The sequence below is a fragment of the Asaia krungthepensis NRIC 0535 genome (genome assembly GCF_025995175.1).
Lineage (GTDB): Bacteria > Pseudomonadota > Alphaproteobacteria > Acetobacterales > Acetobacteraceae > Asaia > Asaia krungthepensis.
Window position 1 is genome coordinate 1 of record NZ_BAPV01000014.1, and the last position, 56,945, is coordinate 56,945.

At 61.9% G+C, this 56,945-nt stretch carries 52 protein-coding genes and 1 riboswitch; of the genes, 26 read left to right on the forward strand and 26 right to left on the reverse strand.

Annotated features, from left to right (window positions below; translation table 11 throughout):
- Positions 1-232: 232 nt before the first annotated feature.
- From AA0535_RS09155 to mtnA, 4 genes are all read right to left on the reverse strand, one after another.
- Positions 233-697, reverse strand: a complete 465-nt coding sequence (locus AA0535_RS09155; protein ID WP_264815689.1) for a nuclear transport factor 2 family protein — start codon at positions 695-697, stop codon at positions 233-235.
- Between the two features lie 11 nt (positions 698-708).
- A complete protein-coding gene (locus AA0535_RS09160) occupies positions 709-1,983 on the reverse strand; it encodes an adenosylmethionine--8-amino-7-oxononanoate transaminase (RefSeq protein WP_264815691.1) in 1,275 nt (424 codons plus the stop codon).
- A gap of 29 nt (positions 1,984-2,012) precedes the next feature.
- Positions 2,013-2,972, reverse strand: a complete 960-nt coding sequence (locus AA0535_RS09165) for a DUF2272 domain-containing protein (RefSeq protein WP_264815692.1) — start codon at positions 2,970-2,972, stop codon at positions 2,013-2,015.
- Between the two features lie 175 nt (positions 2,973-3,147).
- Entirely contained in the window at positions 3,148-4,251 is a 1,104-nt protein-coding gene (mtnA, locus tag AA0535_RS09170) for an S-methyl-5-thioribose-1-phosphate isomerase (protein WP_264815693.1), read from the reverse strand.
- A 231-nt stretch (positions 4,252-4,482) separates the two neighbouring features.
- Here mtnA and AA0535_RS09175 point away from each other — a divergent pair, with 231 nt between their 5' ends.
- From AA0535_RS09175 to bioD, 7 genes are all read left to right on the forward strand, one after another.
- Positions 4,483-5,115 carry an NUDIX hydrolase gene (locus AA0535_RS09175; RefSeq protein WP_264815694.1) on the forward strand — a complete coding sequence of 211 codons (633 nt, stop codon included), beginning with the start codon at positions 4,483-4,485 and terminating at the stop codon, positions 5,113-5,115.
- A gap of 4 nt (positions 5,116-5,119) precedes the next feature.
- Complete coding sequence (locus AA0535_RS09180) at positions 5,120-6,202, forward strand: glycosyltransferase family 4 protein (protein WP_264815695.1); 1,083 nt, start codon at positions 5,120-5,122, stop codon at positions 6,200-6,202.
- Positions 6,203-6,280: 78 nt separating this feature from the next.
- Entirely contained in the window at positions 6,281-6,709 is a 429-nt protein-coding gene (locus AA0535_RS09185) for a hypothetical protein (RefSeq protein WP_264815696.1), read from the forward strand.
- 223 nt (positions 6,710-6,932) lie between these two features.
- Entirely contained in the window at positions 6,933-7,838 is a 906-nt protein-coding gene (locus AA0535_RS09190; RefSeq protein ID WP_264815697.1) for an SDR family NAD(P)-dependent oxidoreductase, read from the forward strand.
- A gap of 36 nt (positions 7,839-7,874) precedes the next feature.
- Positions 7,875-9,059 carry an aminotransferase class I/II-fold pyridoxal phosphate-dependent enzyme gene (locus tag AA0535_RS09195; RefSeq protein WP_264815698.1) on the forward strand — a complete coding sequence of 395 codons (1,185 nt, stop codon included), beginning with the start codon at positions 7,875-7,877 and terminating at the stop codon, positions 9,057-9,059.
- Positions 9,056-9,688: an alpha/beta fold hydrolase gene (locus AA0535_RS09200; RefSeq protein WP_264815699.1), complete on the forward strand. Its 633-nt coding sequence runs from the start codon at positions 9,056-9,058 to the stop codon at positions 9,686-9,688. The genes AA0535_RS09195 and AA0535_RS09200 overlap by 4 nt, the downstream gene beginning before the upstream one ends.
- Positions 9,685-11,079 carry a dethiobiotin synthase gene (gene bioD / locus AA0535_RS09205; protein ID WP_264815700.1) on the forward strand — a complete coding sequence of 465 codons (1,395 nt, stop codon included), beginning with the start codon at positions 9,685-9,687 and terminating at the stop codon, positions 11,077-11,079. The genes AA0535_RS09200 and bioD overlap by 4 nt, the downstream gene beginning before the upstream one ends.
- Before the next feature lie 6 nt (positions 11,080-11,085).
- Here bioD and AA0535_RS09210 read toward each other — a convergent pair whose 3' ends face one another.
- On the reverse strand, positions 11,086-11,487 hold the full coding sequence (locus AA0535_RS09210; protein ID WP_127102653.1) for a rhodanese-like domain-containing protein: 402 nt from the start codon (positions 11,485-11,487) through the stop codon (positions 11,086-11,088).
- A 72-nt stretch (positions 11,488-11,559) separates the two neighbouring features.
- Here AA0535_RS09210 and AA0535_RS09215 point away from each other — a divergent pair, with 72 nt between their 5' ends.
- The 3 genes from AA0535_RS09215 to AA0535_RS09225 all read left to right on the forward strand — a co-directional run bounded on the left by AA0535_RS09215 (position 11,560) and on the right by AA0535_RS09225 (position 14,942).
- Positions 11,560-12,615, forward strand: a complete 1,056-nt coding sequence (locus AA0535_RS09215; RefSeq protein WP_264815701.1) for a cysteine synthase A — start codon at positions 11,560-11,562, stop codon at positions 12,613-12,615.
- A 76-nt stretch (positions 12,616-12,691) separates the two neighbouring features.
- A complete protein-coding gene (locus AA0535_RS09220) occupies positions 12,692-13,411 on the forward strand; it encodes a response regulator (protein WP_127102655.1) in 720 nt (239 codons plus the stop codon).
- Positions 13,395-14,942, forward strand: coding sequence for an ATP-binding protein (locus AA0535_RS09225; RefSeq protein ID WP_264815702.1), 1,548 nt, complete (start codon positions 13,395-13,397; stop codon positions 14,940-14,942). The genes AA0535_RS09220 and AA0535_RS09225 overlap by 17 nt, the downstream gene beginning before the upstream one ends.
- A 229-nt stretch (positions 14,943-15,171) precedes the next feature.
- Here AA0535_RS09225 and AA0535_RS09230 read toward each other — a convergent pair whose 3' ends face one another.
- The 3 genes from AA0535_RS09230 to AA0535_RS09240 are packed head-to-tail and all read right to left on the reverse strand — an operon-like array spanning position 15,172 to position 17,646.
- The gene (locus AA0535_RS09230) at positions 15,172-15,822 is read right to left on the reverse strand and encodes a methionine ABC transporter permease (protein WP_264815703.1); all 651 of its coding nucleotides are present in this window, start codon (positions 15,820-15,822) and stop codon (positions 15,172-15,174) included.
- On the reverse strand, positions 15,803-16,834 hold the full coding sequence (locus tag AA0535_RS09235) for a methionine ABC transporter ATP-binding protein (RefSeq protein WP_304500909.1): 1,032 nt from the start codon (positions 16,832-16,834) through the stop codon (positions 15,803-15,805). Before AA0535_RS09235 ends, AA0535_RS09230 begins: the two co-directional genes overlap by 20 nt.
- Positions 16,831-17,646, reverse strand: coding sequence for a MetQ/NlpA family ABC transporter substrate-binding protein (locus tag AA0535_RS09240; RefSeq protein ID WP_264815704.1), 816 nt, complete (start codon positions 17,644-17,646; stop codon positions 16,831-16,833). Before AA0535_RS09240 ends, AA0535_RS09235 begins: the two co-directional genes overlap by 4 nt.
- Positions 17,647-18,066: 420 nt before the next feature.
- Here AA0535_RS09240 and AA0535_RS09245 point away from each other — a divergent pair, with 420 nt between their 5' ends.
- The 3 genes from AA0535_RS09245 to AA0535_RS09255 are packed head-to-tail and all read left to right on the forward strand — an operon-like array spanning position 18,067 to position 20,043.
- The gene (locus tag AA0535_RS09245; RefSeq protein WP_264815705.1) at positions 18,067-18,393 is read left to right on the forward strand and encodes a YnfA family protein; all 327 of its coding nucleotides are present in this window, start codon (positions 18,067-18,069) and stop codon (positions 18,391-18,393) included.
- A gap of 49 nt (positions 18,394-18,442) precedes the next feature.
- Positions 18,443-19,021, forward strand: coding sequence for a YqaA family protein (locus tag AA0535_RS09250; RefSeq protein ID WP_264815707.1), 579 nt, complete (start codon positions 18,443-18,445; stop codon positions 19,019-19,021).
- Between the two features lie 20 nt (positions 19,022-19,041).
- Positions 19,042-20,043 carry an SDR family oxidoreductase gene (locus AA0535_RS09255; protein ID WP_264815708.1) on the forward strand — a complete coding sequence of 334 codons (1,002 nt, stop codon included), beginning with the start codon at positions 19,042-19,044 and terminating at the stop codon, positions 20,041-20,043.
- Between the two features lie 67 nt (positions 20,044-20,110).
- Here AA0535_RS09255 and AA0535_RS09260 read toward each other — a convergent pair whose 3' ends face one another.
- The 3 genes from AA0535_RS09260 to AA0535_RS09270 are packed head-to-tail and all read right to left on the reverse strand — an operon-like array spanning position 20,111 to position 23,314.
- On the reverse strand, positions 20,111-20,497 hold the full coding sequence (locus AA0535_RS09260) for a hypothetical protein (RefSeq protein ID WP_264815709.1): 387 nt from the start codon (positions 20,495-20,497) through the stop codon (positions 20,111-20,113).
- A 40-nt stretch (positions 20,498-20,537) separates the two neighbouring features.
- Entirely contained in the window at positions 20,538-21,434 is an 897-nt protein-coding gene (locus tag AA0535_RS09265; protein ID WP_373319308.1) for a 4-(cytidine 5'-diphospho)-2-C-methyl-D-erythritol kinase, read from the reverse strand.
- 5 nt (positions 21,435-21,439) lie between these two features.
- The gene (locus tag AA0535_RS09270; RefSeq protein ID WP_264815711.1) at positions 21,440-23,314 is read right to left on the reverse strand and encodes a tetratricopeptide repeat protein; all 1,875 of its coding nucleotides are present in this window, start codon (positions 23,312-23,314) and stop codon (positions 21,440-21,442) included.
- 51 nt (positions 23,315-23,365) lie between these two features.
- Here AA0535_RS09270 and AA0535_RS09275 point away from each other — a divergent pair, with 51 nt between their 5' ends.
- The gene (locus AA0535_RS09275; protein WP_264815712.1) at positions 23,366-24,157 is read left to right on the forward strand and encodes a uracil-DNA glycosylase; all 792 of its coding nucleotides are present in this window, start codon (positions 23,366-23,368) and stop codon (positions 24,155-24,157) included.
- Positions 24,158-24,335: 178 nt separating this feature from the next.
- A complete protein-coding gene (locus tag AA0535_RS09280; RefSeq protein ID WP_264815714.1) occupies positions 24,336-26,330 on the forward strand; it encodes a transglycosylase SLT domain-containing protein in 1,995 nt (664 codons plus the stop codon).
- A gap of 69 nt (positions 26,331-26,399) precedes the next feature.
- Here AA0535_RS09280 and AA0535_RS09285 read toward each other — a convergent pair whose 3' ends face one another.
- From AA0535_RS09285 to hpnH, 4 genes are all read right to left on the reverse strand, one after another.
- Positions 26,400-27,023 carry an ATP-binding cassette domain-containing protein gene (locus AA0535_RS09285; protein ID WP_264815716.1) on the reverse strand — a complete coding sequence of 208 codons (624 nt, stop codon included), beginning with the start codon at positions 27,021-27,023 and terminating at the stop codon, positions 26,400-26,402.
- Positions 27,020-28,336, reverse strand: coding sequence for a hypothetical protein (locus tag AA0535_RS09290; protein ID WP_264815717.1), 1,317 nt, complete (start codon positions 28,334-28,336; stop codon positions 27,020-27,022). Before AA0535_RS09290 ends, AA0535_RS09285 begins: the two co-directional genes overlap by 4 nt.
- A gap of 44 nt (positions 28,337-28,380) precedes the next feature.
- On the reverse strand, positions 28,381-29,673 hold the full coding sequence (locus AA0535_RS09295; protein WP_127102671.1) for a hemolysin family protein: 1,293 nt from the start codon (positions 29,671-29,673) through the stop codon (positions 28,381-28,383).
- Between the two features lie 144 nt (positions 29,674-29,817).
- Positions 29,818-31,005, reverse strand: a complete 1,188-nt coding sequence (hpnH, locus tag AA0535_RS09300) for an adenosyl-hopene transferase HpnH (protein ID WP_264815718.1) — start codon at positions 31,003-31,005, stop codon at positions 29,818-29,820.
- 569 nt (positions 31,006-31,574) lie between these two features.
- On the opposite strand from hpnH, the gene AA0535_RS09305 reads away from it, so the two are divergent.
- The 4 genes from AA0535_RS09305 to hpnK all read left to right on the forward strand — a co-directional run bounded on the left by AA0535_RS09305 (position 31,575) and on the right by hpnK (position 35,865).
- Positions 31,575-32,189 (forward strand): ABC transporter substrate-binding protein, encoded by a 615-nt coding sequence (locus AA0535_RS09305; protein ID WP_373319309.1) that lies wholly within the window; start codon positions 31,575-31,577, stop codon positions 32,187-32,189.
- Positions 32,190-32,243: 54 nt separating this feature from the next.
- Positions 32,244-33,449 (forward strand): bacteriohopanetetrol glucosamine biosynthesis glycosyltransferase HpnI, encoded by a 1,206-nt coding sequence (gene hpnI, locus AA0535_RS09310; protein WP_264815720.1) that lies wholly within the window; start codon positions 32,244-32,246, stop codon positions 33,447-33,449.
- A 109-nt stretch (positions 33,450-33,558) separates the two neighbouring features.
- Positions 33,559-34,983, forward strand: coding sequence for a hopanoid biosynthesis associated radical SAM protein HpnJ (hpnJ, locus tag AA0535_RS09315; protein WP_264815721.1), 1,425 nt, complete (start codon positions 33,559-33,561; stop codon positions 34,981-34,983).
- 24 nt (positions 34,984-35,007) lie between these two features.
- A complete protein-coding gene (hpnK, locus tag AA0535_RS09320) occupies positions 35,008-35,865 on the forward strand; it encodes a hopanoid biosynthesis-associated protein HpnK (RefSeq protein WP_264815722.1) in 858 nt (285 codons plus the stop codon).
- Positions 35,866-35,968: 103 nt separating this feature from the next.
- On the opposite strand, the gene trxA is transcribed toward hpnK, so the two are convergent.
- On the reverse strand, positions 35,969-36,295 hold the full coding sequence (trxA, locus tag AA0535_RS09325) for a thioredoxin TrxA (protein ID WP_264815723.1): 327 nt from the start codon (positions 36,293-36,295) through the stop codon (positions 35,969-35,971).
- A gap of 472 nt (positions 36,296-36,767) precedes the next feature.
- Between trxA and AA0535_RS09330 the strand changes: the two genes are divergently transcribed.
- Entirely contained in the window at positions 36,768-37,748 is a 981-nt protein-coding gene (locus AA0535_RS09330) for a VOC family protein (protein WP_264815724.1), read from the forward strand.
- A gap of 8 nt (positions 37,749-37,756) precedes the next feature.
- Complete coding sequence (locus tag AA0535_RS09335) at positions 37,757-38,038, forward strand: hypothetical protein (protein ID WP_264815725.1); 282 nt, start codon at positions 37,757-37,759, stop codon at positions 38,036-38,038.
- A gap of 283 nt (positions 38,039-38,321) precedes the next feature.
- On the opposite strand, the gene addA is transcribed toward AA0535_RS09335, so the two are convergent.
- Genes addA through tsaE form a run of 3 tightly spaced genes read right to left on the reverse strand, consistent with a single transcriptional unit; the run spans position 38,322 to position 45,246 of the window.
- A complete protein-coding gene (gene addA / locus AA0535_RS09340) occupies positions 38,322-41,837 on the reverse strand; it encodes a double-strand break repair helicase AddA (RefSeq protein WP_264815726.1) in 3,516 nt (1,171 codons plus the stop codon).
- Positions 41,834-44,815, reverse strand: coding sequence for a double-strand break repair protein AddB (addB, locus tag AA0535_RS09345; RefSeq protein WP_264815727.1), 2,982 nt, complete (start codon positions 44,813-44,815; stop codon positions 41,834-41,836). The genes addA and addB overlap by 4 nt, the downstream gene beginning before the upstream one ends.
- A complete protein-coding gene (gene tsaE, locus AA0535_RS09350) occupies positions 44,812-45,246 on the reverse strand; it encodes a tRNA (adenosine(37)-N6)-threonylcarbamoyltransferase complex ATPase subunit type 1 TsaE (protein ID WP_264815728.1) in 435 nt (144 codons plus the stop codon). The genes addB and tsaE overlap by 4 nt, the downstream gene beginning before the upstream one ends.
- 131 nt (positions 45,247-45,377) lie before the next feature.
- Here tsaE and AA0535_RS09355 point away from each other — a divergent pair, with 131 nt between their 5' ends.
- Positions 45,378-45,593 carry a hypothetical protein gene (locus AA0535_RS09355; protein ID WP_264815729.1) on the forward strand — a complete coding sequence of 72 codons (216 nt, stop codon included), beginning with the start codon at positions 45,378-45,380 and terminating at the stop codon, positions 45,591-45,593.
- An 86-nt stretch (positions 45,594-45,679) separates the two neighbouring features.
- Here the strand turns inward: AA0535_RS09355 and AA0535_RS09360 are convergent, their stop codons facing one another.
- Entirely contained in the window at positions 45,680-46,333 is a 654-nt protein-coding gene (locus AA0535_RS09360; RefSeq protein WP_264815730.1) for a trimeric intracellular cation channel family protein, read from the reverse strand.
- Positions 46,330-47,355 carry a threonine aldolase family protein gene (locus AA0535_RS09365; RefSeq protein ID WP_264815731.1) on the reverse strand — a complete coding sequence of 342 codons (1,026 nt, stop codon included), beginning with the start codon at positions 47,353-47,355 and terminating at the stop codon, positions 46,330-46,332. Before AA0535_RS09365 ends, AA0535_RS09360 begins: the two co-directional genes overlap by 4 nt.
- Positions 47,356-47,414: 59 nt before the next feature.
- Positions 47,415-47,526, reverse strand: a riboswitch (SAM-I-IV-variant riboswitch).
- Between the two features lie 141 nt (positions 47,527-47,667).
- Here AA0535_RS09365 and AA0535_RS09370 point away from each other — a divergent pair.
- Genes AA0535_RS09370 through AA0535_RS09380 form a run of 3 tightly spaced genes read left to right on the forward strand, consistent with a single transcriptional unit; the run spans position 47,668 to position 51,153 of the window.
- On the forward strand, positions 47,668-48,690 hold the full coding sequence (locus AA0535_RS09370; RefSeq protein WP_264815732.1) for an NAD(P)/FAD-dependent oxidoreductase: 1,023 nt from the start codon (positions 47,668-47,670) through the stop codon (positions 48,688-48,690).
- Between the two features lie 34 nt (positions 48,691-48,724).
- Positions 48,725-49,897 carry an alanine racemase gene (gene alr / locus AA0535_RS09375; protein WP_306310233.1) on the forward strand — a complete coding sequence of 391 codons (1,173 nt, stop codon included), beginning with the start codon at positions 48,725-48,727 and terminating at the stop codon, positions 49,895-49,897.
- Positions 49,894-51,153 carry a D-amino acid dehydrogenase gene (locus AA0535_RS09380; protein WP_264815733.1) on the forward strand — a complete coding sequence of 420 codons (1,260 nt, stop codon included), beginning with the start codon at positions 49,894-49,896 and terminating at the stop codon, positions 51,151-51,153. The genes alr and AA0535_RS09380 overlap by 4 nt, the downstream gene beginning before the upstream one ends.
- Before the next feature lie 78 nt (positions 51,154-51,231).
- Here AA0535_RS09380 and AA0535_RS09385 read toward each other — a convergent pair whose 3' ends face one another.
- From AA0535_RS09385 to AA0535_RS09405, 5 genes are all read right to left on the reverse strand, one after another.
- Positions 51,232-51,987: a DUF2971 domain-containing protein gene (locus tag AA0535_RS09385; protein ID WP_264815734.1), complete on the reverse strand. Its 756-nt coding sequence runs from the start codon at positions 51,985-51,987 to the stop codon at positions 51,232-51,234.
- Entirely contained in the window at positions 51,957-52,190 is a 234-nt protein-coding gene (locus tag AA0535_RS09390; protein WP_264815735.1) for a hypothetical protein, read from the reverse strand. The genes AA0535_RS09385 and AA0535_RS09390 overlap by 31 nt, the downstream gene beginning before the upstream one ends.
- Before the next feature lie 102 nt (positions 52,191-52,292).
- Positions 52,293-52,586: a hypothetical protein gene (locus AA0535_RS09395; protein ID WP_264815736.1), complete on the reverse strand. Its 294-nt coding sequence runs from the start codon at positions 52,584-52,586 to the stop codon at positions 52,293-52,295.
- A 222-nt stretch (positions 52,587-52,808) separates the two neighbouring features.
- Positions 52,809-54,632 carry a translational GTPase TypA gene (gene typA / locus AA0535_RS09400; RefSeq protein ID WP_023979248.1) on the reverse strand — a complete coding sequence of 608 codons (1,824 nt, stop codon included), beginning with the start codon at positions 54,630-54,632 and terminating at the stop codon, positions 52,809-52,811.
- 295 nt (positions 54,633-54,927) lie between these two features.
- Positions 54,928-55,905: an adenosine kinase gene (locus AA0535_RS09405; RefSeq protein WP_264815737.1), complete on the reverse strand. Its 978-nt coding sequence runs from the start codon at positions 55,903-55,905 to the stop codon at positions 54,928-54,930.
- A gap of 480 nt (positions 55,906-56,385) precedes the next feature.
- Here AA0535_RS09405 and AA0535_RS09410 point away from each other — a divergent pair, with 480 nt between their 5' ends.
- Positions 56,386-56,901 carry a bactofilin family protein gene (locus tag AA0535_RS09410; RefSeq protein ID WP_306310234.1) on the forward strand — a complete coding sequence of 172 codons (516 nt, stop codon included), beginning with the start codon at positions 56,386-56,388 and terminating at the stop codon, positions 56,899-56,901.
- Positions 56,902-56,945 lie beyond the last annotated feature (44 nt).

A 56,945-nucleotide genomic window follows, 5' to 3' on the forward strand; every position in this document is an offset into this window, starting at 1 on the left:
AGAGACGGTCGTCCTTTGGGAACCTGCTCAACTAAGCCGGGATGAAAGGGGCGTGCCCCTTTCCAGGGGGCGGGGCAGCGCCCCGCAGAGGCCTCCCGGTGCAAGAGCCTCTTTCATGGGGCTCCGCCCCATACCCCGCCAAAGGACGGTCGTCCTTTGAAAACCTGCTCGGCTAAGCCGGGATGAAAGGGGCGTGCCCCTTTCCAGCGAGCGGGGCAGCGCCCCGCACGCCCTAGAGACCCAGATCGCTCAGAGTCGGATGATCATCAGGACGGCGGCCCTGAGGCCAGTGAAACAGGCGATCCGACGCGGATATGGCATAATCGTTGATCGATGCCATGCGTCGCGCCATCAGCCCGGCCTCATCGAATACCCAGTTTTCATTGCCGTAGGAACGGAACCACTGGCCCGAGGCATCGTGCCACTCATAAGCAAAGCGTACGGCGATACGGTCGCCGTCATGGGCGAAGAGCTCCTTGATCAGGCGGTATTCGCGCTCCTTTGCCCATTTCTCTCTCAGAAAGGCGACAATTGCTGGACGCCCCTGCAGGAAGATATCGCGGTTACGCCAGAGACTGTCGGGGCTGTAAGCCTCCGAGACCTGTTCCGGATTACGGCTGTTCCAGCCATCTTCGGCTCGGCGCACCTTGAGGCGTGCGGTTTCGGCGGTGAAGGGCGGGGTCAGGGGCAGGGTCATCGCATGTCCTCTCAGACGGGTTTCCTGAACGCCCCATCCCGAAGCACTTCATAAATCGCGTGCATGAGGCGAACGAGAGCTCCGGGCGTGATGGTGAAGGCAGGCGTCAGATAGACGATATTGCGATAGGGACGGATCCAGACGCCCTGATCGACAAGCGCGGCCTTGAGGCGGGAGAGATCCTCAATGGCCTCAAGTTCAACCACGCCAATCGCGCCGAGCACGCGGACATCCCGCACACCGGGCAAGGCGCGGCAGGGTTCGAGCCCGGTTTCGAGCATGGCGGAAAGCGCAGCGATCTGGTCCAGCCTCGGTTCGCGCTCGAACAGCTCAAGAGAGGCGCAAGCCGCGGTGCAGGCAAGCGCATTGGCCATGAAGGTAGGACCGTGCATGAGGGCAGCACCGGGCGAATCCGATAGAAAGGCCTCAAACACATGACGCCGCGCCACGGTAGCGGCAAGGGCAATAGTGCCGCCGGTCAGGGCTTTGGACAGCGTGATGATGTCGGGGACAATACTGGCCTGCTCGCAGGCAAACATCGTGCCGGTGCGACCGAACCCGGTGAAGATCTCGTCAAGGATCAGCAGCACATTGTGCTTGTCGGCAAGAGCCCGCAGCCGGGAAAGCACTTCCGGGGGGTGGAAGATCATGCCACCCGCCCCCTGAACAAGAGGCTCGACGATGATGGCAGCGATCTGGTCGCGTTTCCCGCTCAACAGGGTGTCCAGAGATGCCAGGCTGGCTTCATCGCGTGGCAGATCGGCGATGACCTGTTCGGGAAAAACGCCGGCAAACAGGCTGTGCATGCCCTCTTCTGGATCGCAGACCGACATCGTAGCCAAGGTATCGCCATGATAGCCGTCGCGAAAGGAGAGCAGTTTCGTGCGCCCTGTCACCCCGCGGTTGATCCAGTACTGGATGGCCATTTTCATGGCCACTTCGACGGCGACGGAGCCGCTATCGGTATAGAAGCAATGATCAAGATCGCCGGGTAGCAGCGCCACGAGACGATCGGAAAGTGCCTGCACGGGCTCGTGTACGAGACCGCCCAGCATCACATGAGGCATGACGCCAAGCTGGTCCGTCATGCGCGCGCGGATATGCGGGTGATTATAGCCATGGCAGGCCGTCCACCAGGATGCGATACCATCGACCAGCGCACGGCCGTCCTCCAGGAAGATTGTGGTTCCCTCGGTGCGCTGCGCGACCAGCGGGGGCGCTGCGTTCTTCATCTGGGTGTAAGGAAGCCAGATCCGGGGCAGATCCGGCAGCGTCTTATCGGTCATAAAGTCTCGATCAAGGCTGGGAAACGCAATTACTGCCCGCTATCGGGCTCGCGATCCGCATCATAGAGCACCTGAAGCACGGCGCACCACGGATAGCGCGTGTCATAGAACTGGCCTTCAGGCGTAGCGAGAGCGCCATTCGCATCGGTGGGTACATGGGTGAGCGATACCGTGTCGTCCACATTGCCGCCGATGATGCTCAGTTCGTTACCGAATGGCGGGGCATTCTGATGCGTGGCCACCACGATGCCGCAATGGGACGGAAATCCATAAGAGGTGGGCAGCATCGAGAAGGTGACACTGCGGCTCTTGCCGCGTCCGACACAAAGCAGGTCGCCCAGTTGCGGCACATAGGTCCTGGGGTCCTGCGCACGGAGCCCGGTCGACTGGCCTGAAGCAGCGGCATTGATATAGGTCGAATGATTGGGCGAGTAGGGGAAGCGATCATTGGCACCCGCCACGCGCATTACATAGGAAATGAAGGCGGCTGACCACGCGTAATGCCCGTCATTCTCGGGTCGGAAAAGCTGGCCATCGGCATTGTATTTTCCGCTCCATGACACTTCCGTTTCATACGGGTCCTGACCGATCCACCAGTATTCGCCCACGCGCTGCCACAGCCCCGGAATGCGCTCGGGCTTGAGCGATGGTGCGCTCGGTTCCGGACGGTCCTCGGGATCATCGTCGCTCACAGGGGTGCCGAACATGCGCCATTCGCGCATGGCAATGGCCACGACATCCTGACGGTTGAAGGGCACGAAATTGCGCGAGGCGAAATCGGGTACATGCCCGTCATACCCATAGGCACCCACGCGGCCATTGGCGTATTGAGCCATGGGCGTCTGAACCGGATTCTGGGCTGCGGGTTGAACCGTATTGGCAGCACAGCCCGAAAGCAGAACAGCGACACCGAACACGAGAACTGTTCGCGCCGGTGTTGCTGCGTGACTTTGTACATTCGACAAGAAAGAAGACAGTCCGGCGCTCATGATGATTTTCTACTCCCTGTATGCGCAACGAGCGCCGAACAGCGCCGGTTCATTACAGGGAGATAGGAACGAGTGCGGCGCTTCGGTCAAGTGCCGCCTCCGGAAGGTCTGTCATCGGGTTACACATGCCCCTTGGGCGCGCAACGGATATCAGCCCCCGGAATAAGAGGCCCGATCAGCCTGCCTGATCGGGAAACAGAGCAGCAAGGGCCGAGGCGCTGGCATCGCAGCGTCCACGTTCGGTTATCAGCCCCGAGACCAGACGCGCCGGCGTAACGTCAAAGGCCGGATTGGCAGCGCTCGTGCTCAGCGGCGTGACGCGAATGCGGGCAGCCTGACCCTGCTCGTCCAGACCATGCACATAGGTCACTTCCTCGCCCGAGCGTTCCTCGATGGGGATTTCCTTCACGCCATCGGTCACGCGCCAGTCGAGGGTGGAGGAAGGCAGCGCCACCCAGAAAGGCACGTTATTGTCATGAGCGGCCAGCGCCTTGAGATAGGTGCCGATCTTGTTGGCCACGTCGCCCTGCCGGGTCACGCGATCCGTGCCGACAATCACCAGATCCACCTCACCATGCTGCATGAGATGGCCGCCAGCATTATCGGCAATGAGGGTATGCGGTACGCCATGCGCGCCCAGTTCCCATGCGGTGAGCAAGGCACCCTGGTTGCGCGGGCGGGTTTCATCCACCCAGACATGCACGGGCAGACCGGCATCATGCGCCATATAGATCGGCGCAAGGGCCGTTCCCCAATCGACGGTCGCAATCCATCCCGCATTGCAGTGGGTCAGGATGTTCAGGCGTTCCTGCCCCGGGCGACGCTTTTCCCAGAGGGTGCGGAACAGCTCCAGACCGTGGCGGCCGATGGATTCATTGACTTGCACATCCTCGTCGCAAATCGCATCGGCTTCGACATAGGCCGCCGCCACACGCGCTTCCGGCGCGACCGGCTTCAGATGGGCCACCATACGCTCGATGGCCCAGCGCAGATTGATGGCGGTCGGACGCGTCTCGACCAGACGCGCTGCAGCGTCCTCCAGTCCCTCGTCCGTCGCATCCTTCTGAAGCGCGAAGGCCAGTCCATAGGCAGCAACAGCCCCGATCAGCGGCGCGCCACGGACCTGCATGGTGCGGATGGCGTGCGCCACCTGCTCTTCCTCACGCAACGCCAGAATATCCAGCGTCCAGGGGAGCCTGGTCTGATCGAAGATATGGACCAGCTGCGGGTCCTGTGCGTCGCGCCAGACGCTGCGATAGGGCGTGCCGTTGATTTTCACGTGGAGTTCCGTCTTTCGGGCGTCATGAAGAGTGGCCCTTCATGTGGCAAATAAGGGCATCGGACTCAAGTTCCGGCCCTGCCCTTTCCCCCACGAGGCTGTGAGTCTTCATGCAATTGCCACAGGAACACCTCTCGGAGGCCGACGATAACCACCAAGATCACAAGGGGATGTGGTTTTACGCACGCGCCGTTACACGCTAAGCTGTCCCATGAGCAGAAGGACCCCATCATGAGCGAACCGCAATGGCTGACCTGGGCACGCGATGTTCAGGCGATCGCCCAGAACGGGCTCACCTTTTGCCAGAACCCCTATGATCGAGAGCGTTACGAACAGCTCAGAAAGCTTGCCGCCCGGATGATCGGCGCACTGGGGCAGGGCGATCCGGATTCCGTGCTGGGGCTTCTGGAAAACGAGAAGGGCTACGCCACCCCCAAACTCGATGTGCGCGGTGCGGTGTTCAATGAACGGGGGCAGATCCTGATGGTGCGCGAAGCCATCGATCAGGATCGCTGGACCCTCCCCGGTGGCTGGGCCGATGTGAATTACACCACAGCGGAGAACACGCTCAAGGAAGTGCTTGAAGAGAGCGGCTACACGGCTGAGATCGTACGTCTCGCCGCGCTATGGGATCGCAACAGGCAGGGTCATCCGCCCGATATCTACAGCTGTGCGAAAGTATTCTATCTCTGTCGCCTCACCGGCGGGAGCCCGAGCGTCGATAATCTGGAAACCTCGGGGATCGGCTGGTTCAGCCGTGATGAACTACCCGACGATCTCTCCCTGACCCGCCTCCTGCCGCATCAATTGCAGCGCATGTTCGACCATCACGCCCAGCCGGATCTGGCAACGGATTACGACTGAAACCATGAAGGTTCTGACCGTACTCCCCCGTCGGGAAGGCTATGCGCCCGACCGGGCAGGCGCCATTGCCCTGCTCGTGTCGCGGCTTGCCTCTCCCGAGGATATCGTGATCGGCACCGAGATCACCGGCACGCCCCTGCCCGGTGGGCAATTCGTGGCCGTGAGCGAACCGGGCGGGCTGCATCGCTGGCGGCGTGACGGTACGCGCTATCGCATCGCCTGCCAGCGTGAGATCAAGCGACACAAGCCCGATCTGATCGAGGTGCATAACCGCCCTGCTCTCGCGCGTGCGCTGAGCCGATGCGGTATTCCCGTGCATCTGATCCTGCATAACGACCCGCAGGACATGCATGGTGCACGCCGTCCCCGCCAGCGACAGGAACTCATGCAGCATGTGCGTGTGTTCGTGGTGTCGCTCTGGCTGCGCCGCCGCTTTCTGGAAGATCTGGATGACGGACCGGTCACGGTCATGCCCAATTGCCTGGATCTGGCCACGCTGCCCACGCCACCCGCCGAACGGTCCAAACTAGTCCTCTTTGCCGGACGCATGGTATCAGACAAGGGAGCCGATGCGTTCGTGCGGGCCTGGGGGGCCGTCAGCAAACAGGCCCCGGGCTGGCGCGCCATCATGATCGGTGCCGATCGATTTCGCTTCAATTCGCCCCGTACAACCTTTGTCGACCGGGTTGAAGCAAGCGCCAATGCGGCAGGGATCACGTTGTGCGGGTACCAGATGCATCATCAGGTGCTTGAAGCCATGGCAGCCGCGTCGATTGTCGTAGTGCCCAGCCGCTGGCCCGAGCCCTTCGGCCTGACGGCGCTCGAAGCCATGGCCAGCGGTGCCGCCGTCATCGCTTCGCCGCGCGGCGGTCTGCCTGAAGTGGTCGGCAATGCCGCCCTTCTGGCCCTGCCCGATGAGACCGGCGCTCTGGAACAGGCGCTGCTGCGCCTGATCGAGGATCCGGCACTGCGCACTGCATGCGTCGAGCGCGGCCATGAGCAGGCGCGGAAATTTGATCTCGGCCCGGCCCGGGAAGTGCTGAAGAAAATGCGGGAACGCTCGGTCAAGAACCGATCACGTCGCTAGAACGCTCTCCTTCACGCCGCATATTCGACACATTGAGATCATTGATTGATTTCGAACAGTATTAGACTGCGAGGAACCATGTTCAAGACACGCCTTATTCCCGTCCTTGCCCTGACAGCTCTTGTTTCGGCACCCTTGGCCCATGCACAGACTTCCGGATGCAACAACAATACTTCCGGGAACGATATGATCGGCCGACTGGCCAATAAGGAAAACTGCCTGAATGACCGCGTGCAGAACTGGCAGAACAAGAATCACGAAGCTGCCGAAGCCCGTGAAAAGAAGCTGACCGACCTGCGCGACAAATACACCAACGCCCCCGAGCGCGAGCGTCAGAAGATCCAGAACAGGATTGACGACCAGAAGAACAAGCTGAACGAGATCAAGCAGGAACGCACCCAGCGTATCGACCAGTTCCGCGCCGATCAGAAAGAGCAGCATCAGCGCGTGAAGGCATTGTCGGACAAGACAAAGCAGGATTTCCGCAATCTCGGCCGCCTGAACTGAGGTTTCCTCCCTTTCGGCGCCAGAACACCCGTGTGGGCATGATTCGCCCTGCACGGGCGCCATGGACATATTGCCCAAGCGCGACTGCCCCCCGGATGGCAGGAAACGGTATGAACTCCTGACGTCATATACCGTCGGGGCCTGACGGTGCCGCAGATTAAAAACGCCCCACTTCGCCGAATCCGCATGTCGTGCTCAGGCATTCGAGGTTAAGACGAAGCGCATGACGGTTTCCTCTCCCTCTCAGGCCTCCAACATGACACCGGAAAGCCCTGAATTGCAGAAACGCGATCCTGCCAGCGCGCAACGCGCTGGCAAGCTGGTGGTGCTGACAGGGGCCTCTGGTGGTATCGGCCTTCTGGTGGCACGGCGTCTTCTGGCCGATGGGTATCGCGTGATTGCCCTGTGCCGGTCGAAGCCTGCACTTGAATCGCCCGATCTTGTGCACGTTGCCTGCGATCTGGGGAATGAGGGATCGCTGGCAGAGGCTGCCCACCACCTGAGACGCGAGGAAACAGTGCTTCATGCGCTGATCCACTGTGCAGGAACGATCACCCCCTCCCCCGTGGCAGAAGCGCAGGATGATGATCTGACGGCGCAGATTGCGCTCAATCTCACCGCCCCGATCCTGCTGACGCGCCACCTTTTGCCGCTCCTGACGTCGCGTGGCGATGGAGCACGAGGACATATCGTTTTCGTCAACTCAATGGCGGCAGTCATGCCGCTGGCAGGCAGTGCGGTCTATGCCGCATCGAAGGCAGGACTACGCAGTTTCGCCCTGTCTCTGGCGCAGGAACTCAGGCGCAGCTGCATCACCGTCAGCACGGTTTTTCCGGGAGCGGTCCAGACCGATATGCTGATACGCGAAATGCAGCAGGGTGGGTCCATGCTCAATTATGTCAGCACGCCCCTCGACCCCGATCGGGTGGCGCGATCGGTGGCGGCGCAACTCAGGCGCCCCCATGCAGAAATCTACCTGCCCGCAATGGACGGGATTTTCGGACGGCTTTGCATGCTGGCTCCCTGCCTGCTTCGTCTGACCCTGCCTGTGCTCGGGGCGGCGGGAAGACGGGGCTATCGCAAGGCCATGGCAAAAATCTCCCGCACGGGTGATGACAGGGCTGTCTGATTGACAAGCCCCCGGTCCTGACGGCAGGGACAAATCATGACGCGCTTTGACACGCTTTTCAGCCAGGCTCTGGACTCGCTCGAATCACGGAAACTGCGCCGTCGCCTGCGCCCACTGCACCGCACACCGGATCAGGTGATGCGTCAGGGACAGGCCATCCTCGATTTCTCATCGAATGACTATCTCGGCCTGTCCGGTCATCCGCTCCTGCGCGAGCGCACGGCAGACTGGGCCATGCAGCACGGCACGGGCGCGCGTGCCTCGCGCCTTGTATCGGGCACGCTGGACCTGCACGAGCAGATTGAGGGACGGCTTGCCAGCTTCAAGGGCACCGAGGCCGCTCTGATTTTCGCCTCAGGCTGGCAGGCCAATGCAGCCGTTCTGCCTGCCCTGTTCCGGATGGCGAAGGAACAGACGGGGGAGGCACCGATTGTCTTCGCGGACCGGCTGAACCATGCCAGCATGCATCATGGCTGTGCGGCGGCGGGCGTCCGTCAGATACGCTTTCGGCATAATGATCTGGATCATCTCGACGCCCTGCTCAAGCGTCATGCCGATCTGCCGGGCCTGCGCTTCATTCTGACCGAGAGCGTTTTCTCGATGGATGGCGATACAGCCGATATCGCCGCCCTTTCGGCATTGGCCCGACGGCACGACGCCTTTCTCTATCTGGACGAGGCGCATGCGACGGGGGTGTTGGGTCCGCAGGGCCGCGGCCTGTCGCATGGTCATCCGGTCGATCTGGTCATGGGCACGTTCAGCAAGGCGCTGGGGGGCATGGGCGCCTATATCGCGGGGTCGCGCGCGCTCTGCGACTGGATCATCACCAGCAGTTCGGGCTTCATCTACAGCACCGCCCCTTCTCCGCCGATGCTGGGCGCCATGGATGCCGCGCTCGATCTGGTGCCCGGCATGGAAGCCGAACGTCTGGGTTTACGTCAGAAGGCACGAAGCTTTCGCGACAGATTGACCGCGGCCGGTATCGATACCGGGGCCTCCAGCACCCAGATCGTCCCCGTCATGATCGGCGATGAGACAGAGACACTGGCGCTGGCCCTGTCGCTCGAGAAGGCAGGGCTGCTGACCATCGCCATTCGCCCACCCACCGTGCCTGCCGGTTCTGCCAGACTGCGCATTGCGCTCAGCACCCAGCATGACACGGCAGCGCTCGATCATCTGGCGGAGGCGGTGATCGGAGCTCTGGGGCAACACACGACATGAAGCTTGTTTTCATGCATGGCTGGAGCTTCGATCGCCGCTTCTGGGATCCTTTGCTGGCCGTTTTGGGCCCTTGCGATGCGCTTTGCCTTGATCGTGGTTACACGGGTGCGGCACGGCTCGAGGCTTTGCCTGATGAGGATTTCATTGCCATCGGGCACTCGGCGGGGGTGCTCTGGTTCCTGAACCGGGACCTGCCGCATTGTCGGGTCATGGTCGCGTTCAACGGGTTTGCCCGTTTCAGCGAGGGCGAGGATTTTGCACCCGGTATCCCCCGACGCGTGCTGACGCGTATGCAGACAAGGCTGCACGAGGCGCCCGCTTCGGTCGTCACGCCGTTCCGCCAGCAATTCACGCCGTTTCTGCCCTGTCCTGCCACGCTCGACAGCGAAGCGCTCGATCAGGGACTGGCCGAACTGATCGATGCGGATGGCCGTCAGAATGCCCGAAACCGGGGTGAGACACTTCTCGCCGTGCAGGGAAGTCATGATTCACTCGTGTCCAACGCGCTTCATGAAGCCAGCTTCGCCACGAACAGACGCCTGACACTGGAAGGGGGGCATCTGCTTCCACAGACCGCACCCCAGGCCTGCGCTGACCTCATCCATGATGCGCTACGGGGCTGGGCATGAGCGTCGATCCTGCCGGACGAGCGCGTGTCGCAGCGCGGTTCGACGCTGCCCGGCATTACGAGGGCGCGGCACGGGTCCAGGCGCTCGCGGCCAGGCAATTAGCGCAGAGGCTCGAAACACTCTACGCGCGCAATCCTGCCCCGCGCCGTATTCTCGAACTGGGATGCGGCACCGGTCTTCTGACCCGCGCCCTGCGCGCTCTTTTCCCCGAAGCGGCGCTGACCGCGATCGATCTGTCTCCGCAGATGGTTGCCCGCGCCCGTGAAGCCGTCCCCGAAGCGACCTATCATGTGATGGACGCCGAATATCCGACACTGGAAGGGTCATTCGACCTGATCTGTTCGAACTTCTGCATCCAGTGGTTCACCGATCGCGCGGCCGCCTTCACCCGTCTCTCCGGCATTCTCACCCCCGGGGGGCGGATCGAGGTGACGACTCTGGCTCAGGGCAGCTTTACCCAGTGGCATGCGGCCTGTTCCGCCTGTGCCCTGCCGAGCGGTTTTCCCGATTATCCCGATGCCATTGCATTAGAGCATGAATGGCCTGTCTCGATGCATGGAACGTGGCAGATCGACACCCTGCAGGACCGGGTCGGGTCGGCGCGCGCGTTCCTGCGCGACCTCAAGGCCATCGGGGCCACAACGCCCCGACCGGGAGCGAAACCGCTCTCCATCCGCGCACTCAGGGACGTGATGACGCAATTCGACAGGACAGGCGACGTGATGGATTATCAGGTAGGTTTCGGATCGGCCCAGAAACACCGGGGTTTCTTCGTGACCGGTACCGATACCGGCATTGGCAAGACGCTCGTCTCCGCCATTCTCACGAAAGCCCTGAATGCCACATACTGGAAACCCTTCCAGACCGGCCTGGCTGAGGAAGCAGGCGATACGGCCAGCGTGACCCATCTGGCCGCGCTCCCTCCCGAGCGCCTGATCCCGCCCGCCTATGGATTTCAGGCTCCTCTCTCACCGCAAGATGCGGCAGCTCTCGAACAGGTATCGGTCAGACCTGAGACCCTGACCCTGCCCGAAACCGACCGTCCCCTTGTTGTCGAGGGCGCAGGCGGCCTCATGGTGCCGCTCAATGACACGACCCTGCTGATCGACTGGGCGGCCACACTCGATCTGCCCGTCATCCTCGTCTGCCGCAGCGGGCTGGGCACGATCAATCACACCCTGCTCAGCCTGGAGGCCCTCAGACAGCGCGGGATGCGCGTGGCCGGAGTAATCATGAGTGGTGCACCCAACGCGGCCAATCGGGAGGCGATCGCCCGCTTCGGCCAAGTCGAGATTCTGGCCGAGATTCCAGTGCTTGATGAAATCACCCCTGAAAGCGTAGCGCACGAGGCAGCCACTCTGGCGATTTCCCTGCGCCAGCGCGGCTGGTGAAGCCCCTCAGCCGGGGAAGTAGCGCGGCAGATCCTGAAACTGCCAGCCGCAAACGCGCCCGCGCTGCCCGGTAGCATCGGGCGGCCCCTCATAGCCCTCCACGATATTGACGCTCGTTTCGTACCCCAGATGAGCAGCAAGTTCGGCCGTCTGCTGCGAACGCACGCCCGAACGACACAGGAACAGGATCGGCGTGGCCAGATCGGGCACGGCGTCCCGCAGTGCCTGAGCAAAACCGGCAGCATCGTACGGGTCCCAGCTCAGGGCCACGACATTCTTGTCCAATGTGGTCAGGTCCGGCAGACCGACGCTCTGCCACTCGGCTGGCATGCGCACATCCACCAGAACCGCATCCTTGTCAGCCGCGAGGCGTTCCCATCCTTCGCGCGCTGAAATACAGTCGACCATCGTTTTTCCTCATTTATAGTACATGCCACAACGTTAAACTGTGAAACCGCAGACGTATAGGATGGAATGCAGATGACCTCGCAGGACCAGACCCCCCTTTCCGCCCCACATGCCATCCCCGGCTGGCAGAATGTGTCGGAGGGCATGATCGGCGCCATTGGCGGTACCCCGCTCATCCGCCTCAAACTGGCGTCCGAGGCGACGGGCTGCGAGATCTACGGCAAGGCCGAGTTCATGAATCCCGGCGGGTCGGTCAAGGATCGCGCGGCGCTCGCCATCATTCTCGATGCGGAGGCACGTGGTCAGCTCAAGCCGGGCGGGATCATTGTCGAGGGCACGGCGGGAAATACCGGCATCGGTCTGACGCTGGTGGCCAAGGCGCGCGGCTATCGCACCATCATCGTCATGCCCGAGACCCAGAGCCGCGAGAAGATCGACTTCCTGCGCATGATCGGCGCTGATCTGCGTCTGGTTCCGGCCAAGCCTTTCCGCGATCCGGGCAATTACGTGCATGTCTCACGGCGCATCGCCGAGGAAACCGAGAATGCCGTCTGGGCCAACCAGTTCGACAATACGGCCAATCGCAAGGGTCATCGCACCACCACGGCCGTCGAGATCTGGCACCAGCTCGCTGGAAAAGTCGATGCCTTTACCTGCGCCTGCGGCACCGGCGGTACCCTTGCCGGCGTCGCACTTGGTCTTGGAGATCTGGCCGACAAGGCGGGTCGTAAACGCCCGGAAATTGTGCTCGCCGATCCGGAAGGATCAGGCCTGTATGGGTGGGTCAAATCGAACGATCTCAGCGTTTCCGGCGGATCGATCACCGAAGGGATCGGTCAATCGCGCGTGACGGGAAATCTTGAAGGCGTGACGATCGACGATGCAGAGCGCATTCCCGACGCCGAGGCACTCGAGCAGATCTTCTCGCTTCAGGATCGCGAGGGGATATCCCTTGGCGGGTCTGCGGGAATCAATGTGGCTGCAGCGATTCGCGTGGCCCGACGGCTCGGTCCGGGGCATCGCATTGTAACAATCCTCTGCGATGGCGGGGCGCGCTACCAGTCCAAGATCTTCAATCCTGAATTCCTGCGGGCCAAAAACCTGCCTACCCCTCCCTGGCTCGATTGAGACGGGTTTTCGCAAGTTGTGACGGAATGAAACACCCTCTTGTGGGGCAGCTTCGATTCGGACCAATGTTACATTCATGGATACGACCCCGCACCTTCTCATCGTTGATGATGACCGCGAGATACGCGAGCTGCTCTGCCGCTTTCTCGAGCGCAATCACTTCCGGGTAACAGCTGCCCGTGACGGGCGTGAAGCCCGTCGCGCCTGGGCCGCCGGTCATTACCAGCTTGTGGTGCTGGATCTGATGCTTCCTGGCGAAAGCGGGCTCGACATCGCCCGCTGGCTGCGCAGCCAGGACAATATCCCCATCATCATGCTCACTGCCATGAGTGACGAAACCGACCGCATCATCGGTCTGGAATTCGGCGCGGATGATTACGTGGCCAAACCCTTCAACCCACGCGAATTGCTGGCCCGCATCCGGGCGGTATTGCGTCGCACGGCGGACAGCTCGGACAAGAAACTCTCGGCTGATTCCCGGATGATCCGGTTCTCGGGCTGGACCCTCGAGCCTGCTCGTCGGCGTCTGCTGAACCCCGATGGCGCGGAAGTGCCACTGACGGGTGGCGAATATGACATGCTGCTCGCGTTTCTGGAGCGCGCCAACCGCGTTCTGACACGCGATATGCTGCTTGAATTGTTGCGCGGACGTCAGGCGGGGCCATTCGACCGTGCCATCGACGTGGCGGTCAGCCGTCTTCGTCGCAAGCTCGAAGATGACGGGCGCAATGCCCAGATGATCAAGACCGTGCGCGGTGGCGGCTATGTCCTTGCCGCCGATGTCGAACGCCTCTGATAACGTGATCCGTCTTCTGCCGCGCTCGCTTCGGGCGCGCACCAATCTGCTGCTCATTGCGGGACTCTGCGTGGTTCAGGCCGCGGGCCTGACCATCCATGCCCTCGATCATCTGAACATCGCCGACCGGGCCGAGATGCATGAGAACGAGCATCATGCCTTCTCGATCTATCATACCCTGGTCGAATTGCCGCCAGCAGATCGCGAGGCGGGTCTGGCGGCGATAGAGACACCGTCGAATTTCAAGATCGTTCTGGACAACAAGCCAGACACCCATTTTCCAAGCGCCCTCATCCCCATCTTCTCAGGCATGCCGCCCATGGGCCGTGCCATGCCCCAGCCCGGTGGACAGGAAGAAGGCGGTTTCCCCCTCCCCGGTGAGATGGGCGGAGGGGAGGGCCGCCCCCCCTTCCCCTTCGAGGGCGGCCCGCCGCCGGGAAATATGGAAGGCGTACCGGGAGAGGAGAGGCGGCCGCCTCCCTTCATTCCCCCTTCGCTCTCCGGCATGGGAATGCTGCCTGCCCGCCTGCGCCCACAGCGCATTGTCATGGGCCACAAACCCGGCACGCGCCATTATGCGATGTCGTTCCAGATGCCCGACGATCATCGCTGGCTGGATATGAGCTATACGGTGCGCCCGCCAAACCCGTTCGGCTCGCCCACTTTCATGATCTCGTTCGCGCTCATGACCATCTGCGGGGGCGGGCTGATTCTCTGGGGATCGCACAGGCTCATCGCCCCTGTGGCCACACTGGCCAATGCCGCGACCGCGCTTGGCCGTGACGTGCATGCTCAGCCTCTGCCCGAATCGGGAACGACCGAGATCCGTCAGGCGGCCCTTGCCTTCAACACCATGGCCGCGCGGATCAGGCGTTTTGTGACTGATCGCACCCTGATGCTGACGGCGATCGGGCATGATCTGCGCACGCCCATCACGCGCCTGAAGCTGCGGGCGGAATTCATCGACGACGATGAACTCCGCGACAAGTTTCTGGCCGATCTGGATGAGATGGAGAGCATGGTGGCCGCCACCCTGGCCTTCGGTCGCGACAGTTCCACCCAGGAACCCATGACCGCTCTGGATCTGGGCGCGCTTTTGCAGACCATCGCTGACGAGGCTGCCGAGGCACGACCCGATCTGGCCGATCAGGTCAGCTATCATGAGCCGGATACGGCTATTCGAATCAAGGCGCGCTCTCTTGCCCTCAAACGTGCCCTGACCAATCTGGTCATGAACGCGCTCAAATATGGTGGGTCCGCCACCATCAGTGTGACCTGCGCCCGCGGGCCGGGTCAGGAAAAGAACGTCTGTATACGCATCGACGATAATGGCCCCGGTCTGCCCCAGGAAGATCTGGAGCGCATGTTCGAGCCCTTCGTTCGAGCAGAAACCAGTCGGAACCGCGAAACGGGCGGCACGGGACTCGGTCTTGCCATTGCCCGATCGACCGTGCGCGGCCAGGGCGGTGACGTCACCCTCGCGAACCGCCCGGAAGGGGGATTACGGGCGAGTGTCATACTGCCGTTGTGAAGAGGCCGGGCTCTGCCCGGACCCGGCAGGGACCAAGGCCACTGCACCCCTATCTGTCGATCTCAGAATCGAGTCCAGAAGCACGGGGGGAGCTCCGCTTTCATTAAACCGGGTGCCCGGAACAGGCATGGGCAAAGCCCACTGCATCCCTATCCGTTGATCCTCAGAATCGAGTCCAGAGGCGCGCCTCTGGCGGGGCGCGGGGCAGAGCCCCGCAATCTCCCTCAACTCAGCGACGGATAGCGCGTACCGCCAGTGCACCGGCACCCTGGATCAGCCCTACAAGAAGGATCAACACTGCCACGACGGCGAACATGATGGCGGTGTTGAAGCGCTGATAGCCATAGCGAATGGCCAGATCGCCCAATCCGCCTGCGCCGATCGCGCCCGCCATGGCGGAGGCACCGACGAGGGTAATGGCGGTGACAGTCAGACCGGAAAGCAGCCCGGGGAGTGCTTCAGGGATGAGAACGTAGCGGATGACCATCCAGCGTGTTCCCCCCATGACGCGTACAGCCTCGATCAGACCTGGCTCGATTTCCTGAAGCGAAATTTCGGCGATGCGCGCGTAATAAGGAATAGCCGCTATGGAGAGTGGCACGATTGCCGCCAGAGTCCCGAGCGAGGTCCCTGCGATGAACCGGGTGACCGGGATCAGCAGGACCAGCAGGATAATGAACGGAATGGCACGGATGGCATCGATCAGCCAGCCGACCGGACGGCCCAGCCAGGGCAGATCGTAAAGATCGGTGCGGCGGGTCGCGATCATCAATACGGCCAGAGGCAGACCGAAGATCAGGGCGATGAGACTGGAAGCCGCCACCATCTCCACTGTCTGGAACGTGGCGTCGGCGATGAGCCTAGCGATCAGCCGGTACATAGCCGAGCACCTCCGTCACATGGGCCCGCTGATCCAGAAAGATGGAGAGCGGGGCGGAAAGGGGTGCTGAGAAAGAGAGGATCATGTCGGAAAGCAGCTCGTCCCCGCAGGCCAGAGTACCGCCCTGGATCAAGGTAACCTCTTGCTGGAAACGGGTCGTGAGATGGGAGAGGAAGGGCGTTCCTGCCGTTTCCGGGCCGAGCACCACGCGGAGCAGCGGACGCGTATCGGGACCGGGATCGGGGAGAAGCCGGCGTTTGAGAGCCTCGGGGAGCGTCGGGCGTATATCGGCCAGCAGGTTCTCAAGCCGGGGGTCCCCACGGCTGTCACGCATCAGCGTGGCCATGCTGCCATTCTCGATCAGCGCGCCATGATCGAGAACGAGCACACGGTGCGCAAAACGCCGAACAACCTCCATTTCATGAGTGATCAGGATAATGGTCAGGCCAAGCGTACGATTGATATCGGCCAGAAGCTCGAGAATGGAGGCGGTTGTGTGCGGGTCGAGCGCCGATGTCGCCTCATCGCACAGCAGCAAAGAGGGTGAGTTGGCAATAGCGCGCGCGATACCGACACGCTGCTTTTGTCCGCCGGAAAGCTGCGACGGGCGCTTGTGCCCGTGGCCTTCGAGCCCGACCAGAGCCAGTAATTCGTCGACGCGCGCCGTAATGCGCGCTTTCGGCCAGCCGGCAATTTCAAGCGGCAAGGCAATATTCCCTGCGGCGCTGCGGGCATTCAGAAGATTGAAATGTTGAAAGACAAGTCCAACCTTGCGACGTGCAGCCACCAGCTCACGCTCGGACAAAAGCGTGAGATCAGCGCCATCGAGCAGGATTTTCCCTTCGGTGGGGCGCTCAAGCGCGCAGAGGCAGCGCAGGAGTGTGGATTTCCCCGCACCCGAACTGCCGATCACGCCGATGATCTCCCCCTTCTCGACCTGAAAGCTAATATCGGACAGCGCATTCTGTGCGCCGAAGCGGCATGACAGGCCCGAGACGTCGAGAAGACTCATGAAAAGGCGGGGATGACGGTATTGGCGTACACGTCGATCAACGCCTGACGAATATTGGGCTGCTGGTAGGCACTGACCAGAGGCTTGACCCATGGAGCCTGGGCATCGTCAGTGTTGACGGCAATCACGCAGATATAGGGATTGTCTTTCACCCCTTCACGCGCAAGGCGCTCATGCACCACGTCTACTCCCGCCTTGTGCGCCCAGTCGGTATTGATCACCGCTGCATCGAGATCGGGAAGGGCACGTCCGACCACACCGGCATCGAGTTCACGGATCGTGAAGTCATGGGGATTCTCGGTGATATCGAGCGGGGTCGGCAGCAATCCGGCCGAGGGTGAGAGCTTGATGAAGCCCAGGGTCTGGAGAAGAAGCAGCGCGCGCCCTTCATTGCTCGGATCATTGGGCACGCCGATCACGGCCCCTTTGGGCAGGGTCGCGAGCGTCTTCCACTTGCGGGAATACAGGCCGATTGGCGCCACATAGGTATTGCCCACCGGCGAAATCCTGAAGCCATGTGCGTCGCATTGCGCCTTGAGGAAGGGCATGTGCTGGAAAGAATTGGCGTCCAGATCATGCGAGGCCAGGGCCTCGTCGGGGGTGGAGTAATCGGAGAAGGTGACGATCTTGAGCGTCAGACCGGATTTCTGGGCATTCTGGCTGACGAGACGCCAGATATCCTCATCCTCACCCGCCATGATGCCCACACGGATCACCTTGTCGGCAGCAGCGGCCTTGCGCAGTTTCAGGGCCAACGGCGTGGCGATGAGCGAAGACAGGACCGAACGGCGCGGCAGCGAAGGGAAAGACATCAGGCGAGGATCCGGGTTCTGGTGAGCAAAGTCTATTAAACGATTATATATCGTTGTTAAATCAGTGCTCGTCGCATTAAACGATTTTTCTGTGTTTTATACAGAATCCTCTGGAAATCAATTCCCCTGGAGCGCTCGGCCCTCACCGCGTCGAGCCATACATTGGCTCCTGACAGGCATTGGGTGCCCGGGGCTGCGCGCTGGCCCGTTCGAGGGCAGGCTCGTCTTGTCGAGGATCGCGTCCTCCTCGTTCAGGTGACTGACCGAAGCGCTGCCCCTGCGGAAAGATGCGCCTGTTCGCCGGGATACGACCCGCCTTGCATGGGTATCTACCCGCGCGGAACGGCGCCCTGACGGCCTTCTCTTTTCCGGCGCTTCAGGCTGTGGTCTCCTTGCATTCTCTCTCGCTATGGAATGTCGATGCTCACTCTCGCGCTCTATCTTCTTGCAGGATTTGCCGAAATCGCGGGGTGCTTCGCGTTCTGGTCATGGCTGCGCCTCGGGCGGTCCGTCTTCTGGGCCCTTCCCGGTGCGATCAGCCTGATCGTCTTCGCGCTGATCCTGACACGTATCGAGAGCGACAGCGCGGGGCGCGCCTTCGCAGCCTATGGAGGCGTTTATATCACCGCGTCGCTGGTCTGGATGCGTCTGATCGAGGGGCGAAGCCCGGATCGTTGGGACCTGATCGGTGCCGTCATCTGCCTGTGCGGCGCGGCGGTCATTCTCTGGGCGCCCCGCTCGACATAGGGGCGCGCTTGCGCCATTCACTCCGGGCAGATCAAACCGGAGTTCCGACGTGTTCCAGCCGCTCTATCGACGCACGCTCGCCCTGGCAGCCTCTCCCCATGCCGGATGGTGGCTGTTTGCCGTCGCTTTCGCCGAAGCGTCTTTCTTCCCGATTCCGGTGGATCTGATGCTCATCCCCATGGTTCTGGCCGCACGGGAGCGGGCTTTCGTACTGGCCGCGATCTGCACGATCGGATCCGTCTGCGGCGCGATGCTCGGTTGGGTGATCGGCGCTGTTCTGCTCCAGCATGTTGCCTTGCCGATCGTGCATTTCTATCACGCCGAGCACACCTTGTTTGCGATGCAGGAGAAGTTTCGCCAGTACGGCGTGGCGATCATCCTGCTCAAGGGGCTGACGCCCATCCCGTTCAAGATCGTCACCATCGCTGCCGGAGCGGCGCATTTTGCGATCCTGCCTTTCCTTGCGGCCAGTCTGGTCACACGCGGCGCGCGGTTCTTTCTGGTTGCGACACTGCTGTGGTTCTACGGCGCGCCGATCCGGGACTTCATCGAACGCCGCCTGACCCTGGTCATGGCAGGCTTTCTCTTTCTGATCATCGCTGGCATTCTGGCGGTAACCCTTTTGTAGACCGTGTGAGGATCGCTGCCATGCCCAACCAGATTGCCGTCGTCACGGGCGCCGGAGCCGGTATAGGGCGCGCCACGATCCGTATGCTGGCTTCCTATGGCTTCGATATCGCGCTGATCGGTCGCAACGAACAGCGTCTTTCAGATGCTGCCCTCGAACTCGAGGACAAGGGAATACGGACGCTCACCCTCTCGGTGGATGTCTCGGATGCTCAGGCCGTCGCGCAAGCAGCCGAGAGGATCGAGCGTGAACTGGGCCCGATCACGGTATGGATCAACGCAGCAGGCGTGACGGCCATAGGCCCGGTCCTCTCCCTGGATGCGCAGACCCTCAAACGCGTGACCGATGTGACCTATCTGGGTTCCGTCTTCGGTACGCAGGCCGCTCTCGCCTGCATGCGCAGACGTGGGACCGGAACCATCGTCAATCTCGGCCTTGCTCACCCCCTGCGCGGCCTGCCGCTTCAGGCAGCGGTCAACGGAGCCCATGCCGCGATCAGCGCCTTCTGTGACAGCGTGCGTCCCGAGATCCATGCCCTTTCCGACCGGATCGATCTGACGGTGGTGCATCTGCCCTCCATCAACACACCGCGTCTGGGCTGGAGCCGCAATCTGTCAGGTCATGCTCTCAGGCCTGCCGGGCGCGTCTATGAACCTGAAGTGGCTGCCCATGCCATCTGTCAGGCCGTGCTGGGGCATCATCGCGATATATGGGTCGGTGCGTCGTCCATCCTGCCGAGCCTGATCAACGGTCTGGCCCCCTCCCTCCGCGACCGCTTCCTGGCGCGCAAGGGCATCAAGAGCCAGTTTGCCAGTGGCATGGCAGAAGACGAGCCGGATATTCTGGATGAGAGCCTGGGCGGGGCCTATGCCGCTCATGGACCGTATGAGGGGATCCCCCTGCGTGAACAGGGGCGCAAGCCCCTGCTGCTGACCATCCCGCGTCGCTTCGGTCTCGGGGCCGCGGTTTTTGGCATCGCGGTCTTCACGGCTCTCTGGCGCAGCCTGAAAACCAGAGACTGAACCGGGTTCGGCGTTCTGGACCCCGAAGGCCGCAGCAATACCCCGACGCGGTGCCTGCCTCGTTCTTTCAGCTGGGGCGTCTGCTGGTATTGGCGGCCATCAGGGCGCGATGCTGTTTGAGCCCCTTGACGAGTTTCTCTGCATCTTCCGGACCGAAAACGAGACCCACAGGCCCGAAAGCCGGATGCTGGAACGCGAGGGTCGAACCTTCGGTCAGGGCATCGATCTGCAACGCCCAGTTCGTGCTGTATACAGGGAGGAACGGCGCGTTACCGATACCAGGTTGGGGCTGCCCTGCGGTCATGGCATAACGGACGCGGCCGAGGCTGGCGATAAGCTGGGTCAACTGATCGAGACTCATGTCGATCTCGCCCTCGAGCCCGCTTCCTTCAAGGAAGCGCAGCGTCGCTCCCGTACCGTCCTCCTTCTGGACGACCTGCATCCTTGCACCCATTTCTGATCTTCCTCTTTCCGGGGGTTTCAGGTCGCTTCTATCAGGTCTGGATCCATCCTGGCTCGGCCCACCACCCTCTTTCGCGCATTTTTTCTGCGGCGATACGCGCCCTGTCCATATCCTCATAGAGGCCGAAGCAGGTGGCGCCCGAGCCACTCATCCTCGCGAAATGGCAATCCTGAGTAGCCTTGAGTGCCTCGAGCACTGTCCCGATGAGGGGAAAAAGGGCGATGGCAGGCGGCTGTAGGTCGTTTGCCGTTGTATGAAGCGATTCGACCATGGCGGAGAGATCCGGCCACGCTTGTGGCAGCAGGGCCGGTGCCCGGAAATCTGCGCGGGATTCTTTCCAGGCCTTGAAAATGGCCGGGGTTGGAACCGCAATACCAGGATTGACCAGCACCATAGCACAGCGTGGCATGACAGGAGCAGGCACCAGAATCTCACCAATGCCCTGCATACGCTGTGGCTTCTGCGCGAGACAGACCGGCACATCGGCGCCAAGCATTGCCGCGATTGGTGCGAGATCGATTTCCCCACACTGCCAAGCCTCAGCCAGCAACCTAAGCGCTGCGGCCGCATCGGCAGAACCTCCCCCTATTCCCGAGGCCACGGGCAGGTTCTTGGTCAGGGTCATGGGCCAGCAGGGCAAGGCGTCTGACGTTCGTACTGACTGACGCAGGACTGAAGCAGCGCGCATGACCAGATTATCAGCGCCTGCATCGAGCCCCTCACCGAAGGGCCCCTCGATTCTCAGGCTGGGTGCATCCTGAGGGTCGGCATCGACATCGAGCGTGAGGATATCGGCGGTCTCGGCGAAGACGGCGAGAGAGTCCAGCTCGTGATACCCATTCTCCCGACGTGAGGTGATGTGCAGAAACAGATTGATCTTGGCGTGAGCAAGCGAGCGGGTCATAGCAAGGCCATCCTGGCGCGTGATCCTGATTAGCGTGAGGGGGGTATGGAGCGGCCGCGCATGACAGGCAGATCGGGACCATGGGCCAGCGCCGCCTCGATCAGGGCCTTCGTTTCGGGCTCGGGCTTGTTGTTGAGTGCCTGATCCCACTGATCCCGGGCCTCGAGCTGCCGCCCCTGATACCAGTAGGCAACGCCGAGGTGATAGGCGATTTCAGGATCTCCGGGTGCGGCGTTGACCGCAGAGAGGAGGAGGGGCAGAGCCTGTGCCAGATCGCCATTCTGCTTCAGCAGGGCCCAGGCATAGCTGTCCCTTATCTCGGCATCATCGGGTGCGAGATCCATGGCGTGGCGAAGCAGGTTCAGAGCCTGTTCCGGCCGTTCATTATGCTCGACGTCGGAATAGCCCGCATAATTCAGGAGTACGGGCTCGGAGGGCGCCAGAGCCAGGGCACGGTCGAGATCGCTCTGCGCCTTGTCACGCCGCCCCATATGATCCCAGGCGATGGCGCGTCCCAGAAGGAGCGGCCAGATACGCGCTTCCATCACACTCACATGATTGAGCGCTCTCGTATAGGTTTCGACCGCCTTGTCGGACTGACCGAGCTGGTCCTGCGTGGCAGCCAGCTCGTTCAGGATATCGGGATTATCCGGGTTCGCCCTGACCACGCGCTCAAGTGCATGCAAGGCGGCCTTGAGGTCATGGCGCTTGAGCGCGATCTGCGCCTGGGCATGATCCGAGAGCGGCGCCAGGGGATCGTCATCGGCAACATTATCGAGAGAAGCTTGCGCCATGTCGAGCTGGCCGTCATTGCGCAGTTCCTCTGCAAGCAGAATCTTGGCCAGGGTCCGGTCGGGCTGAAGCAGCAGGGCTTGCCGCAGAAGCAGGATCTTGAGCTGTCTGACATCCTTCAGCTTGTCATCGCCTTGATCGTCACTCTGGGCGCTTTCTGCACCATTACTCTGGCTGGCACCGTGTGTGGTCGTATCGCCAAGCAAGGTCGTGATACCGATATAGAACTCTGCCAACCCCTGGCTGGGAGCGAATTGTCTTGTGAGGGGCTGGGGCCTCAGCCTGTCAGCCACGAGCTGGAAAGCAGGCAGAATGCCGCCTACGGAGCGCAGGCGCCTGACGGCATCATCATGATGCTGACGATAGGCGAGCCAATCGGCTTCGAACTGAAGGGTGAGCACACGCAGCAGCGGAGGAACCGAAGCGGCATTGCTCTCGAGCCGGGCAAAGAGAGCATCTGTGCGAGCCTCGTCGCGAAGAGAGGCGATACGGGCCTGTTGCAACAAGGCCAGATAAGCAACCGGGTCCAGCGCCCCCTCACCGGGGAGTGCCACCTCGCTCACCTGCCCCGGTGATGCGCCGTAGCTGCACCAGTCGATCAGCCCCTGCCCTGCGAGGCGCAGGAAACCTTCGGGTGATTTGCCGTGAAGCGCAAAGAGGGACTCGGCATTTTTCCACTGCCGGTCTCGAAACGCTGCCGTGCCCAGAACAATACGGGCCAGGCTCTCGCGGGGCTGCAATCGGGCCAGAGCCAGGGCGTGGGCCGCGGCCTCACTCCCTGAATCCATGGCGGCATAACGCAGGGCCATGAGCATGAACCCCGGGTCACGATACCCGCGCATGACGGTTTCATAGAGCGCCCGGGATGCATCGGGCACGTTGTTGCGCTGCACGGAGACGATACTGCCCAGCAAAGAGCCTGTGAGCGAGGTCTCCGGTGTTTTGTATGCAGGCCCCACGATCAACGATGCCGACATGGCAGACGACGAACCTGCACCCGGCGTACCGGGGATCGGGGCGCCTGTCGCCACGGCGCTCGACACCATCGGGGAGGGGGCCATGACCAGGCTGGCGAGAAGGGCGAGCCGGAACGGAGAGTGCTTGGTTTGCATCGTTCGACAATCTAGACTGAACCCGAGCAGACACCAAACTGATAAGAAACCATGTCCCTTACCCTGTCCGGCCAGGACCGATCCGAGATTCTTGCCCTGCTGGAGCTGTACCGGGAATGGGGCGTGGATTGCCTCATTGACGAGATTGCTCCCCAGCGTCTGGACCGCCCTGCGTCCGTGCCCGCTCGCGTGTCACGAAACATGCCCCAGCGCGCACGCGCCATGCCGACTGCCCAGGTGCCGCCTGCTGCCACCGCGATGCGCCCTGCCCCTGTTGATCCGGAAGCCGCACAGATCTGGGGGGTGGAAAGCTTTCCCGAATGCGGTCTGGCCCGGACGGCCTCGACAAGCGTTCGCCCCCTGATCCTCCCCGAGGCACCACTGATGCTGATCGGTGACGCTCCAGACGCGGATGAAGACCGTTCCGGCACCGTGTTCGCGGGCGAAACAGGCAGGCTGCTCGACATGATCCTGCCCAGTATCGGGCTCGACAGGGCTGCGCTCTCTCAGGCGCCCGCCCTTCCCTGGCGGCCGCCGGGTGGGCGCGCCGTATCCCTGATCGAAATGAGGGAGTGCCGGGCCCTGCTTCATGCAGCGATCATCAAGGCCCGCCCCCGTCGTCTTGTTTTGCTTGGGCCGACTCCGCTCCGTTTGCTGACAGACGAACAGGCCAGCGTCGCGCGTTCGCGTGGGAAATGGCTGACGGTGCGACTCGATGACGGACACTCTGTCGAGGCGCTCGTGCTGCAGCATCCGCAACAGCTGGTTTCGAGCGCCCGCGCCCGTCGGGAGATGTGGAAAGACCTCGTTTTTCTGGCGGAATGCCTGGAAGGCGCGGCCTGACACAGGTAGTTGCAATTGCTTAATAAAAAAAATTGAATTTAGTTCTCAAAAACGTGGTTTTTGCCTCGTATCCCTCTGGTAGAATTCGACAAACACTCATAGAATAGCGAACTCCTTTGGTGTGACCTTTTGGCCACTCTTGCCTTGCAGGGTGAGAGGGGCTACGAGCATCCCCACCATGCGAGGAATTTCTTATTTCGCGTCGAGTAATAGCGCCCGTGCTGCCATGCTGTGCGCGATGCTTGTGGCGGGAGCGACGTTCAATCCGCTTCGTGCCCAGGAAAGCAGACCGACGCTTAACCCTGCCGACCACGACAACACCCAGAGCGAGGAAACGGCGTTTGCAACGCCGCGATCTTTCGCGCCTGGGGGGTCGAATGGTCTCCCCCATCCCCTTACCGCCTCAGACGCTGCGCTGCTGAAAGAGGCTTTCCGCGCCCAGCGCTCTGGTGATTTCGAAACCGCCATTGCCCGCTCACGCGCCGCCCATGACAGCGTCCTGATGGGTGACCTCCTGGCCGAGCGTTATCTCAACCCGGCCTATCACCCCCAGCCAGTCCAGCTTCGTCTGTGGCTCAAGACCTTTTCGAGCCTTGCCGATGCAAGCGCCATCCAGTCTCTGCTCGTCTCGCTCAGCCCCAAGGGCAGCGTTGTCACCCAGAACTTCCCCACATCCCTGGCCCCTTCGGATACCCCCGCTACGGCGACTTCAGGCGCGATCGACCCTATCGCTCACCTGCTCAACCGCAATCCCCTGCTCGACCGCACCGTGACCGAGCGTCTTTCCTGGGGGCTCAAGGGTGGGCAAAGTGCGGTCAGGCTCATCGATGCCACACCGGGCATGACCCCGCTCTACGCCGCGCAACTCAAGGCTGAAGTCGCACTGGGCATGTTGAGCGCCGGTGAAACGGGTTTTGCCCTCGACACAGCGCGGGCGGGCTTCGCCAAAAGCGCCCAGCAGCTCGGCTATGCCGGCTATGTGGCCGGGCTCGCCGCCTGGCGCGCAGGGGCCTATCATGACGCTGCGCAGTTCTTCGAGCAGGCATCTCGTGCCCAGACCACAACCAATGACGTCCGTGCCGCCAGCGCCTACTGGGCGGCGCGTGTGCATCGCCACCTGGCCGGGCCTGCCACACTCACCACATCCTGGCTTCAGCGTGCCGCCGCCGAGCCCGGCACATTCTATGGTATTCTGGCCCGTCAGATGCTCGGGCTGCATCATGCCGGGCAGACGCCAGCCGCGCAGGAAACCGCCGATACCCTGCCGACGAACGACGAGACGGCCTTGCAGAACCCGATCCCCGTCATGGGTGAAATCGATGTCGAGGCCGTCGCCGCAACGCCTCAGGGGCGCCGTCTTTTTGCCCTTCTTCAGATAGGCGAAACAGCTCGGGCTGAGGCGCTTTTGCGCCGCATGTGGCCCGATATTGCCTCTGACACAGCGCTTTGCCATTCGGTTCAGCTTGTTGCAGCCGCGGCGGGGCTACATGATTTGTCGGAGCAGATCGCGACCATTCTGGGCGCGCGAGACGGTCGCCCGGCGCATCTGGCCGGGTTCCCCATGCCGCAGCTCGCACCGCGTCACGGTTTCAGGATGGATCCAGCTCTGGTCTACGCCCTGACCCGTCTTGAGTCGAACTTCGACGCCAAGGCCTCGTCAAGCGCCGGCGCCCATGGGCTGATGCAGATCCGCCCGCTTACCGCCAGCTTCGTGAGCGGCCCCAAACCCGCTCTCGATTCCCATGGTGTTGCGATCATCAACGTCCCCGCCGACATGGTGGGACGCCTGCATAATCCGGCAGTCAATCTCGAGATCGGCCAGCTCTATGTGCAGTATCTGGCCGGATTGTCGGAGCGTTCGGAAGCGGCTCCCAAGGGAGGCGATCTGATCCACACCCTGGCCTCCTATAATGCAGGGCCCGGCGCGATCGCGCGCTGGGAGAGCGGCACGCCTCATGAAGCAGAACTGGTCCACGATCCGCTTCTGTTCATGGAATTGCTGCCCAATGGCGAAACACGCGACTACGTGCATCACGCCTTTGCCTATCTCTGGATCTATGCGGACAAGCTCGGGCTTCCTGCTCCCTCGCTCCATGCTCTGGCCCATGCCCAGTGGCCGCGCTTCGCCGATGAGCAGGAGATCGCAAGCGCCAGACCGGTGACCTATCACTGAAGGGCCGCTGCCCCCGTGACGGGCCGAAACGATTTTCGATAAGGGCGGCCCCTGCAAAGGGTGTCGCCCTTATTCCTTTCCGAGTGTCTCCATTCTGATGATCCGTGCCCCGAGCGCTTCAAGAAAGACGCCATCATGGGTCGACACCAGAATACAGGCCGACCGCGCTGCGTCTGACAGCAGTGCCATGAGGAATTGCCGGGAATCGGCGTCGAGACCATTGCCCGGCTCATCCATCAACAACACCTGGGGCCTGCCGATAAAAGCGGATGCGATCAGCATCTTGCGCCGCGTTCCGAGCGAGAGCGCATCATAACGCTTGTCGAGATGGGGCCTGAGACCGAAACCCTCGATCAGCCCAGGCGACACGCTCTCCGCCTTGCGTGCCCAGGCACAGAGCGCGAAGAGGTCGCGTCCGGTCATGAACGGGTAGAGCGCGCCTTCATCCGGGACATAGGCAAGACAGGATTTCGCTGCGACGGGCTGCCGGGCGAGGTCATGCCCTGCAATCAGAACCCGACCTTTTTGCGGTTTCGCCACTCCGGACAGGCCACGCAGCAGGGTCGATTTACCTGTGCCATTGCTCCCCCGTAGCCCGTGCAGACCTACAGAGAGAGCGAGACTGACCGAAGAGAAAACAGCTCGTCCCTTATAGGCCATCTCGAGATCGGTGCAGATCAGCCTGTCGCTCATGCAGGAACCTCCCAGAGAATGACCGTTATCCAGAATGCGGAAATCGCGATCGCGGGCATGGGCCGCCATCGCGGATCGATCTGCACGGTAAGCCGGAGGGCCAACAGCAACAGTAGATACGAAGCCAGCACACCGAAAGCGACACCTGGCGTCATCAGGCGATGCACGGTGAGCGGCAGCAGGCAAAGCAGGGCTGGAATCGTGAACAGCGCCAGAACAAGACCAATATCGCGCCTAACCCAGGAAAACCGGGAGAGAGGCAAAGCGCGGCAAAAGCCGGCTGCACGCTCATGCGCCTCGGCAAGAGAAGCCAGGGGAACAAGGCTTGATTGCGCGATGAGCCCCATGACCACGATCTGCACCGGTACAGAGCGGGAATCATAGTCGAACCCGCGCAGGAGCGCCCACAAGGCAAAAGGCAAAACCCCGACGAGGAGCATGATTATGGGCGTGGCATTGCCCCTTTCGACACAGCACCTGATCTGAAGACGCAGAACGGGCGCCATGCGTGTCAGCTTCCAAGCCCTGGGCGATGCCGATCGACGAGAATGACGACGAATGCCGGACCATCCCTCATGGCGCGTACCCAGAAGTAAGGCCGCCACTCCGCACAGGACAGGCAGGGCAAGGACCGGCAGAGCGGCGCCGGAACTCCCCATTCCGCAATCCACGGCCAGCGTCAGATCGGCAAGCAGAATGAACGGGAACAGGAGGGGAGCGGCCTCGATACGGGCTGCCTGCAGGAATATTGTCAGTCCCGCAAAAACCAGCGCTCTCATTATATAGAGCAATGCCGCCAGCGAGACCCCGGTCCCGACCAGAGCGAGCCCGACCGGCAGGGGAAGCAGTAAGGGGAGGTCGAGCAGGCATAGGAGCCCGGCAGTGATAAAAAGACGTATGTTCAGGGAAATGGGCAGGCTGTCGAGATAACCCCTGAAAGCCCCACCGCGCAAAACCGCCCGCAGCCCCTCCGCCCAGAGCAGATAGCCTGTCTGGGCGAAAATGATTGCGCCGACATGCGGCCCAATGGCTCCGGAAAAGGCATCAAAGCGCGTCATGGGCGGCGCCAGCATGAAGACCATGAAATGCGCTGCGCGTAGCAGCAGGGCGACGATCGGGAGGGACGGTGAGAGCAAGATAATGGCAAGCAATGCGAGCCAGCGCTGCATGAGGAGCGTCTTGCCCGCATGCAGCAGATAACGCAGCCGCAATCGGAAATAAGCGTACAGGCTGTAGGGGGCTATGCTCCCGACCTCGCCCGCCCCGTCAGGTGCCGCCGCAACCGGTGGGGAAAGCACCGGCAATTCCGTCATCGCATTTCCTCTTCACACCAGCGTAGGCACCGCTGAAGACGGGCTCAGTTCTCAGCCAGTACCTGACGGCTGGCCCTTACCTTGGTCACGCGACGTTGCTCCATCTCGACCACCTCGAAGAGCCAGCCCGCGAAGACCACCTTGTCTCCCTTGGCGGGAACGCGGCGCAGCAGGGCGAGGATGGCACCCGCCAGCGTATGATAGCTCCCCGCGGCAGGCAGATCGGGCAGGTCGAGCACCGAGCGCACTTCATCGGCGGGCATGAAACCATCGAGCACATATTCGTCCCGCGGCTGAGGATTTTCACGCTCGGTCTTGTTCTTCTCGGCGGTCTCGTCACCCACGATCGCCTCGAAGATATCCGAAGGCGTGACGATCCCCTCGAAGGAGCCATATTCGTCGAGAACGAAAGCAATGCCGAGGCGCTCGCCACGCATGCGTTCGATCATGTCCTGCGCCGTCAGGCTGTCCGGCACGACAATCGGCTGACGCAGGGCCGCTTCGATGGAAATTGGCAGCCCCTGAAGCAGGCGGTCCATCAGATCCTTGGCCAGAACCACGCCCACGGGATGGTCCACATCGCCTTCACAGACGAGGATGCGCGTATAGGTGGACTGGCGCAGCTTCACGATCAACGCATCGCGGCTGGCATGACGATCGACCCAGAAGAGTTCGTTACGCGGTGTCATGATCGCGCGTACAGGGCGGTCGGCCAGGCGGAGCAGGCGTTCGATCATGATGCGCTCTTCGGTTTCGAGCACACCGGCCTGAGCACCCTCGGCCAGAATGGCGCGCAGTTCCTCTTCCGTGATCGCAGCGCGCGTCAGCCCTCCCACGCCGAAAAGACGCAGCACAAGGTTGGAAGTCCCGCTCAGCAGCGCCACCACAGGGCGTGAGATAGTCAGCAGCGCCGAGAGAATGAAGGAGAGGCGAGCCGCCATTTTCTCGGGCTGTTGCAAGGCGATCTGCTTGGGGACGAGTTCACCGAAGACCAGCATGGCGAAGGTGATGGCCATCACCACGATGCCGATGGACAATTCATTGGCGAAAGGACGCAACATGTCGCTGCGCCGGATCAGCAGGGCCAGATCTTCCTCGATCTGGCTGCCGCCAAAGGCGCCTTCGAGAATGGAGACCAGTGTCATGCCGATCTGCACGGTCGGCAGAAAGGAATGGGGCTCATCGGCAAGACGCAGCGCCCGTTCTGCACCACGCACCCCACGCTTGACCAGCGCCGCAAGACGCGGCCGCTTGGCCGAGATCAGCGCCATTTCGCCCATGGCGAAAATGCTGTTCAAGGCAATGAGAAGACAGATGACCAGAATGGGGGTGAGCATGGCGCCCTTCGTTCGGAGAAAAAGAAAAGGCGGACATACACGCTGTATGTCCGCCTCTTCAGGATAAGGCTGTCATGCCTGTCTTGACCAGTGTGCAGGAGGGCTGTTCCCCCTTCTGCCCGGCTGATTGAACCCGAAGGCCCCTCAGTCGGCTGCGTCGGCAATCTCGACCGGCTTGTCCTCGGTCTTGTGCACGCGCACGCGCGGGCCGCGGGCAGGCTTGCGGGATTCGAGCAGCGTAACCTGCTCAGCCACCTGCGCCTCGTATTTGTATTCGGCGGGGCGCTGGTTCTCGAGCGAGATCTCGGGGACCATGGGCTTTTCGGTTTCCGGTCCGAACAGGGCCACTTTGGCGATATGCCAGGGACGCTTGACCGCATCCATGACGGCTGTCGACTCATAGCCCGAATGGACCATGCAATCGGCGCATTTTTCATAGGCGCCGGTGCCGTACTGCTCCCAGGCCGTATCGTCCATCAGTTCCTTGAAGGTCTTGGCGTAGCCTTCACCCAGCAGATAGCAGGGGCGCTGCCAGCCGAACACGGTACGCAGGGGCTTGCCCCAAGGCGTGCAATGATAGTTTTCATTGCCAGCGAGGAAGTTCAGGAAGAGCGGTGACTGGGTGAAGCGCCACTTCTTGCCCTTGCCCAGACGGAAGATGTCACGGAAGAGCTGCTTGGTCTTCTGGCGGTTCAGGAAGTGCTCCTGATCGGGCGCACGCTCGTAAGCATAGCCCGGTGCCGTCATGACGCCATCGACGCCAAGCGCCATGACTTCATCGAAGAAGCGGGCCACGCGCTCGGGCTGCGCGCCGTCGAACAGCGTGCAGTTGATGGACACGCGGAAACCGCGCTCCTTGGCAGCGCGAATGGCCGACACTGCGCGCTCATACACACCTTCCTGGCAGACGGACGAATCATGCATCGCCTTGTCGCCGTCGAGATGGATATCCCAGGAGAAGAACGGATTGGGCTCGTAATCATCGAGCTTCTTCTCGAGCAGAAGACCGTTCGTGCAGAGATAGACATACTTCTTGCGCGCCGTCAGACCCTTGACGATCTCGGGCATCTCCTTGTGCAGGAGAGGCTCGCCGCCAGCGATGGCGATGACGGGGGCGTCTGCTTCAGCATCGGCATCCAGGCATTCCTGCAGGCTGAGGCGCTGGTTCAGGATCTGGGCCGGGTAATCGATCTTGCCGCAACCCGCGCAGGCGAGATTGCAGCGGAACAGGGGTTCGAGCATCAGAACGAGCGGATAGCGCTTGCGACCCAGAAGATGCTGCTTGACCACATAGCGTCCGACACGGACGGCCTGCATCAATGGAACGGCCATGTATCTCTATGCTCCTACACCAGTCGGCGTGCACACACGGGGCCAGAAAAGACCCGGAGGAATTAGCGCGTCGACGTCAAACGTGAGACCCGCAGGTCGTATGATTTCGCAAGACATCACCGAAATCGGAACCGGCGCGCAAGACTGAAAAGGATACGTACGGGATGGTAAAACGCTGCCTATACACCCTGCCTGCGGCCAACCTCAACATCGATGACATTTCATTGCGCCACCTGTGTCATTTTGGCGACATGTAAAGGCAATAACTAACCAAATTTTAAGCCGAAATCAGTTGCACCACGCATGGTGATTCGCGCATTCGCTCCCCTCGTTACTGCAAGACGGTGGGAAGATTGCACTTTTCGACGTTATGTCGGACATATGCGACAGTGATTGATGAGCGGATGTCTTGTTTGAAACACAAGTCACCCCAGCTTCCGACTACGGATCCGGACACCTATCGGGATCGTTTACCGGGACAGATTTGAGGACGCAGCATGACACGATTTCCCAGCAAAACGCCCGATGCCACCCCCGCAAGACGCTTGACCCGCGCTACGCTCGGGCTCATGGCCCTGGTCTCGGCGCCAGCCGCGCTTTCTCTTGTGTCCATGTCTGCCCCTGCCCTGGCCCAGTCGGCCTCCCAATCGGCAGCGGTCACTCCCATCAATGACCTGTATACGGCCCTGAAGCAGATCCAGTCTCCGTCCAGCGGTACGTCTGAAGCCCGCGCCCAGATCATGGCTCCGGTGATCGACCGGATATTCGATCTGTCGACCGTACTCCATAACTCCATCGGCATGCGTTACACGACGCTTTCGACCGATGAGCAGACCAGACTGCTTGCCGCATTTCGTCAGTTCACCATTGCTCGCTATGTCTCGAGCTTCAAGCAGGGTGGAACGGCACAATTCACGGTCAATCCCGCCACGCGCCCTGCGCCTTCCGGCGGCAGCACCATCGTGAGCACGACGATAGGTGATGGGTCGGATTCAGCGACCGCTATCAATTATGTGATGATGCCATCGGGCGGCGGATATCGCATCGTCGACATTCTGCTTAACGGTCATATCAGCCAGGTTGCTGCGCAGCGCGCCGATTTCAGCTCGACGCTCGCTCGCGGTGGCGCGGATGCTCTCGTGACCCTGCTCAACCGTAAAACCGCAAAGTTCATGAATAATTAAGATGCACTGCCGGGCCCCTGAAAAAAGACACCCTAAAAAGGGAAGTAGGGGCGCGTGACTCTCGTCGCGAACTGGCTCGGCTATGCCTCTGCAGCGCTCGCCCTGTGCGGATGCGCCCAATCGGCTATCGGCGCGGGGCTGATTGCTGCATTTCGCCGTGGTGAGCAGCACTCGGCGAAACGAAACGCCGCGCAAACATCGACAGACAAGGCCGCCCGGCCTTTGCCCCCGGTTACGGTGCTCAAACCACTGCACGGTGACGAGCCTATGCTCGAAGAAGCACTGCGCAGCTTCTGCGAGCAGGACTACCCGCACTTCCAGATCGTCTTCGGCGTTCAGCGTGAGAGCGACCCCGCGATCGCCATCGTCGCGCAACTGATCCAGGACTACCCCGACCGCGATATCGACCTCGTCATCGATGGCACAGCCCACGGAACGAACCGCAAGGTCGCCAATCTCATCAACATGTACCCGAAGGCGAAACACGATATCCTCGTGATTTCCGACTCGGATATCCATGTTCAACGCGGTTATCTGCGCGATGTGGCGGCAACGCTTGCACGTCCACGGGTGGGTCTGGTGTCAACGCTTTATGCCGGGCTTCCTGCCAGCAAGTCCCTTGTGCGAGAATTTGCAGCCTCGCAAATCAATCACAACTTCATGCCGGGGGTGATGATGTCGCGTCTGCTCGGCCGTCAGGACTGTCTCGGCGCAACAATGGCCCTGACGCGCGCCATGCTCGAACAGGTCGGCGGTCTGTCGGCACTTGTCGATCATGTGGCTGACGACGCGATTCTGGGCCAGCTTGTACGGGCCCATGGGCAGGAAATCGCGCTCGCCCCATGCATGACCTGGACTACCGTCGCCGAGCCCTCGGCAGGGCACATGATCGAGCATGAATTGCGCTGGGGGCGAACAGTCAAGAATGTAGAGCCCGTCGGTTACGGTCTCTCGGCCATTCAGCTTCCCCTTTTCTGGTCAAGCGTGGTGATGGCCTGTTTCTGGCCTGCACGCGGTGCTTTGTGGTTTTTCCTTGGCGTCTGGGTAATACGCAGCCTTGCCGCCATGACGATCGATCGAAGTGTGGGGCGCCTCACCCCCGCCCTTTATGCCCTGTTTCCGCTGCGCGAATGGCTGTCAGCCGCCATCATGGTGGGCAGCGCACGCGGCAAGCGTGTGGCCTGGCGTGGCCAGACCCTTCACATCAGGCGCGCAGCGCCGATTACACCGCCAATACAACCGGTCGAACCCGGGGATTAGACTTTTTACCGTTTCAGCCTCATATGCTGGGGCATTCGTCAGAAATAGCTGACCCTTTCACCTTTGCGGATCCTGCGATCCGGTGGTTTTTGCGAGGACCTTCATAGTCATGATGCGCACGCTCTTCCTTCAGCCCCCTTCCTTCGATGGTTTCGATGGCGGTGCCGGGTCGCGCTACCAGGCCAAGCGCGAGATCCGTTCCTTCTGGTTCCCGACCTGGCTGGCCCAGCCTGCCGCCATGGTCGAGGGTTCGCGCCTGATCGATGCACCCCCGGCAGGAATGGGCATGGAGCCGATCCTGAAGGATGTGATGAACCGTGACCTTGTGGTCATGCACACCTCAACCCCGTCCTTCGCCTCGGATGTGCGCGTGGCGCAGATGCTGAAAGACGCCAATCCGAAGCTGATGATCGGCATGGTGGGCGCCAAGGTCGCGGTGCAGCCCGATGAATCGATGGCCAAGGGCGGCCCGATCGATTTCGTGGCGCGCAATGAATTCGACTTCACGATCAAGGAAATTGCCGAAGGCCGCGACCTGAAGGATGTGGACGGCATCACCTGGCGCAACAAGGATGGCGAGATCATCGCCAATCGTGACCGCGCCATGATCGAGGACATGGACTCCCTCCCCTTCGTGACGGAAGTCTACAAGCGCGACCTGAAGATCGAGGACTACTTCATCGGGTATCTGATGCACCCGTACATCTCGATCTATACCGGTCGCGGCTGCAAGTCGCGCTGCACCTTCTGCCTGTGGCCGCAGACCGTGGGTGGCCATCGCTACCGCACGCGCAGCCCTGAGCACGTGGCTGCCGAAATCCGTCTTGCCAAGCAGTATTTCCCGCAGGTGAAGGAGTTCATGTTCGATGATGACACCTTCACCGATGATCTGCCCCGTGCAGAGGCCATTGCGCGTGAAATGGGCAAGCTGGGTGTCACCTGGTCGTGCAACGCCAAGGCGAACGTACCCTACGAAACGCTCAAGATCATGAAGGAAAACGGGCTGCGCCTGCTTCTGGTCGGGTATGAGAGCGGTAACCAGCAGATCCTTCACAACATCAAGAAGGGCATGCGCGTCGAAGTGGCGCGTGAGTTCACAAAGAACTGCCACAAGCTGGGCATCAAGATCCATGGTACCTTCATCGTCGGCCTGCCCGGCGAGACGAAGGAGACCATTCAGGAGACCATCCAGTTCGCCCGCGAGATCAACCCGCACACGCTGCAGGTTTCTCTGGCAGCCCCCTATCCCGGCACCGCACTGCACAAGCAGGCCACCGAGAATGGCTGGTTCAATGAAGCGGAAGCCGAGCTGATCGACGAGAACGGCGTGCAGATTGCACCGCTGCACTACCCGCATCTGTCGCACACCGAAATCTTCAACTCGGTTGAGGAATTCTATCGCAAGTTCTACTTCCGTGCGCCGAAGATCGCCTCGATCGTCAACGAGATGGTCCGCAGCCCGCAGATGATGAAGCGTCGCCTCCGTGAAGGCGTGGAATTCTTCCAGTTCCTCAAGGGCCGCAACGCCGCCTGATCGCTCAGGCGTCGTTTACTTCCCATGCGCCGTCTGATTGTCTCGGCCGATGATTTCGGCCTGAGTGAAGAGGTTAACGAGGCCATCGAGATCGCCCATCGTGACGGGTTGCTCTCGACGGCCAGCCTCATGGTTACCGGCCCGGCGAGTCTGGATGCGGTGCGCCGCGCCAAGCGCCTGCCCAATCTGCGGGTCGGGCTGCATCTGGTCGTGATCGAGGGCGATACTGCCCTCCCTGGCGCAACGATACCCTCTATCGCCACGCCCGATGACAGGTTCGGCACCAGCCAGCTCGGTCTGGGCATATCCTATTTTTTCCGCCCTTCAGCACGACGAGCGCTGGCGCGCGAGATCGAAGCGCAGTTTCGGGCCTTCCTGGCCTCGGGTCTGCCTCTCGATCACGCCAATGCCCACAAACACATGCATCTCCACCCGACAATCGGGCGCCTGCTGATCGAAAGCGGGGCGCATTACGGGCTGCGCCATGTGCGCACACCGATGGAGCCAGTGGAGCCGCTCAGCGCTGCGGAAACGCATTTCGACTCGCTTGGCGCGGCGGCCATGCGTCGATGGTGCAATGTGCTTCGTCACCAGATTGCCAGAGCACGCATGACAACCAACGATTCCTGCTTCGGTCTGGCATGGAGCGGGCAGATGCGCCCAGGCCGTGTTGCCGGGCTTGTCCCGCATCTGCCTGAAGGTCTGTCGGAAATGTATTTTCACCCGGCACTTGAGCAGAATGCCATGCTCAGGCACCTCATGCCGGATTATGATCAACGCGGCGAATTCGATGCTCTGGTCAGCATGGAATTCCGTGAGGCGCTTCAACGAAGCAACGTCACCTTATGCGACTGGTCAGGCAGAAGCGTCGCCCATCATTGATTAATGGGCTGGAATCCTCTGATAGGCCCTTCTCGCGCGCATCGTGAGATAGAGAAGGGAACCGGCTGACAAGCCCGTAAGCGGGCCTGTCAGCCATATCGGGTCAGAGAGAAGACTCGACCCACGCTTTGAGAGCGCTCTTCGGAAGTGCGCCCGTTTTCTGGGCCACGACTTCACCATTCTTGAACACCATGAGGGTCGGGATGCTGCGCACGCCAAAACGCGTGGGGGCTTCGGGATTTTCGTCGATATTGATCTTGGCGACCGTCAGACGGCCCTTGTACTCGCCACCGATCTCGTCGAGTGCCGGCGCGATCATCTTGCAGGGGCCGCACCATTCGGCCCAGAAATCGACCAGAACGGGGCCATCGGCCTGCAATACATCCTTGTCGAAACCGCTATCGCTGACAGCTACGGTATTCTCGCTCATCCTGTACTCCTTTCCAATGCGGACCGCTCAGGTCCGTCTCAGGATCACATATCAGCAGTTCCGCGGCGGCGTTCAAGAGGCAAGAACCGTAATCGACCGGCGGCGCACTCTGTCACCTTGCCAGCCCCATCGAGTACGAACCGTGGAAATCAGGCCAGGCCATCAAGATGGCACAAAAGAGACAGAGGGATAGAGCGGCTCCCGGTCGTTCAGGCGATGGCACGCGGGTAAGGAAACCTCGACGCGTATCGCGTGCAAGTGACAGCGAATTCGCAACGCGACGCGCAACACGGGTGCAGGCACCGCGTTTCAGGGTCGGGCCACCCTGAAGGGGGGTCGTTTTCCGGGGTTACGTCCCTCGGGGTTATGTCCCTGGGCGTCACGTCGGTCAGCCGGAGAAGAACTCTTGTCGAAGCGGTCCACCCAAGCTGTATGTCAGGCACGATCCCTATGCCTCAGGATCATGGGAGGCGTGAGTCTGCTGGCTCTTGTCGCGACAGCACAGGCCCAGCCGACCCTTGCGCCTCTTCCTCCCTCGCCCGAGGCCCCCGACTACATGACCGTTCCGGTACCCGGCGTCGTTCCTTCCGGTCCTACCCTGCCGCTGGCCCCGACCAGCCAATTCGACCCGGTTTCCACCCCGGCAACGCAGCGTCTGCTCCCGGGCAAGATTGTGTTTTCGATGCTGGTCACGCCCGACCTCAGCAGGGCCGAGACCTTCTATGGCTCGTTATTCGGCTGGAGTTTTCGCCCTGTTACCGGGGGACGGCACCCGCGGACAGAGATCATGCTTGCAGGGCAGCCTATCGGCACGATCGTGGCGCATCGTCTGGATAACCCGAAACAGGATGTCCCGTTCTGGCTGCCATTCATCTCGACTTCCGACACGGCCACCGTCGCCCGGATAACCAGGCGTTACGGCGGCCGCGTGCTGTCTGGCCCGCGTCAATGGAATGGGCTGGGTCAGGTCGTCATCATCGCAGATCCGCAGCAGGGAATTTATGGCGCATTAAGTGCCCGCACGGGTGACCCGGCGGACATGCCGGGCACGCCTGCTCTGAACCGGTTCTCTTGGGCCACGCTGCTCTCTCCCTCGCCTGCTACGGCGGCCGGATATTACCAGATGCTCTACAACTACAAGGTCGCAGCCGCGCCGGAAGCCGATAGCGGCAGCCATTATATCCTCTCCTCGCAGGGACAGGAGCGCGCCAGTGTGAACACCCTGCCGGCCGATGTCATGCCCCGGGACAGGGCGCGTTGGGTCCAGTTCGTTCAGGTGCGTAACAGCGCGACCATGGCGACGCGCGCCGTTTCACTGGGTGGTCAGATGATCGTCCCAACCCATGTCGATCGGGACGGTGCCCTTATCTCGGTGATTGCAGATCCGGCTGGGGCTGTTTTCGGTCTGATCGAACCCCAGGAAGACAGACTCGAGATGGGACCGGCACAATGAAGCAAGCCTTGATCAGCAAAACGCCTCTCCTCCTCGCGGTGCTTGCCCTGTGTACATTAGGCCTGTCAGGCTGTTATGGGCGGGAGGACTATTATGGCGGCGGCTATTACGGCTATCCCGGAGGGTGGGGACGCCAGGGCTGGAATGGCGGATACGCAGTTGGGCCGCATTATACCGGTCGCGGATGGGGCGGCCCGGGCTATCGCAATCGCTATGACGGGCCGCGTCAGTACAATCGGGGCCATGACCATGGCAACTTCAATCGCGGTCCAGGGGGGCATCGTCCCTAGCCAGCGCCCTTCAGGGGGGCCACGGCATCCCCGTCAGACTTGATTAGGAGCAAAAGGGACCGTGACCGCTGACAGTCCCTCTATGATCTGCTCAGACAAGGCGAAGTATCTCACGAGAACCTGCCCTGAGAGGCAATCTTTTGAGCCAATGTCTCACGCAGGCGCAGTCAGTAACTCGGCATGCATAGCGGGTTGGCTGATCGGGATGATAGCGTTTCCGCAGAAAGTAACACCCCAGGCACTAAGGTGATTACCCGGCAGATCCAAGGAGCATGACTGCCGATCACGAGTCGAACGGGATGAAGCTGAGTGTCGGCCCCTCCGTCCACACCAGAACCAGAACGATTTCATGGTCAGGATAGAGCTGCGAGAGCACAGCGCCATAAGCATTCATCTGGCGACGATAAGCAGCGGGAACGACTTGGCCCGGGCGCGGAGGCTTCTGACCTGTCTTGTAGTCGCAGAGCATCACCTGACTGGGCGTCACGCACAAACGGTCAACCTGGCCTAGCACCACCTGCCCCTGCGCAATACCTGTCACCGGCTGCTCAGCGAGGCTGCCGGGCGCAAAAAGCGGGGCGAGGCTCTCGTGAGTCAGGATGGCGCGTATCTGAGTCAGAAGCTGCGTGCGGTCCTCTGCCGAAAGACCATGGGCCGGCTGGGCAAGCCAGTTTTCGGCCAGCACGTCCCATTCCTCAGGGTTTCTGTCCGGCAGCCATTGCAGGAGCCTGTGCACGAGTGTGCCCCGGTTGATGGCCCGCGTGCGCCTGCTCTCATGCCCTGCCGCCAGAACAAGGGGGGAAAGAGCGGGTGGCGCCTCGCCGAAACGCGCCTCATCCGGTCGGCTGGGCGCCAGAGGTCGTGTGAGGACAGCCTCCTGTGGAGCGGGAATTACATGCCAGTCCGGAGCACTGCCCAGAAATCCGGGCAGCGCTGTCGGAGCAGGTTCATGATGCCTGGCAGGGATCGCGGTCTGATGCTCGGGCTCGGCCTCGATCACGAGGGTTTCCCCCTCCCACCCGCCCTCGAAAGGCTGCGATGCTGCCCCAAGACGGTCGAACCCGTCCCGGCAGAGCGTGTACCATGAGGTGTCGCTCTGCTTCTTTCGGGGTTCCCAGCCGCATACCACAAGCCAGTCACTGGCCCGCGTAAGCGCGACGTAAAGCAGGCGGTTACGCTCGGCCTGCGCCGCCGCTTTTTCCGCTTCCTTCAGACGGTCGCCCAGATCGGAAGGCAATTCCCGGCCCGGCATCCAGACAGGCAGATCAAGACCATTCTGACGAGTCCAGAGCAGTTTCCTCTCGCCCTGAACCTCCCCTGTCATATCGGGCAGCACCACCAGACGCGCCTGCAACCCCTTGGAGCCGTGCACCGTCATGATCCGCACGGCGTCGATTTCCGCCTCGGCCTCACGCTTGACCGTCAGGCTGCTCGAAGCGAGCCAATGCAGAAAGCCCTGCATGGAGGGCGCGTGAAGCCCCTCGAAACGCAATGCCGCCGAGAGCAGGTCATCGAGAGGCTCTGCCGCTTCCGGCCCGAGGCGGGCAAGGGCGCGGGCGCGCCCTTCATGGCGGCCGAGCGCATCGGCAAGGATCTGATAAGGCGTTGCGAAATCGATGCGGGTCTGAAGTGCGGAAAGGCGCTTCCAGGCACTCTGCCAGTCCGGCCGCTCACGATGCCGCTCGCGCAGCACGGTCCAGAGCGGCACATCGCCGCGCCCCATGGCAAGATCCATGAGCGAGGAATCGCTGACCCCACCGAAAGGCGAGGTCAGGGCCGTGGCCAGGGTCAGGCTGTCCTGTGGCAGAAGCAATGCATGGCACAGCGCCATCATATCCTGAACGGCAAGCGAGTCGGTCAGTCCCACCCCTACCAGCGTGGCGACCTCGACCCCCTGCCCCTTGAGCGCACGGATCAGCGCCCTGAGAAAAGCAGAGCGCCTTGGTACCAGGACCAGAATCTCCCCCGCGCGCAGCGGTGCCTGACCCGGCTGGGGGGACTTGCCAATCTGGCCTGCAATCCATTGCGCCAGATGATCGGCCAGTTTCTGGGGAGCCCGGCTCTGGCCCGCATTGCCCGTCGGTGCGGCCCAGGGATCATCGATCCCGTCGTTCTCGTCCTTGGGCACGAGCGGCCATAGTTCAACGCGTCCGCCCTGTCCGGGACGCGCCGAGCGATGAGGAGGCAGAATGTCGCGCCCGGGCTCACGCAGCCCCTCGGCCGCCAGAGGGTTGGCGAAAACCGAATCCACCAGATCGAGAACGGGCGCGACCGAGCGAAAGGACACGCCGATCTCGGGGATGCGCCATTCCTGCCCTGCCCCCTGAACCATGGCCTCGAAACGCTCGCGCGCCCGGAACAGGCCTTCGGGATCAGCGCCCTGGAAAGCGTAGATGGATTGCTTGAAGTCACCCACAGCGAAGACCGTGCGGGGCCGCCCGTCCATTTCGCGCGCGCTCTCGCCTACGAAGAATTCCTCGACGAGCGTGGTGGCAATCTCCCACTGGGCGGAAGACGTGTCCTGCACTTCGTCCAGCAACAGATGATCCAGACCGCCATCGAGCTTGTAGAGCACCCAGGACGCCCCAGGGTCTCGCAGCAGATCGCGTGTGCTTGCAATCAGGTCATCGTAATCGACAAGCCCCCGCTGAAGCTTGTCCTGCGCGTAATGGGCCAGGGTGGGCGAGGCGAGCGCGAAAAGCGCCAAGTTCAGCGCCACCAGACGCTCTGCCGCAATGCTGCGACCCAGCGCGATCAGGCGCTCGGCCTCCCGGGTGAAGGCCTCCATGATATGAGGACGATCCCGGTTGATGGCGGCGGGCACGAAGCCCCTGGCCGCGCGCGGCGTGCCGGTGCCAGTCACGAAAATGGCCTGCCAGTCCTCGGCGTCGCGGTCTTGAGGCGAACGTGACAGGGCATCGAGCATCCGACCCAGCAGAGCCTGCATGGTAGGAGTGCCAAGGGGCAGCGCTTCCTGCGCATAGCGCCGCAGGGCTTCTTCCTCCGGTGGCGCAGTACGCTGGCTTTCAAGGCCATCGAGGCTGTGCTCCCCTGCGCCAAAAGCCCGACGATAGGCGCGTTCGATCGCACCCTGCTCGATCTGCCAGCGTGCGAAGCTCTGGCGCAATCTGGACACACGTCCCTGCAAGCCCCTGATGCGGTCGAGATATTCTTCCAGCCCCACCTGTCCTGCCAGAAGGCTGAGACGTGCCTCCATGGTCGGGTCTCCCATCGCGCGGGACAGCGTGTGCTCGATGGCATTGGCCAAAGCGAGGCCTGAATCCGTCTCTTCCATGAGGGTGAAATGCGGATTGATTGCGGCTTCCAGCGGAAAGCGCCGCAGAAGCGACTGGCAGAAAGCGTGGATCGTGCCGATCTTCATGCCACCCGGCAGGTCCAGCACACGCACGAACAGCGCGCGCGCCGCCTGCCGCGTCTCAGCCGAAACAGGCACGCTGAGCGCATGAAGCTCCCGGTCGAGTGCATCATCGGGCAAGGAAACCCAACGCCCAAGACGCGACTGAAGGCGATTGGCCATTTCAGCCGCTGCCGCACGGGTGAAGGTCAGACACTGGATCCGCGCGGGATCCGAACCCGGCACGAGCACCGGCGCGCCTGTCTGCGGGTCAGGCACCAGAACCGGCAGCATGAGGCGCAACAAACGATCGATCAGCAGCTTGGTCTTGCCGCTGCCAGCCGAGGCCGAGACGAACACGGAAGCCAGGGGGTCGGAGGCCAGACGCTGGATATCGTTGGCCGAAGCGATGACCTGGGACGAGGATACGGAACGCAGGCTCATTCTCCGCCCTCCTCACGTGCGGCGCTCCATTCCGACACGCGGGCCAGATGGGCGTAGTCGCTATAACGCGGCACATAATCGGGATGCGGGTGCGAGCGATAGGCGGTTTGCGGATCATCGAACGCCTCGACGCGGCGACGCAACCGATCGAGCGCGCTCTCGACCAGGTCGTCCAGCGCCTCTGCCTTGCCCGGTACGGAGAGTTCCTCCCCCCGGTTGCGGTCGCCGGTCAGACGCCAGTAAAGCAGCGAGGCCGTCTCGGCGGAAGGCAGATCCGCAAACCCGCCAAGACGCAGCATGGCAGCCTCTAGCACGAGCTGCGAACTCCATCCGGCCTCGACATCGCCCAGCCTGGGCAGGCTGCCGGTCTTGTAGTCGATAATCGTCGCGCGCCCATCCTGACCAATCTCGATACGGTCCGCACGCGCGCTGAGACGAAACGGCGCATAGGGGGGTGTCAGGGTCATCATGCCCATCTGCTCGGTCTTGAGCAGGCGCGGGGCTGCACGCATGGCCTCGCGCTCGCAAACCCAATCGGCAATGCGCAGCACGCGCGGGCGCCACCACGCTGCAAGGGCCGGGCGCAGGTCGCGCTTTGCCAGCGCGTCCAGCAGGGCCTTGTGGAGCGCCCGGCCTCCTTTCTGGCCATCGGTCAGCCAGCGTTCCAGCCCTTCATGCACCACCACGCCGATATCCGAACGATCAGCGGCTTCTTCCAGATCCGGGAGGGCCTTCAGCCTGAGCACATGGCGGGCATAGATCGCGTAGGGATCGCGCAGCCAGGTATCAATTTCCGTGACCGACAGGCGCCGGGGCCGACTGGCTACAGGGGGGCGTGGCTCCGGCGGCGGTACGGGACGCGCCGGGCCGAGGGGCTGATCCATACGCGCCTGCCAGATCAGGGCCGGATGGGATGGCAAAGACTGACCGCGTCCTTCCAGCAGGGCCTCGAGACGCACCAGCCATCGCGCCGGTACGGCGGGGGCGCCGTCACGACGCGAGGCGCTGGAGAGCACGATCTCACGACCCGACAGGAAAGCCGTGGTGAAATCATGCGCTGCCGTGCCGATCAGACGCTCAGGCGAGGGCAATCCGGCACGTGTGCGCATGGGGCGGCTGAGCCATGGCCCAGGATCGGTGGCGGGCGGCCAGATCCCCTCGTTCAGCCCGCCCAGAATGACCAGATCGGCAAATTGCAGGCGCGCTTCGAGGACGCCAAGGATAGAGACACGCGGATGCAGGGCCTCACCGTCGCGCCCCTGCAACACGCGCTGCCCGAACACCATCTGCCCCGCCATCGAAGCCAGAAGGAAGGCGGGCATGCCTGACAGGGTTTGCGGTGGGAGCACGGCACCATGCGTCATCAGGCTGGCGATATGGCGTGAAAGGGTATGGCCCTCTGCACCGAGCCAAAGCCTCTCCTCCCCCGGCTGATCTTGTGTAGTGGCCAGAGCCTCAGCCGCGCGTACCAACGCCGCCAGAAGATCCGGTAAAGGATGGGCAGCCTTGCCGAGCAGTGGAGAAAGCGCCTCGGACAGACGATCGAGAAACGGCCCAAGCGGTTCTGCCTGATCGGGGCTGTCGGCTGTTTCGGCGCCGCTCTGGTCCTGCTCGTGCAGCGCGCGGCGCAACCCGGCAATGCCCGGCGGCGGGGCTGGCCCACGCAGAACGAGCCGCTCCAGCCGGCGCGCCGTGGCGCGGCAATTACCCGGTGTGGTGCCGAGCGCCACGAGCGGGTGCTTCAGCATGGCCAGCAACGCTACGGGAGCAAGATCGGCCGAGGCGGCCTCCGCTATCAGACGCAGCAGAATGGCGGCGGGCGTCAGGGCCAGGGCCTCCCCCGCGCTGTCATCGGCCACAATGCCGAAACGCAGCAATTCGGTCGCGACACGTCTGGCCAGAGCACGGTCTGGCGTGACCAGTGATGCCGTACGTCCCGGGCTGTCGACCGCTTCGCGCAGGATCATGGCCAGGGCAGCGGCCTCCTGCTGCTGGTCATCCGCCTCGACGCGCGTAATTCCAGCGAGCGAGAGACCATCCCGGCTCTCCCCCCAGGCGGAGAGTCCCTCCATGGGGCGCATGAACAGGCTGGTGAGGCCGATACGCGCACTCAGGACCTGACGGGCGGGCTCATCCTGAGGGTCAACGCCGTCTGACCAGACAGTCATGGTTTCACGGGAAACGCCCAGGTCGTTGAGAAGTCGTCGAAATCCGGATTGAGGGTGGCTTTCGGGCAAATGGGCCCAGAGCGAATCCGGCAACTCGAGATCGACACCGGGCAGGATCACGCAGCCCTGAGGCGCGTCCAGCACAGCCCGCAGAATGGCGCAGACGGCAAACATGCCATCGGTGAAGCCGACAGCCCAGAGCGGTCCCTGTGGCGGGGCATCACGCCAACGTGCCGCCTGCGCCTGCAGGACGGCCACCTGCCGGGCCACCGGGTTCATCAGCCCCGTCTCGCGCAGCCATTCAGGCCAGGCCTCTGTGACGATATGGAGGAATTGCAGCGTCTTGTGCCAATGATCCGCAAAGCGCGGCTCGGCCGCATCGGGCAACCGCTCGCGCAGATCGACCCCGACACGCTCGGCATCGTCCATCAGCTCCGCCAGCGCCGAGGCGAGTGGCCAGGCCTGCTCAAGCGTCAGATCCGCGCTGAAGACCCCCTTTGCCTGCAAAACCAGCGCTGCCAGAACAGACAGGCGGCGCAACGGATCGACGGCAGGCGGGAAGGAGAGCGCATCGGCACCGGCCAGAGCGAGGTCGTCCTCGTTCACGTCGCTGACAGGTACGATACGGGGTAGAAGCGCGGCCCGCCCATTGAGACAGCGCAGAAACGCCTCGGTCAGATTGCGCGCGGCCCGTCGGCTGGGAACCAGAATAAGCGCATGTTCCGCGCCGTCCTGCGCCGGTCCCGCAAGCCAGCGACGCGCCACATCATCGAGAAAGGAGCGATCTGCCGGAATGGTCACGAGGGTCACAGGCGGTCACTCCATCCCTCAAGCCGCGCCTTGCGAGAATCGTCTCCCGTTCCCTGAGTGAGCGTGAGGTGGAGCGCGTGAGCCGGGAGTTCATCCCCCGCCCGCTCTGGCCACTCCACGAGCATGATGCTCTCCTGCACCTCATCCCAGCCCAGCTCGAACAGGCCGTCCGGCCCATCCAGACGCCACAGATCGAAATGCGCAACCGCTCCCTTCGGTGTGTCATAGAGCTGCACGAGAGAGAAAGTCGGGCTGGGCACTTCCAGCGCCTGATCCTGGGCCAGAGCGCGCAAAAAGGCCCGGGCGAAAACGCTCTTGCCCATGCCCATCTCACCATGCAGGGCGATCACATCTCCCGGCTTCGACAGGGCCGCCATGCGAATGGCGAGGGCTTCGGTCGCAATCTGGTCGGGCAGGTCAATCTCGGTCATGGACACAGTCTAGAATCCCGCCATGGGTATGGGTAGGGGAAAGCGGACACTCTCGGGCCAGCGGCAGGCCCGCCAGATTATCGCGTTCCCTGTCCGACTTCATGTTGGCGCCCTTCATTTCTCCGCGGGCCGTGACGACCTACAAGGATGATTTTTGCCGGGTGGTGTATGGGGAGTCCGTTGAGCTTGAGCGGCATGATTTTTCAATCAACGGGCATGGGAAGACCCTGTATCTCAGGCGTGGTGACATTCCCTTTGCGCTGGTCCCTCACCTCTCCTCGCGCAATGGTCTGAACAGCCACGCAGCCCTGAGCAAAGCAGCAGAACTGATCCGCGGCATCTTGTGACCATCCCCTTTCAGGTCATCCCCCGGAGCAGGGTTTCCCGACAGGCTATCGCATCATGGACCGTCAGGGGTGCCCCGGCTGAGGCTTCATTTTGTCCGTCCATAGCCCCGATAGGCTGGAAGATCGACCTTATGAAGGATCGCGTAGCCCCGCAGCCCGAAGCCCATCACAACGGCTATGGCCCCGGCCAGCATCGGAGACATATCGAGTTCGTGCAGCCCCACATAGAGCCCTGAGGCGAGAGCCGCGGCGGTGACATAAAGTTCGGGGCGGATCACGATGGAGGGCAGATCGGCCAGGACGTCGCGGATGATGCCACCCATGCACGCTGTAACGACACCCATGATAGCGGCGGGTAGCCACGGGATCCCATAGGCAAGTGCCTTCGCAGCGCCGTAAACCGCATAGGAGGCCAACCCGAGGCCATCGAACCAGTCGATGGCGCGTTCGGGCCAGAAGCGATGCGGTGTACACCACACCAGAAGCGCAATTCCCAGACAGACGGCCAGCGGCGCCGTGGCGTGCATCCAGAAGACCGGCGCACCGATCAGCAGGTCACGCAGCGTACCGCCGCCCACCCCTGTCATGGCTGCAAAAAAGGCGAAGGTCACAATGTTCTGTCGCGCCCTGGCCGCCACCAGGGCGCCCGATATCGCAAAGACGGCGGTGCCCGCCATATCGAGGTCCGACAGGGTCGAGGCCGAGAGCGCATGGATGGCGGCGAGTGTGGCGGGGCTCACGCAGCGAGCACCTCGATATCGGCGGCAAGCTGCGCCACACGTGCAGGATCGGCGTCCCAGGCGAACATGAATCGCGCGCCCCCACCGATGAAGGTGTAGAAGCGCCAGCCCTTTTCACGCAGCCCTTCGAGCACGCTTTCGGGCGCCTTGAGGAATACGGCATTGGCCTGAACAGGGAACATGAGGGACAATCCGGGCAGCGCCTCGATACGAGCGGCCAGGGCGCGGGCGCAGTCATTGCCATGAGTGCCATTGCGCAACCAGGCACCGCTTTCGAGAAGTCCGATCCACGGGGCCGAGATGAAGCGCATTTTCGAGGCGAGTTGTCCTGCCTGCTTGCAGCGATAATCGAAGCCGTCAGCAAGAGCGGAATCGAAAAACAGGATCGCTTCCCCAACACCCATGCCGTTCTTGGTGCCGCCGAAACAGAGCACATCGACACCCGCTTTCCACGTCATCTCTGCAGGCGTACAGCCCAGCGTGGCGCAGGCATTGGCAAAGCGCGCGCCATCCATATGCAGGCGCAGCCCATGCTCGCGGCAGGTCTGTGCGATGGCGCGAATTTCCTCCAGGGAATAGACCTCGCCCGTCTCGGTGGGCTGGGTGATCGTCACGACCTTGGGTTTGGGGTAGTGGATATCGCTTCGGCAGGTCGCCAGCGCCCGGATATCCTCGGGGAAGAGCTTGGCGTGATCGGTGCGTGCCACCAGCAGCTTCGACCCGTTGGAGAAGAACTCGGGCGCGCCGCATTCGTCCGTCTCAACATGGGCGAAGGATGAGCAGATCACGCTGTTATAGGACTGGCATAACGAGGCCAGAGCCAGCGAATTGGCCGCCGTGCCGTTGAAGGCGAAAAACACTTCGCAATGCATCTCGAAAAGCGTGCGGAAGCTGTCGGCCGCGCGGCTGGTCCATTCATCCTCGCCATAGGCGGGAACCGACCCCGTATTGGCCTGACGCATGATGTCCCACACCTCGGGACAGATACCGGCATAATTGTCACTGGCAAATTGCTGGGCCACGGGCGCAGGGTCCTTGATCGCTACCGGGATCGGAACGGGCTTCAGACAAGGCTGGGTGTGGCATGTCCCGAGATTGCCGGAGCGGCCACATCTCTCCGGGTGAGCGGAGATACCACCTTGCCCGGGAGCAGGTTGGCGCCGGCGAAACGATACCGGCTCTTGATGCTGGGGTCTCTGGTATCAAAGCCTGACAGGCCGCGCAATGCGCTTGTACCCATCGTCCAGGCGCAAGGGGGTGCATCGCTTGACGGAATGTGGTTTCTATCGCCCTCATTGCACAGCACGAGTGAACAGAAACGGATGACAGCTGACATGGGCCAGACCCCTCTCGACATCGATGTAGCCATTATCGGTGCAGGGCCGACCGCGCTTTTCGCCGCGTTCGAGTGCAGCATGCTCAAACTCTCCTGTGTGCTGATCGACGCCCTGACCGAAATTGGCGGCCAATGCGCGGCGCTCTACCCTGAAAAGCCCATCTACGACATTCCAGCTCATCCCTCGATCGAGGGCGGCGCCCTGATTGCGGCACTCGATGCCCAGATCGCGCCCTTCGATGTACCGCGTCTGCTGGGCCAGCGTGTCGAGAAGCTTGAGGGCCATCGTGGCGCCTTCACCCTCGCTACCGACAAGGGCAATGTGGTGACGGCGCGCGCTGTGATCATTGCAGCTGGTGCAGGGGCATTTGGGCCGAATCGTCCCCCGCTCGACGGGCTGGAGGCTTATGAGGCAAGCGGGGCCGTGCAATATTACGTGCGCAAGCGTGCGGATTTTGCGGGCAAGCGCATCGTCGTGGCAGGTGGCGGCGATTCCGCACTCGACTGGGCGCTCTCCCTGTCCGACATTGCAGAGAAAATCTATCTGCTGCACCGGCGCGATCGCTTCCGTGGTGCGCCGGAGACGCTGGCCCAGATCGAGGCGCGCGTGGCCGATGGCCGCATCGAGAAGGTCGTGCCCTACCAGCTTCATGCGCTTCAAGGCGAAAACGGCGCGCTTGCAGCGGTGGACGTGATCGATCTTGAGGGTCAGGTGCGCCAGATCGAGGCCGATACGCTCCTCCCCTTCTACGGTCTTTCCACCGATCTGGGGCCAATAGCGACCTGGAACATCGATACGATACGCAGCACCATTCCCGTTACCCCTTCGAGCATGGAGACCAGCCTGCCCGGCGTTTTTGCCATTGGCGACGTCGCCACCTATCCCGGCAAGCTCAAGCTGATCCTGCAAGGTTTCAGCGAGGGAGCCATGGCCGCCCATGCCATTCACCCGATTGTGCATCCCGATCAGGCCCTGCATTTCGAGTATTCCACCAGCAAGGGCGTCCCCTCGGCCTCTTGAGCGGGATGGGGTGTCAGTTTAGTATGATCTCGAAATGATCGGAAGATTTGAGACCCTGATGACAAGCCTGCCAGATACGGCGGAAAACGAGGCCAGAGAGCGGGCGGGAGGATGGCTGCGCATCGACCTCGACGCGCTCAAGCATAATTATACCCTGCTGAAATCGCTTGTCGGACCCGATGTGGCAGTGGGCGCCGCGGTCAAGGCCGATGCCTATGGTCTGGGCGTGGAACGGGTTGCCCCTGCTCTCTATCGCGCAGGATGCCGAAGGTTCTTTGTCGCGACGGTAGAGGAAGGACTGAGCCTGCGCCCTGTCCTGCCGCAGGATGCTGCGCTGTGTATCCTCAACGGCCCGACTCCGGGCAGCGAGGCGCTGCTGCAGGCCCGGCGCCTGACGCCCGTACTGAACAGTCTCGACCAGGTAAGGCGCTGGTCTGCGCTTTGCCGGGGTAGTTTTGACCGCTCCACCTGCCTGTTGCAGCTCGATAGCGGCATGTCGCGCTTCGGCCTTTCCGGGGCCGATCTCGATATTCTCTGTGCCGAGGATTTGCTGGCCGGGCTGGATGTCACCCATGTCATGAGCCATCTTGCCTGCGCCGATGATGCCGCATCGCCCCGCAATGAAGGACAGCGACTGCGTTTCGAAGCGCTGCGGCGGAAGCTCCCCGCCACGCTCCCCGCCAGCCTCGCAGCCTCGAGCGGCGTTTTTCTTGGATCGGCTTATCATTTCGATCTGGTTCGGCCAGGCTACGCACTTTACGGCGGCAATCCGAGCCCGGAGCGCCCCAACCCGATGCGCCCTGTCGTAACGCTTCTGGCAGGCATGGTTCAGGATCGCTGGATCGATCCGGAAGTTGCTGTTGGCTATAGCGCGCGCTTTGTAGCGGATGCGCCCACACGCATTGCAACGCTTTCCGTCGGCTATGCCGATGGATTCCACAGACGCGCAGGCGGTCTTGCCAGCGCTGTCCTGCCTGATTGTCCCGATATCGCGCTTCCCATCGTGGGGCGCATCTCGATGGACTGCATGGCGCTGGATCTGACCGCGCTGGGAGACAGGCCTCTGCCCCCTGGCACCGGTTTCGAGCTGATTGGCCCCCATCGTCCCCTGGACGATCTGGCCGCGGCACTGGATACGATCGGTTATGAGCTGCTGACCGGACTCGGCACGCGCTTCCATCGTGAATATATCGAGAGTTCCTCATGAAGATCATCGTCATGGGCGCCGGTGTGATCGGCGTCACCACAGCCTGGTATCTTGCCGAGCAGGGGCATGAGGTCGAGGTCATCGACCGTCAGCCCGGTGTCGGGCTCGAAACCTCCTTCGCGAATGCCGGTCAGGTTTCACCGGGCTATTCCACGCCCTGGGCCATGCCGGGACTGCCCCTCAAGGCGGCGCGCTGGATGTTCGAGAAGCACGCGCCGCTAGTGGTGCGGGCCGCCGCCGTGAACACGCCCATGCTGCGTTTCATGATGCAGCTTCTGAGCAACTGCACGCATCATGCCTATGACATCAATAAAAGCCGCATGCTGCGCATTGCGGAATACAGCCGCGATTGCCAGGCAGAACTGCGCCGCAGCACGGGCATCACCTATGATGACGGGCAGAAGGGCCTGATTCAGCTTTTCCGCACGGACAAGCAGGTTGAGCACGCCCATGAAGACATGCGCCTCCTTTCCGAGAGTGGCGTGGCCCATGAACTGCTCGGCACCGAAGAGGTACTGAAATACGAACCGGGTCTCGCCGGCGCGCGCCAGATCCTCAAGGGCGGTCTGCGCCTGCCGGGCGACGAATCGGGCGATGCCTATCTCTTCACGCAGCGCCTGGCCGCCATGGCAGCGGAGAAGGGCGTGAGCTTCCGCTTCCGCACCGAGATCGAGGCCATCGAAGCCGCGAGCGACGCCATTTACGGTATCCGCACCAGTGCCGGTCGCCTGACGGCGGATGCCTATGTGCTGGCGCTCGGCAGCTACTCGCCCCGCCTGCTCAAGCCGATCGAACTCGATCTGCCGGTCTATCCGGTCAAGGGCTACTCGCTGACAGCTCCGATCACCGATGAAAGCCGCGTCCCGACCTCCACGGTCAATGACGAGACCTACAAGGTGGCCATGACGCGCCTGGGCGATCGCATTCGCATTGGCGGCACGGCGGAGCTGACCGGCTGGCGCCTGAAGCTGAGCCAGGATCGCCGCGAGACGCTTGAGCTCTCCTTCAACGAGATGTATGGCGGCGCCGATCTGAGCCGCGCCCGTTACTGGACCGGGCTGCGCCCCTGCACGCCGGATGGCACCCCCGTCATCGGACCGTCCGGGCGGTACAGCAATCTGTGGCTGAACACGGGCCACGGCACACTGGGATGGACCATGGCCTGCGGCTCGGGTCGCATCCTCGCCGATCGTATCAGCGGCAAGCGCACGGATATTCCGGCGCTCGATCTGTCGCTGGATCGCTATACGTCCTGAGGTGCTTCAAGGCTCTGCCCTGAACCCGGAAGGGGGCTTGCCCCCTTCACCCCGCCCAGAGTTGGCACTGTTTCTCTATCACCTGCGTAGAGGAATATTTGAATTGATAACGCGATCACCGGGATTACCAAAACTCGCTGTTACCATAGCAGCTTCAATGGCCTCCTTGAGAACGATACCGTAAGGCGACGGGCCTATGATCACTCTCTCTATGATCTTATCCGCATTCAATGGTTGTCCCTGCATGTCCTTGAGGTGTTCAAACTTAATCTGTGCGATCTTTTGCGGTACGCCCCCAACAGAAACCGGCGTGACCGGCAGAGGAATCTCACGATTCGGCGACAGGTATTTTCCCGTATAAACTCTCCATTCTTTCTCTTCATGAAAGCCCGGGTGTTTCGAAATAACCGAAAAATGCGTGAATAAACTGTATAATCTTTCAACTATATCTATATTCCGTACGATATCGATATGTTCGTTCATGAGATCTATGATATTAGAGAAGTACCTTATGAAGCCATTTGGATCTTTATAGAGAACCGGGCCTATAAATAGTCCATCGTCGCGTTTTTCGTCTCTGATAACGACAGGATCGATAACGAGGCACGCGTTCGTATCGCCTCCACAGGCACGCCACATCGACAGTCTTCCAAGCGTGCTCTCAGAGGCCTTCTGCCCATGTTCCGTCAGAGAGGTGATATAGGTTCCCGCGTAGCGATTCCGGCTTACGCCCGTCAGCAAAGACCATAATCGAGCCGCACCACCCGGATTGATCTTCTCTATAAGGCGACGAAGCCTCTCCCCTACGCTTCCCGCCCACAGCATGTGATGCATCGATGGCCGTGTTCGATTTCAAGAAAATCGTTCATGACTGTCGCATTGCGCGGCCAGATCTCGCCATTTTTGATGATTTTTATCGCGGTATCCGCGCTGGTATAATAGGCGAATCGCCTGGCACCACTTCTGAATGACGCACGTTGACCGTCTTCGTCGGGAAGGAATATCCCGTCCAATATCTGATCTACATCGACCGTCATCAGCCCCCTCCTCGATACCGTTCATCATAGCGCCAGCCAGACGTCAGGCACAAAAAAAGGGGCCGTCTCCGGCCCCTTTTCCTTGCTCAGTCTCAGGACCGATCAGTTGCCGGAAGCATCCTTCTCGGCGGCAGCCTCTGCACCCTTCTTGTGGTGCTTGTGCTTATGCTTGTGCTTGCCCTTGTGCTTGGCGGCCTTGTCGTCCGTCGTGGCCGTCGGAGCAGCTTCAGAAGCCGGAGCGGGAGCCGTAGCTTCCGGTGCAGCAGGGGCCGCCGGCGCTGCAGCGGCGGGAGCCGCGGGTGCTGCTTCCTGCGCGGTCTGGGCGAAAGCAGGTGCGCTCAGCGTCATGGCAAGAGCTGCAACACCGGTCAGGAGGCGACGATTGAAAACGAGCATGAAACAAGCTCCAGAATACGAATTCACATAATCACAGGCGTCAGCCAGACTGGTTAACAGACCGCCTGAACTTATGACGTCGTGGACGCTATCAGTATTTTCTAAGCTCGTCTTGAGGAAAATTAGATAAAATACGTGTAATCGCACGGTAAAGGCGTGTTTATGCCTTAATGCCGACATGATTACAAAAAAGGCCACCGCATTGCGGTGGCCTTTCCAGGATCAGGCGTCAGACTTGACCTTCGACATGCGCTTGCGCTCATTCGGGTCGAGATAACGCTTGCGGATACGAACGGCAGAGGGGGTAACCTCGACCAGCTCGTCATCTTCGATATAGGCAATCGCCTGCTCGAGGCTCATCTTGCGCGGCGGGGTGAGAAGCAGCGCATCATCCTTTCCTGCGGCGCGGATATTGGTCAGCTTCTTTTCACGCACGGCGTTCACGTCGAGATCGTTCTCACGCGAATGCTCGCCCAGGATCATGCCCGTATAGATCTTCTCGCCAGCTTCGACGAACAGCGTGCCGCGATCCTGCAGCGAGAACAGGGCGTACTGCGTGGTCGCACCGTCTTCCGCCGAGATCAGCGAGCCGTTGCGACGGCCTTCGATCGTGCCTGCGTAGGGCTTATAGCCCGCGAACAGACGGTTCATGATGCCTGTGCCGCGCGTGTCGGTCAGAAACTCGCCGTGATAGCCGATCAGGCCGCGTGACGGGATGAGGAAGGTCAGACGAACCTTGTCACCACCCGACGGACGCATGTCCTGCATCACGCCCTTACGCATCGACATCTTTTCGACGACGACGCCCGAGTAGGGCTCGTCAACGTCGACCAGAACCTCTTCGTACGGCTCTTCACGCTCGCCGGTCTCTTCGTTGTTACGGAAGAGAACGCGCGGACGACCGATGGTCAGCTCGAAGCCTTCGCGACGCATGGTCTCGATCAGCACGCCAAGCTGGAGTTCGCCACGACCGGCAACCTCGAAGGCCTCGCTTTCGGCGCTCTCGGTCACTTTGATGGCGACGTTGCCTTCGGTTTCCTTGAACAGACGGTCACGGATCTGGCGCGACGTCACCTTCTTGCCTTCACGACCGCCCAGAGGGCCGTCATTGATGCGGAAGGTCATGGTCAGGGTCGGCGGATCGACCGGGGTCGAGGGCAGCGGGGCGTCGAGAGCCGGGTCTGCAATGGTGTCGGGAATGGTGGCGTCGGACAGACCGGCCACGGCCACGATATCACCGGCTTCAGCTTCATCCACCGGCACGCGGTCCAGACCGCGGAACGACAGCAGCTTGGTCAGACGACCCGTTTCCACGATCGTGCCATCGGGGCGCAGCACGCGCACCGGCATGTTCACGCGGGCGCGGCCCTGCTCGATACGACCCGTCAGGATGCGGCCCAGGAAGTTGTCGCTCTCGAGGATGGTCGAAACCATGCCGAAAGGGGCTTCCTTGTCGAGGCCCGGCGTCGGCACATGACGCAGCACCAGGTCGAACAGCGGGGACAGATCCTTGCGGGGACCGTTCATTTCCAGATCGGCCCAGCCCTGACGGCCCGAAGCGTACAGCATCGGGAAGTCGAGCTGATGCTCGTCGGCGCCCAGCGCGGCGAACAGGTCGAAGATTTCTTCATGAACTTCGTCGGGACGGGCATCGCCACGGTCGATCTTGTTCACGACCACGATCGGACGCAGGCCACGAGCCAGCGCCTTGCCCAGCACGAACTTGGTCTGCGGCAGAGCGCCTTCAGCCGAGTCGACCAGGATGATCGCGCCGTCCACCATGCTCAGGATACGCTCGACCTCACCACCGAAATCGGCGTGGCCCGGCGTGTCGATGATATTGATGCGCGTCTCGTTCCACACGACCGAGGTGCACTTGGCAAGAATGGTGATGCCGCGCTCACGCTCGAGGTCGTTGCTGTCCATCGCGCGCTCAGCAACGTGCTGGTTTTCGCGGAACGAACCGGATTGCTTGAGAAGCTGGTCAACAAGGGTGGTCTTGCCATGATCGACGTGCGCGATAATGGCGATGTTACGGATTTCCATGAAGCGGTCCTGATCGGGCTTGCAGGGTCATGCCCTGCCGGATCGCTCCCTGGGAACGACACAAAGCCGGGACTGACGGATTGGCCGTCTTCTGCACAATTTCCCGTCAGAGTGCAATGAAAGGATCGGAAAGACCGGGTTTTTTAGCGTTTCCGGGCCTTCTTCTTGCGCGTTACGGAACCGTACCCCGCCTCTTTGGGCGGGCTACGCCCCTCGCATCGTCATGTGAGAGACGAGGGTTTCCAAAGGGCGACCGCCCTTTGGCAGGGTTCGGGGCAAAGCCCCGAAACAGCCCTCAGGCCCTGAGCGCGAAATCGGCAGCAGGGCGTGCCCCCATACGGGTGATGATCGCACCAGCCGCCTCATTGCCCAGCTGGCCACACGCCTCAAGGCTGCGGCCCTTGGCCAGCCCGGCGAGGAACCCGGCAGCAAAGGCATCGCCCGCGCCAGTCGTATCGACCACCTTCACTTCCTGAGTTGGAACGACCAGCTTCTGGCCATCGGAAAGAATGACCGCGCCCTTTTCGCTACGGGTCAGCACGACAAGAGCCGCATCGCGTCCGGCCTGCGCCGCTGCGGCGTCAAAATCCTCTGTCTCGTAAAGCGCGCAGATTTCCGCCTCATTGGCGAAGAGGATATCGATGTGACCGGCCACGAGTGCACGGAACGCAGCATGGTGACGAGCCACGCAGAACGTGTCGGACAGGGTGAGCGCCACGCGGCGACCGGCCTTATGCGCGGTTTCCGCCGCGAGGATGAAAGCGGATTGGGCACGGTCCTTGTCGAACAGATAGCCCTCCATATAGGTGACAGCGGCTGCAGCGACAGCGGACTGGTCGACATCCTCAGGCCCGAACTCGGTGCAAATGCCGAGATAGGTGTGCATGGTGCGTTGGCCGTCGGGGGTGACGAGAATGATGCAGCGCGCGGTCGGACGATCGGCGTTCTGAACCGGGGCGGAAGGGTAGAACAGCTTCTGCGCTGCCAGATCCTTCGCATAACCCAGACCGACTTCATCGGAGGCAACCTTGCCCAGATAGCCTACCCGCGCGCCAAGACGGGCGGCCACCACGGCGGTGTTGGCGGCAGAGCCGCCCCCCATGACCTGTTCCGGCGTGATCTGCGCTTTGATCGAGGCGGCCTGATCGGCATCGATCAGGGTCATGCTGCCGAGCGGCGACCCGAGAGCATTCAGCGTTTCGTGCGAGACAGAGGCCAGGATATCGACAATAGCGTTGCCGATGCAGAGCAGATCAAGGGTCGGGGCAGTCATGAAGTCTCCAGCAAGACAAAATAAGACAGGGAAAACTATGTTCGCGCCATGAAATGACCAAGATCAGCCCTGATCGTGACGAGGCGTGAACGACAGGTTCGGCATTCCCGCTTCAAGGCCATGACACAAGACCGGGTCAGGGTCAAAAACCGCGCGGAACCGCCTTTTACCGGCTTGTCGATTTCGCATTTTAACGTGTAATCCGGGTCTGGACGGAAATCATGTTTGTAATGATTTCCCGTCTGGCACCAGCCAGCTTCGGCACCCGAACCGCCACCTTCCAGAACGCGCAGCGGGGTTCTCTTGTTCAAACGACGCAAACCAGAAGATACAGCGCCTCCCTCTCCATCTTCAGGTGCATCGGCCACAAACGGCCAAAGACCGACTGCCTCGGGCGCAGGCAGTTCGTCGCTCTTTCCCGAGCGTCCGGCCCCAGCGGCAGACGCCTCACCAGCCTCACCAACCAAGGATTCTGCCGCGATGGGTCGTTCGCCTTTCCCCACTCCCCCTGCTCCTGCCACACCGGCGGCGCCTTCCGCACCCGCACGTCCCGCTGCCGCCGCCGCAGCAGCCCCGGGTGGCCGCCGCGATGCCTCTGACCGCCGCACGCTGGTTGTCGGTCGCGGTATCTCCGTGCAGGGCTCCATTCAGGATGCCGAACGTCTGGTTGTCGAGGGCACGGTCGAGGCAACGCTGCTTCAGGCCACCGAGCTCTCGGTCGCGCAGGGCGGCGTGTTCCGTGGTGAGATCGAAGTGGAAGACGCCGATCTGGCCGGGACGATCGATGGCACGCTGACGGTACGTGGCAACCTGACCGTACGCGCCACGGGCCGCCTGATTGGCAAGACGCGCACCCGTCGCCTTCAGGTGGAAGATGGCGGCCAGATCACGGGTCATCTCGAGATGATCACGGGCGATATGCCGGCACGTCCGGCTGCGGTTGAGACGCCTGCGCCTGCCGCAGAAAAGACCGAAGAAACCACACCGAGCGTCTGATCGACGGGTCACAAACAAACAAAAGCCCGGTCCTTCTGGACCGG

What these genes read in the sequence shown, in the direction of transcription:
- AA0535_RS09155 (WP_264815689.1), bottom strand. Translation starts at nt 697, where the DNA reads ATGACCCTGCCCCTGACCCCGCCCTTCACCGCCGAAACCGCACGCCTC.
- AA0535_RS09160 (WP_264815691.1), bottom strand. Translation starts at nt 1,983, where the DNA reads ATGACCGATAAGACGCTGCCGGATCTGCCCCGGATCTGGCTTCCTTAC.
- AA0535_RS09165 (WP_264815692.1), bottom strand. Translation starts at nt 2,972, where the DNA reads ATGAGCGCCGGACTGTCTTCTTTCTTGTCGAATGTACAAAGTCACGCA.
- AA0535_RS09175 (WP_264815694.1), top strand. Translation starts at nt 4,483, where the DNA reads ATGAGCGAACCGCAATGGCTGACCTGGGCACGCGATGTTCAGGCGATC.
- AA0535_RS09180 (WP_264815695.1), top strand. Translation starts at nt 5,120, where the DNA reads ATGAAGGTTCTGACCGTACTCCCCCGTCGGGAAGGCTATGCGCCCGAC.
- AA0535_RS09185 (WP_264815696.1), top strand. Translation starts at nt 6,281, where the DNA reads ATGTTCAAGACACGCCTTATTCCCGTCCTTGCCCTGACAGCTCTTGTT.
- AA0535_RS09190 (WP_264815697.1), top strand. Translation starts at nt 6,933, where the DNA reads ATGACGGTTTCCTCTCCCTCTCAGGCCTCCAACATGACACCGGAAAGC.
- AA0535_RS09195 (WP_264815698.1), top strand. Translation starts at nt 7,875, where the DNA reads ATGACGCGCTTTGACACGCTTTTCAGCCAGGCTCTGGACTCGCTCGAA.
- AA0535_RS09200 (WP_264815699.1), top strand. Translation starts at nt 9,056, where the DNA reads ATGAAGCTTGTTTTCATGCATGGCTGGAGCTTCGATCGCCGCTTCTGG.
- bioD (WP_264815700.1), top strand. Translation starts at nt 9,685, where the DNA reads ATGAGCGTCGATCCTGCCGGACGAGCGCGTGTCGCAGCGCGGTTCGAC.
- AA0535_RS09210 (WP_127102653.1), bottom strand. Translation starts at nt 11,487, where the DNA reads ATGGTCGACTGTATTTCAGCGCGCGAAGGATGGGAACGCCTCGCGGCT.
- AA0535_RS09215 (WP_264815701.1), top strand. Translation starts at nt 11,560, where the DNA reads ATGACCTCGCAGGACCAGACCCCCCTTTCCGCCCCACATGCCATCCCC.
- AA0535_RS09220 (WP_127102655.1), top strand. Translation starts at nt 12,692, where the DNA reads ATGGATACGACCCCGCACCTTCTCATCGTTGATGATGACCGCGAGATA.
- AA0535_RS09225 (WP_264815702.1), top strand. Translation starts at nt 13,395, where the DNA reads ATGTCGAACGCCTCTGATAACGTGATCCGTCTTCTGCCGCGCTCGCTT.
- AA0535_RS09230 (WP_264815703.1), bottom strand. Translation starts at nt 15,822, where the DNA reads ATGTACCGGCTGATCGCTAGGCTCATCGCCGACGCCACGTTCCAGACA.
- AA0535_RS09235 (WP_304500909.1), bottom strand. Translation starts at nt 16,834, where the DNA reads ATGAGTCTTCTCGACGTCTCGGGCCTGTCATGCCGCTTCGGCGCACAG.
- AA0535_RS09240 (WP_264815704.1), bottom strand. Translation starts at nt 17,646, where the DNA reads ATGTCTTTCCCTTCGCTGCCGCGCCGTTCGGTCCTGTCTTCGCTCATC.
- AA0535_RS09245 (WP_264815705.1), top strand. Translation starts at nt 18,067, where the DNA reads ATGCTCACTCTCGCGCTCTATCTTCTTGCAGGATTTGCCGAAATCGCG.
- AA0535_RS09255 (WP_264815708.1), top strand. Translation starts at nt 19,042, where the DNA reads ATGCCCAACCAGATTGCCGTCGTCACGGGCGCCGGAGCCGGTATAGGG.
- AA0535_RS09260 (WP_264815709.1), bottom strand. Translation starts at nt 20,497, where the DNA reads ATGGGTGCAAGGATGCAGGTCGTCCAGAAGGAGGACGGTACGGGAGCG.
- AA0535_RS09270 (WP_264815711.1), bottom strand. Translation starts at nt 23,314, where the DNA reads ATGCAAACCAAGCACTCTCCGTTCCGGCTCGCCCTTCTCGCCAGCCTG.
- AA0535_RS09275 (WP_264815712.1), top strand. Translation starts at nt 23,366, where the DNA reads ATGTCCCTTACCCTGTCCGGCCAGGACCGATCCGAGATTCTTGCCCTG.
- AA0535_RS09280 (WP_264815714.1), top strand. Translation starts at nt 24,336, where the DNA reads ATGCGAGGAATTTCTTATTTCGCGTCGAGTAATAGCGCCCGTGCTGCC.
- AA0535_RS09285 (WP_264815716.1), bottom strand. Translation starts at nt 27,023, where the DNA reads ATGAGCGACAGGCTGATCTGCACCGATCTCGAGATGGCCTATAAGGGA.
- AA0535_RS09290 (WP_264815717.1), bottom strand. Translation starts at nt 28,336, where the DNA reads ATGACGGAATTGCCGGTGCTTTCCCCACCGGTTGCGGCGGCACCTGAC.
- AA0535_RS09295 (WP_127102671.1), bottom strand. Translation starts at nt 29,673, where the DNA reads ATGCTCACCCCCATTCTGGTCATCTGTCTTCTCATTGCCTTGAACAGC.
- hpnH (WP_264815718.1), bottom strand. Translation starts at nt 31,005, where the DNA reads ATGGCCGTTCCATTGATGCAGGCCGTCCGTGTCGGACGCTATGTGGTC.
- AA0535_RS09305 (WP_373319309.1), top strand. Translation starts at nt 31,575, where the DNA reads ATGGCCCTGGTCTCGGCGCCAGCCGCGCTTTCTCTTGTGTCCATGTCT.
- hpnJ (WP_264815721.1), top strand. Translation starts at nt 33,559, where the DNA reads ATGATGCGCACGCTCTTCCTTCAGCCCCCTTCCTTCGATGGTTTCGAT.
- hpnK (WP_264815722.1), top strand. Translation starts at nt 35,008, where the DNA reads ATGCGCCGTCTGATTGTCTCGGCCGATGATTTCGGCCTGAGTGAAGAG.
- trxA (WP_264815723.1), bottom strand. Translation starts at nt 36,295, where the DNA reads ATGAGCGAGAATACCGTAGCTGTCAGCGATAGCGGTTTCGACAAGGAT.
- addA (WP_264815726.1), bottom strand. Translation starts at nt 41,837, where the DNA reads ATGAGCCTGCGTTCCGTATCCTCGTCCCAGGTCATCGCTTCGGCCAAC.
- tsaE (WP_264815728.1), bottom strand. Translation starts at nt 45,246, where the DNA reads ATGACCGAGATTGACCTGCCCGACCAGATTGCGACCGAAGCCCTCGCC.
- AA0535_RS09370 (WP_264815732.1), top strand. Translation starts at nt 47,668, where the DNA reads ATGGGCCAGACCCCTCTCGACATCGATGTAGCCATTATCGGTGCAGGG.
- alr (WP_306310233.1), top strand. Translation starts at nt 48,725, where the DNA reads ATGATCGGAAGATTTGAGACCCTGATGACAAGCCTGCCAGATACGGCG.
- AA0535_RS09380 (WP_264815733.1), top strand. Translation starts at nt 49,894, where the DNA reads ATGAAGATCATCGTCATGGGCGCCGGTGTGATCGGCGTCACCACAGCC.
- AA0535_RS09385 (WP_264815734.1), bottom strand. Translation starts at nt 51,987, where the DNA reads ATGCATCACATGCTGTGGGCGGGAAGCGTAGGGGAGAGGCTTCGTCGC.
- AA0535_RS09390 (WP_264815735.1), bottom strand. Translation starts at nt 52,190, where the DNA reads ATGACGGTCGATGTAGATCAGATATTGGACGGGATATTCCTTCCCGAC.
- AA0535_RS09395 (WP_264815736.1), bottom strand. Translation starts at nt 52,586, where the DNA reads ATGCTCGTTTTCAATCGTCGCCTCCTGACCGGTGTTGCAGCTCTTGCC.
- typA (WP_023979248.1), bottom strand. Translation starts at nt 54,632, where the DNA reads ATGGAAATCCGTAACATCGCCATTATCGCGCACGTCGATCATGGCAAG.
- AA0535_RS09405 (WP_264815737.1), bottom strand. Translation starts at nt 55,905, where the DNA reads ATGACTGCCCCGACCCTTGATCTGCTCTGCATCGGCAACGCTATTGTC.
- AA0535_RS09410 (WP_306310234.1), top strand. Translation starts at nt 56,386, where the DNA reads ATGGGTCGTTCGCCTTTCCCCACTCCCCCTGCTCCTGCCACACCGGCG.